This is a genomic window from Paenibacillus tyrphae (assembly GCF_000722545.1).
Lineage (GTDB): Bacteria > Bacillota > Bacilli > Paenibacillales > NBRC-103111 > Paenibacillus_G > Paenibacillus_G tyrfis.
Genome location: NZ_JNVM01000013.1, coordinates 115344 through 172183, shown reverse-complemented (window position 1 = coordinate 172183; position 56840 = coordinate 115344). Strand labels below are relative to the sequence as shown.

Annotated in this window: 48 protein-coding genes, 1 tRNA gene and 4 pseudogenes (1 of these 53 only partly in view); 40 read left to right on the top strand and 13 right to left on the bottom strand. The window is 52.3% G+C overall.

Annotated features, from left to right (window positions below):
- The 6 genes and pseudogenes from ET33_RS17305 to ET33_RS17280 all read left to right on the top strand — a co-directional run.
- Positions 1-236 (top strand): annotated as a pseudogene (locus ET33_RS17305) (NAD(P)H-dependent oxidoreductase); the annotation flags it as partial.
- A gap of 1 nt (position 237) precedes the next feature.
- Positions 238-1902 carry a phosphoenolpyruvate--protein phosphotransferase gene (ptsP, locus tag ET33_RS17300; protein WP_036684237.1) on the top strand — a complete coding sequence of 555 codons (1665 nt, stop codon included), beginning with the start codon at positions 238-240 and terminating at the stop codon, positions 1900-1902.
- Between the two features lie 21 nt (positions 1903-1923).
- Positions 1924-2190 carry an HPr family phosphocarrier protein gene (locus ET33_RS17295; protein ID WP_036684233.1) on the top strand — a complete coding sequence of 89 codons (267 nt, stop codon included), beginning with the start codon at positions 1924-1926 and terminating at the stop codon, positions 2188-2190.
- A 149-nt stretch (positions 2191-2339) separates the two neighbouring features.
- Positions 2340-2681, top strand: coding sequence for a hypothetical protein (locus ET33_RS17290; protein WP_036684229.1), 342 nt, complete (start codon positions 2340-2342; stop codon positions 2679-2681).
- 260 nt (positions 2682-2941) lie between these two features.
- Positions 2942-3136 (top strand): annotated as a pseudogene (locus ET33_RS17285) (alpha/beta hydrolase); the annotation flags it as partial.
- Between the two features lie 60 nt (positions 3137-3196).
- On the top strand, positions 3197-4003 hold the full coding sequence (locus ET33_RS17280) for a Nif3-like dinuclear metal center hexameric protein (RefSeq protein ID WP_036684222.1): 807 nt from the start codon (positions 3197-3199) through the stop codon (positions 4001-4003).
- On the opposite strand, the pseudogene ET33_RS39765 reads toward ET33_RS17280, so the two are convergent.
- Positions 3964-4147, bottom strand: a pseudogene (locus ET33_RS39765) (ketopantoate reductase family protein); the annotation flags it as partial. The gene ET33_RS17280 and the pseudogene ET33_RS39765 overlap by 40 nt on opposite strands.
- Before the next feature lie 174 nt (positions 4148-4321).
- Here ET33_RS39765 and ET33_RS17275 point away from each other — a divergent pair.
- The 9 genes from ET33_RS17275 to ET33_RS17235 all read left to right on the top strand — a co-directional run bounded on the left by ET33_RS17275 (position 4322) and on the right by ET33_RS17235 (position 12875).
- Positions 4322-4885 (top strand): TetR/AcrR family transcriptional regulator, encoded by a 564-nt coding sequence (locus ET33_RS17275; protein WP_036684219.1) that lies wholly within the window; start codon positions 4322-4324, stop codon positions 4883-4885.
- A gap of 83 nt (positions 4886-4968) precedes the next feature.
- A tRNA-Leu gene (locus ET33_RS17270) sits at positions 4969-5052 on the top strand.
- A 310-nt stretch (positions 5053-5362) separates the two neighbouring features.
- Entirely contained in the window at positions 5363-6298 is a 936-nt protein-coding gene (locus ET33_RS17265; protein WP_036684215.1) for an alpha/beta fold hydrolase, read from the top strand.
- A 235-nt stretch (positions 6299-6533) separates the two neighbouring features.
- On the top strand, positions 6534-7349 hold the full coding sequence (locus tag ET33_RS17260; RefSeq protein WP_036684212.1) for a MerR family transcriptional regulator: 816 nt from the start codon (positions 6534-6536) through the stop codon (positions 7347-7349).
- Between the two features lie 35 nt (positions 7350-7384).
- Complete coding sequence (locus ET33_RS17255; protein WP_036684208.1) at positions 7385-8578, top strand: MFS transporter; 1194 nt, start codon at positions 7385-7387, stop codon at positions 8576-8578.
- A gap of 101 nt (positions 8579-8679) precedes the next feature.
- Entirely contained in the window at positions 8680-9879 is a 1200-nt protein-coding gene (locus ET33_RS17250) for an MFS transporter (RefSeq protein ID WP_036684204.1), read from the top strand.
- 280 nt (positions 9880-10159) lie between these two features.
- Positions 10160-10633, top strand: a complete 474-nt coding sequence (gene hutP / locus ET33_RS17245; protein WP_051775403.1) for a hut operon transcriptional regulator HutP — start codon at positions 10160-10162, stop codon at positions 10631-10633.
- Positions 10634-10759: 126 nt separating this feature from the next.
- Complete coding sequence (gene hutH / locus ET33_RS17240) at positions 10760-12292, top strand: histidine ammonia-lyase (RefSeq protein ID WP_036684201.1); 1533 nt, start codon at positions 10760-10762, stop codon at positions 12290-12292.
- A gap of 97 nt (positions 12293-12389) precedes the next feature.
- Entirely contained in the window at positions 12390-12875 is a 486-nt protein-coding gene (locus ET33_RS17235) for a GNAT family N-acetyltransferase (RefSeq protein ID WP_036684197.1), read from the top strand.
- A 199-nt stretch (positions 12876-13074) separates the two neighbouring features.
- Here ET33_RS17235 and ET33_RS17230 read toward each other — a convergent pair whose 3' ends face one another.
- Positions 13075-13473 carry an Hsp20/alpha crystallin family protein gene (locus tag ET33_RS17230; protein WP_327204062.1) on the bottom strand — a complete coding sequence of 133 codons (399 nt, stop codon included), beginning with the start codon at positions 13471-13473 and terminating at the stop codon, positions 13075-13077.
- Positions 13474-13819: 346 nt separating this feature from the next.
- On the opposite strand from ET33_RS17230, the gene argS reads away from it, so the two are divergent.
- Positions 13820-15529, top strand: a complete 1710-nt coding sequence (gene argS, locus ET33_RS17225) for an arginine--tRNA ligase (RefSeq protein WP_036684194.1) — start codon at positions 13820-13822, stop codon at positions 15527-15529.
- An 83-nt stretch (positions 15530-15612) separates the two neighbouring features.
- Here argS and ET33_RS17220 read toward each other — a convergent pair whose 3' ends face one another.
- On the bottom strand, positions 15613-16026 hold the full coding sequence (locus tag ET33_RS17220) for a YjdF family protein (protein ID WP_036684192.1): 414 nt from the start codon (positions 16024-16026) through the stop codon (positions 15613-15615).
- Positions 16027-16232: 206 nt separating this feature from the next.
- Between ET33_RS17220 and ET33_RS17215 the strand changes: the two genes are divergently transcribed.
- Complete coding sequence (locus tag ET33_RS17215) at positions 16233-16463, top strand: YqzE family protein (RefSeq protein WP_036684191.1); 231 nt, start codon at positions 16233-16235, stop codon at positions 16461-16463.
- Positions 16464-16527: 64 nt separating this feature from the next.
- On the opposite strand, the gene ET33_RS37495 is transcribed toward ET33_RS17215, so the two are convergent.
- The 5 genes and pseudogenes from ET33_RS37495 to ET33_RS17195 form a co-directional block, all read right to left on the bottom strand.
- Positions 16528-16980 carry a putative iron-sulfur cluster-binding metallochaperone gene (locus ET33_RS37495; RefSeq protein ID WP_081890359.1) on the bottom strand — a complete coding sequence of 151 codons (453 nt, stop codon included), beginning with the start codon at positions 16978-16980 and terminating at the stop codon, positions 16528-16530.
- Between the two features lie 138 nt (positions 16981-17118).
- Positions 17119-17480, bottom strand: a pseudogene (locus ET33_RS17210) (transposase); the annotation flags it as partial.
- A 197-nt stretch (positions 17481-17677) separates the two neighbouring features.
- Positions 17678-18607: a hypothetical protein gene (locus ET33_RS17205; protein ID WP_036684188.1), complete on the bottom strand. Its 930-nt coding sequence runs from the start codon at positions 18605-18607 to the stop codon at positions 17678-17680.
- 171 nt (positions 18608-18778) lie between these two features.
- Positions 18779-19834 (bottom strand): YqhG family protein, encoded by a 1056-nt coding sequence (locus ET33_RS17200; RefSeq protein WP_327204061.1) that lies wholly within the window; start codon positions 19832-19834, stop codon positions 18779-18781.
- On the bottom strand, positions 19831-21639 hold the full coding sequence (locus ET33_RS17195) for a DEAD/DEAH box helicase (protein ID WP_036684186.1): 1809 nt from the start codon (positions 21637-21639) through the stop codon (positions 19831-19833). Before ET33_RS17195 ends, ET33_RS17200 begins: the two co-directional genes overlap by 4 nt.
- Before the next feature lie 175 nt (positions 21640-21814).
- Between ET33_RS17195 and ET33_RS17190 the strand changes: the two genes are divergently transcribed.
- Both ET33_RS17190 and ET33_RS17185 read left to right on the top strand, forming a co-directional pair.
- Positions 21815-22906, top strand: coding sequence for a hypothetical protein (locus ET33_RS17190; protein ID WP_152570658.1), 1092 nt, complete (start codon positions 21815-21817; stop codon positions 22904-22906).
- Between the two features lie 55 nt (positions 22907-22961).
- The gene (locus ET33_RS17185; RefSeq protein ID WP_036684182.1) at positions 22962-23807 is read left to right on the top strand and encodes a lipoate--protein ligase family protein; all 846 of its coding nucleotides are present in this window, start codon (positions 22962-22964) and stop codon (positions 23805-23807) included.
- Positions 23808-23829: 22 nt separating this feature from the next.
- Here the strand turns inward: ET33_RS17185 and dat are convergent, their stop codons facing one another.
- The gene (dat, locus tag ET33_RS17180) at positions 23830-24681 is read right to left on the bottom strand and encodes a D-amino-acid transaminase (protein ID WP_036684181.1); all 852 of its coding nucleotides are present in this window, start codon (positions 24679-24681) and stop codon (positions 23830-23832) included.
- A gap of 399 nt (positions 24682-25080) precedes the next feature.
- Here dat and ET33_RS17175 point away from each other — a divergent pair, with 399 nt between their 5' ends.
- Positions 25081-27678, top strand: a complete 2598-nt coding sequence (locus ET33_RS17175; RefSeq protein ID WP_036684178.1) for an adenosylcobalamin-dependent ribonucleoside-diphosphate reductase — start codon at positions 25081-25083, stop codon at positions 27676-27678.
- Positions 27679-27845: 167 nt separating this feature from the next.
- Here the strand turns inward: ET33_RS17175 and ET33_RS38460 are convergent, their stop codons facing one another.
- Positions 27846-28106: a hypothetical protein gene (locus ET33_RS38460; RefSeq protein WP_152570657.1), complete on the bottom strand. Its 261-nt coding sequence runs from the start codon at positions 28104-28106 to the stop codon at positions 27846-27848.
- A gap of 343 nt (positions 28107-28449) precedes the next feature.
- On the opposite strand from ET33_RS38460, the gene ET33_RS37490 reads away from it, so the two are divergent.
- The 4 genes from ET33_RS37490 to ET33_RS17165 all read left to right on the top strand — a co-directional run bounded on the left by ET33_RS37490 (position 28450) and on the right by ET33_RS17165 (position 31435).
- Positions 28450-28803: a MerR family transcriptional regulator gene (locus tag ET33_RS37490; protein WP_235206739.1), complete on the top strand. Its 354-nt coding sequence runs from the start codon at positions 28450-28452 to the stop codon at positions 28801-28803.
- A gap of 65 nt (positions 28804-28868) precedes the next feature.
- Positions 28869-29108: an SRPBCC domain-containing protein gene (locus ET33_RS37485; protein ID WP_081890358.1), complete on the top strand. Its 240-nt coding sequence runs from the start codon at positions 28869-28871 to the stop codon at positions 29106-29108.
- A gap of 178 nt (positions 29109-29286) precedes the next feature.
- On the top strand, positions 29287-30219 hold the full coding sequence (locus ET33_RS17170; protein ID WP_036684173.1) for an aldo/keto reductase: 933 nt from the start codon (positions 29287-29289) through the stop codon (positions 30217-30219).
- Positions 30220-30340: 121 nt separating this feature from the next.
- Positions 30341-31435, top strand: coding sequence for a hypothetical protein (locus ET33_RS17165; protein ID WP_036684170.1), 1095 nt, complete (start codon positions 30341-30343; stop codon positions 31433-31435).
- A gap of 433 nt (positions 31436-31868) precedes the next feature.
- Here the strand turns inward: ET33_RS17165 and ET33_RS17155 are convergent, their stop codons facing one another.
- From ET33_RS17155 to ET33_RS17145, 3 genes are read right to left on the bottom strand one after another with little or no spacing between them, the layout of a single operon-like run.
- The gene (locus ET33_RS17155; protein ID WP_036684164.1) at positions 31869-32552 is read right to left on the bottom strand and encodes a hypothetical protein; all 684 of its coding nucleotides are present in this window, start codon (positions 32550-32552) and stop codon (positions 31869-31871) included.
- A 1-nt stretch (position 32553) separates the two neighbouring features.
- The gene (locus tag ET33_RS17150; RefSeq protein WP_036684161.1) at positions 32554-33423 is read right to left on the bottom strand and encodes an ATP-binding cassette domain-containing protein; all 870 of its coding nucleotides are present in this window, start codon (positions 33421-33423) and stop codon (positions 32554-32556) included.
- A gap of 7 nt (positions 33424-33430) precedes the next feature.
- Positions 33431-33799 carry a GntR family transcriptional regulator gene (locus ET33_RS17145; RefSeq protein WP_036684159.1) on the bottom strand — a complete coding sequence of 123 codons (369 nt, stop codon included), beginning with the start codon at positions 33797-33799 and terminating at the stop codon, positions 33431-33433.
- 240 nt (positions 33800-34039) lie between these two features.
- Here ET33_RS17145 and ET33_RS17140 point away from each other — a divergent pair, with 240 nt between their 5' ends.
- The 16 genes from ET33_RS17140 to ET33_RS39490 form a co-directional block, all read left to right on the top strand.
- Positions 34040-34744: an ABC transporter ATP-binding protein gene (locus tag ET33_RS17140; RefSeq protein ID WP_036684156.1), complete on the top strand. Its 705-nt coding sequence runs from the start codon at positions 34040-34042 to the stop codon at positions 34742-34744.
- Between the two features lie 2 nt (positions 34745-34746).
- A complete protein-coding gene (locus ET33_RS17135; RefSeq protein ID WP_036684287.1) occupies positions 34747-37074 on the top strand; it encodes an ABC transporter permease in 2328 nt (775 codons plus the stop codon).
- 98 nt (positions 37075-37172) lie between these two features.
- Positions 37173-38663 carry an aminotransferase-like domain-containing protein gene (locus ET33_RS17130; protein ID WP_036684152.1) on the top strand — a complete coding sequence of 497 codons (1491 nt, stop codon included), beginning with the start codon at positions 37173-37175 and terminating at the stop codon, positions 38661-38663.
- A gap of 33 nt (positions 38664-38696) precedes the next feature.
- A complete protein-coding gene (locus ET33_RS17125) occupies positions 38697-39635 on the top strand; it encodes a D-alanine--D-alanine ligase (RefSeq protein WP_036684149.1) in 939 nt (312 codons plus the stop codon).
- Entirely contained in the window at positions 39628-40812 is a 1185-nt protein-coding gene (locus ET33_RS17120; protein WP_036684147.1) for an aminotransferase class I/II-fold pyridoxal phosphate-dependent enzyme, read from the top strand. Before ET33_RS17125 ends, ET33_RS17120 begins: the two co-directional genes overlap by 8 nt.
- 200 nt (positions 40813-41012) lie before the next feature.
- Positions 41013-41876: a class I fructose-bisphosphate aldolase gene (locus ET33_RS17115; RefSeq protein ID WP_036684145.1), complete on the top strand. Its 864-nt coding sequence runs from the start codon at positions 41013-41015 to the stop codon at positions 41874-41876.
- Positions 41877-41882: 6 nt separating this feature from the next.
- Entirely contained in the window at positions 41883-43040 is a 1158-nt protein-coding gene (locus ET33_RS17110) for a Gfo/Idh/MocA family protein (protein ID WP_036684142.1), read from the top strand.
- 2 nt (positions 43041-43042) lie between these two features.
- Positions 43043-44272 (top strand): carbohydrate kinase family protein, encoded by a 1230-nt coding sequence (locus tag ET33_RS17105; protein WP_036684140.1) that lies wholly within the window; start codon positions 43043-43045, stop codon positions 44270-44272.
- The gene (locus tag ET33_RS17100) at positions 44269-44817 is read left to right on the top strand and encodes a D-lyxose/D-mannose family sugar isomerase (RefSeq protein WP_036684137.1); all 549 of its coding nucleotides are present in this window, start codon (positions 44269-44271) and stop codon (positions 44815-44817) included. Before ET33_RS17105 ends, ET33_RS17100 begins: the two co-directional genes overlap by 4 nt.
- Before the next feature lie 10 nt (positions 44818-44827).
- The gene (locus tag ET33_RS17095) at positions 44828-45850 is read left to right on the top strand and encodes an aldose 1-epimerase family protein (RefSeq protein WP_051775401.1); all 1023 of its coding nucleotides are present in this window, start codon (positions 44828-44830) and stop codon (positions 45848-45850) included.
- 47 nt (positions 45851-45897) lie between these two features.
- Positions 45898-46659 carry a DeoR/GlpR family DNA-binding transcription regulator gene (locus ET33_RS17090; RefSeq protein ID WP_051775400.1) on the top strand — a complete coding sequence of 254 codons (762 nt, stop codon included), beginning with the start codon at positions 45898-45900 and terminating at the stop codon, positions 46657-46659.
- 219 nt (positions 46660-46878) lie between these two features.
- On the top strand, positions 46879-47787 hold the full coding sequence (locus tag ET33_RS17085) for an ABC transporter permease (protein ID WP_036684133.1): 909 nt from the start codon (positions 46879-46881) through the stop codon (positions 47785-47787).
- Positions 47788-47796: 9 nt separating this feature from the next.
- Complete coding sequence (locus ET33_RS17080) at positions 47797-48726, top strand: carbohydrate ABC transporter permease (protein ID WP_081890357.1); 930 nt, start codon at positions 47797-47799, stop codon at positions 48724-48726.
- A gap of 62 nt (positions 48727-48788) precedes the next feature.
- Complete coding sequence (locus ET33_RS17075; protein WP_051775399.1) at positions 48789-50351, top strand: DUF3502 domain-containing protein; 1563 nt, start codon at positions 48789-48791, stop codon at positions 50349-50351.
- Between the two features lie 89 nt (positions 50352-50440).
- Positions 50441-52672: an AraC family transcriptional regulator gene (locus ET33_RS17070; RefSeq protein WP_036684130.1), complete on the top strand. Its 2232-nt coding sequence runs from the start codon at positions 50441-50443 to the stop codon at positions 52670-52672.
- A gap of 40 nt (positions 52673-52712) precedes the next feature.
- On the top strand, positions 52713-56840 hold the 5' portion of the coding sequence (locus ET33_RS39490) for an Ig-like domain-containing protein (RefSeq protein WP_051775398.1). 519 nt of this gene lie beyond the right edge of the window; 4128 of the gene's 4647 nt are visible here — the first part of the coding sequence; it begins with the start codon at positions 52713-52715; its stop codon lies off the right edge, out of view.

Sequence of the window (56840 nt, the reverse complement as noted above, 5' to 3'; positions counted from 1 at the left end):
CAGGAGACCGCTTGGACGGCATCGGCGGATTTACGGTGTACGGAAAAATCATGACGGCGTCGGATGCGGAGAAGCTGAAAGCGCTGCCGATCGGGCTGGTGCAGGTGCAGACGGTGAACAGGGCGGTGAAGGCTGGAGAGGTCATTACGTACGATGCCATCGAGCAAACCAACCCTTCCGTCATTTGGGAGCTGAGGAAGCTGCAGGATCAAGCCCTCCTCTCGGGAGGGTTGTGAGATGATGCAAGGATTGTCAGCATCTTCCGGCATTGCTATCGGGCGGGCTTTGATCATTTATAAAGAGGAAAGAAGCCTGACCAAAGCTTTCATCGATGAATCGCAGGTACCGGATGAACTTCAAGCCTTTGACGCTGCCGTCCAACGGGCTAAAGAGCAATTGAAGCTTCTGATGACTAAGCTTGAAGAAGCCGGTAACGAACAGGAAGCCGGCATTATTGAGGGACAATGGTTTTTGCTGGACGACCCTGCGTTAATGCAAGAGGTATCGGGCAAAATAAGGAATGAGAAAGTACAAGCGGCATGGGCTGCACATCAGACATTTCGGGAGTATATGCAGGCATTTGAATTGATGGAAGATGAATACATCAAGGAACGAATCGCCGATATGAAAGATGCGGAAAGCCGGTTGCTGGATGAAATTTTGGGCGTACGAACCATCGATCTCTCTGCGCTTTCGGAACCGGCCGTTATTTTGGCGCACGATCTGACTCCTTCCATGACGGCGCAAATGAACAAGAAAACGGTGCTTGGCTTTGTCACGGAAGTAGGAAGCAAAACAAGTCACACGGCCATTATGGCCCGAACGTTCGGTATTCCGGCTGTCGTCGGTGTGAGCGGGTTACTTGATTGTTTCTCCGAAGGCGATTGGGTCGTGCTGGATGGAGAAGCCGGTCAGATCATTCGAAATCCAATGCCCGACCAGCTTGAAGCTTATGAACGAAAAAGAAAAGAGTATGCCGAATTTACGGCAAATCTGGCTGCCATTCGGGATATGCCTTCTTTGACCATAGACGGTAAAAGATTCGAATTGTATGGTAATATAGGGAAGCCGGAAGAAGCCGAAATGGTGCTTCAGCAGAGCGGGGAAGGCATCGGGCTTTTTAGAACGGAGTTTCTTTTTATGGACCGGGGTGAGATGCCTTCGGAAGAGGAGCAGTATGAAGCGTACAAAGAAGTGCTTCTCAAGATGCAAGGAAAGCCGGTTATCATCCGGACGCTCGATATTGGAGGAGATAAGGAGATTCCCTATCTTCCGCTCGGGAAAGAATTCAATCCGTTTCTCGGCTGGCGCGCGATCCGCTATTGTCTGGCTGACCCGGCCTTGTTCAAAACACAGCTAAGAGCCTTGCTTCGGGCGGCCGTTCATGGGGATTTGCGTATCATGTTCCCGATGATTTCCGGTGAAAAGGAAATTCTGGATGCCAAGACTTTGCTGGCGGAGGCGGAACAGGAGCTCTCTGCACAAGGCATGGCTTTCAAATCGTCTGTTCCGCTAGGAATTATGATTGAGATTCCTGCGGCCGCTCTTGTATCGGATAAGCTTGCGCAGCATGTCGATTTTTTCAGCATCGGGACGAACGATTTGATTCAATATACCGTGGCTGCGGACCGGATGAATGAAAAAGTCAGCTATTTGTACGATTCGCAGCATTTAGCCGTTTTGAGATTAATCGATATCGTATGCAGGAATGCCAAAAAATACGGCAAACATGTCGGCATGTGCGGAGAGATGGCGGGAGACCCGCGAATGGCGAAGCTTCTCATCGGTCTTGGCGTGGAGGAGTGGAGCATGAGCGCCTCTCAAATTCCGTTAGTGAAGCAGGCGATTATGAGCCTGTCGGAAAGCGACTGTGTAAACGATGTTCGGGAACTCCTGAACTAAAACTGAAAAAGGAGCAGAGCCATGGTTAATCAACAAGTAGTCGTTCTTAACCACACGGGACTGCATACACGTCCAGCCAAAGAAATTGTGAAGGCTGCCGGTGCATTCGAGTCCGAAATCAAGCTTCAAAAAGATACGAAAATCGCTAACGCCAAAAGCTTTGTCAGCGTCCTTTCTCTGGGCGCCTCGAAGGGGACGGAAATTTTGGTTAGTGCGGCCGGGGAAGATGAAGTGAAGGCGCTTCAATCGATCGTCGATTTATTTAATAGCAAGTTTGGCGAGGAATAAGCGAAGAGTAATAAAACCGTCGGCAAATCTGGCTTGGAAAGCAGGCTTGCCTTTTTTTCGCATCTTCAGGCGCCATTCACTGTTTTGTTTTTAAATATAGGTTATAATATGAGAGAGCCGGAGGATAAGACTGTTTGGGAGTGATGTCTATGAAAGAGACGAAAGTGAATACTTCACTTTTTTGTGTCCATTGTAAAGAAGAAACGGCTCACACCATCGTCTATCTTAATAAACGAATGTCCAGTATTGAATGCGATTGCTGCGGTAGACGCATTGATATTAAGATTGACATTTCCCAGGAAATTTATGACGAAGTTTTAGAAAGAATTATTAGTAAGCCGGTAAGAATGACCGAGGAATATCGGGATCATTTGAAAGAGTTTCTGCTTTCTTTGCCGAAACGAATCGTCAGCAAGCCTTATCGGGTTTATCGGGAAGCGAAGGAAATCAAAGGCTATTTTAAGAAATACAGCGTTAGAAAAAAGGAATAGGGAAGTCATCATTCAAGAAGCCCATATGGTAAACAACCAAGTGAGGCTTTTTTTGTTTGCCGGTTGGATTGGGAGCAGAATGATGAGCAACATTACCATATAAGGCAAGTGTACAACCTCTTTTTTATTTGCAAAAAGTCGCCAAAAAAAGCTCATGCATTGCTCTTGCGGCAATGTATGAGCTTTTTATCGTTTTATAAAATTGGTATTGAAATCTAATCTATTTTGCTTCCCAAAAAATATGATAACCGGTTGACATCGTTGGGCAGCTTGATCCATTCCGCGACGAGACGATCGACTATGTTGCGCGTCTTGCACAGGCTGGAGTTGATGTCGAATTTCAACTTTATCCCGGATGCTATCACGGCTTCGAACACGTTGTTCCGGATGCAGAGATCAGTCAGCGTGCCAGAAACGGGTACTTGGATGCTTTGGCAAGGGCTTTTAAGCGTTGACTCCTTATGGAGAGCGGCTGCACTATTTTTGGCGTAATCTAACGAGAGAAGGGATTAGAGATGAAGGTTCAACAAGTGATTGATGCCATTTTGACGGATTCGTGCGGCGATTTTAGATTGCCCGAAACCGGAGACAGGATCATGAGCGGCAGTCCCGACACAGAGGTCACCGGAATTGTAACGACATTCATGGCAACGGTTGATGTTATCAAGCAGGCTATCGCTTGCGGGGCCAATATGATTATTACCCATGAGCCTACCTATTATACCGGAAGGGACGAAACGGATTGGCTTCAGGACGATCTTGTATATGCGGCTAAGAAAAAATTGATAGATGAGAATCAGATCGTGATCTGGCGGTTTCATGATTACATGCACATGGGGAAAACAGACAGAATCTATGACGGCCTCCTAAAAGAAATTGGCTGGGAAAACAATATGCTTGACGCCAATCCTCATACCTACCAAATTGAGGAGGTCAGTTTGGCGGAGCTGGTGAGCTTTTTTAAACGGAAGCTGTCTATGGATGTGATCCAAATCATCGGCAAACCCGAAATGAAATGTTCAAGAGTCGGCATTTTAGTGGGCGGGGGCAGCTTGGGCCTGGGAAGGGAACAAATGCCGATGGAGTTGATGCGAAATATGAATTTAGATGTTATAGTTTGCGGCGAAATTATGGAATGGACGCTCTGCGCCTATATTAACGACGCCCAGATGCTTGGACTCAACAAAGCCATGATCGTTGTAGGCCATGAACGCAGCGAAGAATGGGGCATGAAATTTATGTTGGAATGGCTGCAGCCTTTGGTCCATGGGATTCCGGTCGCCTTTATGACGCGCACCGGGTCCACCGTCGTTTTCCGCTGAAAATAATGGCGGATGACAAGCCCCTCCTTCTCCAGCTCCTCCGCCCGTTTTCCTCTGGCCAATACGGTCACATCATTGTCCGCGCGCAAGAACATGGGCCAAATAACTGCCTATGACACCTGCACCATAAACCAATACTCTCATGTTGCAATCCTCGCTTTCATAGTTAATGAACATTTGTTGTATAAATAACGTTTGTTGATTACAATTACGATAGCATCCGGCGAAACACCGGATCAATCGGTAATATTTTTGATTCTGTTAAGTATTCAACAAATGCGCTTGGATTGTCTAAAAAAGGAGCAGGGAGAGCGAGCTATGGACAGACGAATCCTAAAAACGAGGCAGGCCATCATGGAAGCTTTTGTCGGCCTGATGGAGGAGAAAAGCTTTGAGAAGATCACGATTCACGCAATCGCGGACCGGGCGAATGTAAACCGGGGGACCGTCTATTTGCATTTTACGGATAAGTACGACCTGCTGGACCAGTGCATCGAGACATACTTGCAGTTATTGTATGAAAGCTGCATGCCAGACGGGGACCCGAGCAAGGTGTCCGCAAAAGCTTTACTGCTTCGCACGTTCGAATTTTTGGCGCGCTACGCCTCCATCTACTCCACGCTCATGACGAGCAAGGGGATACCCGCCTTCCGAAAGCGGATGATCGCGATGATGGAGCGGGGCATCGAGGAGCATATCAAAAGCTGCGGCCTCAGCCCGGGCATAAACCGGGAAATCCTCGTCCAATTTTTGGCTGCTGCAGTCGCCGGTCTGGTGGAATGGTGGATTGTTCAATCGATGCCTTACACTCCGGCGGAAATGGTGGAACAATTGATGCTAATCCTGGAGCGGAATCTGATCCTGCCGATGAACATAGTATAGAAGATTCATGCTTGACATAGGAGGATCGATCGTTATATAATTCCATTTGTCGGTTCGGAACCAATCGAATCACATCGAAATATGCGGTCGTGGCGGAATTGGCAGACGCGCTAGATTCAGGTTCTAGTGGTGTAACAGCCGTGGAGGTTCGAGTCCTCTCGACCGCATTATCTTAAAATTAACTGGCCTACAAATTGCTCCTGAAGCGATTTGCAGGCTTTTTTATTTGTGCTCGGGATATGCAAAGCTCCTCATCGCTTGAGCCGAAGAAAGGATTCGCTTGCTTATGAAATTTTGTATCGTTTAGTATACTTTAATCATATTATTTGCTGGGAATATAGTCGAATTTATTGTATTTTATTCTTGACATCGTGATAATAAAGGGGTATTTTTACTTATATCAGTTATGTACCAAATGGTAGATAACCGAACGCCGAAATTTAGAATTAAAAAAACGCTTTTATAAGGAGGCTTCTCATGACTCAATATCACCAAGCTGACTTTGACACGGATTTCGGCGGCACCTTTCCGTTCAAGCCTAACTTCACAAACGCACCCGGCTTCGCCATGCACTATGTCGATGAGGGGCCGCATGGGGACGAGACCGTTCTCTGCCTTCATGGAGAGCCGACTTGGGGCTATCTGTTCCGGCATCTGATCCCGGTTTTGAGTGAAGATTACCGTGTCGTCGTTCCCGATCATATGGGCTTTGGTAAAAGCGCGACGCCGCGGGACCGCAGCTACTGGCTGCAGGACCATATCGATAATCTCGAACGGTTCGTTCTCGCGCTTGATCTGCAAGAGATCACCCTTGTCATGCACGATTTTGGCGGGCCGGTGGGTATGGGGCTTGCCGCACGCCATCCGGATCGCATTCGTAGGCTGATTTCAACTAACGGACCGACACCGTTCGGCCAGCCCGACCTCGCCGACCGGTTGACCGCCAATTCCGTTACTTCACCTTGGTTCCAATGGATATTGAAGGCCGAAAAGGGAGGGAGTCTTGAGACTGTCCTAGGCCAACTCGGCTTCAACATCCTCAGTACGCTCAAGCTGAACGGCTTCGAGAACAATGAACTGATTACTGAAACGTGGCTCGCAGCTTACGGCTCACGCTTCGCCAGCCCGGCCGACTGTCTTGGCGCAATTGGCTGGGCGAAAGGGTTCGCCACCGGCGCGCACCGGTTCGAGATACCCGATGTGGCAGCCGTGCGCGCTATCCGAGAGAAGCCTGCGCTTGCGATCTGGGGAGAGGCCGACCGCACGCTCCAAGCCGAGCATTTTATGCCGCTTTTTACGGAGCTGTTTCCATCCGCTCCCGTCCATCGGCTCCCGGGTGTGGGCCATTACTGCCTGGAAGACGCCCCTGACGTGGTCGGACGGCTCATTACGGATTTCATCCGGCGGAACTAAGAAATGGATTGATCGAATTCCCGGTTCGGCTACAGCGATGCGCCCGGCATCGAACACATGGTGAAATAAAGTTAAAACAAACATCCCGCCTCACTTTGGATAGTGGAGCGGGATGTTTTTGTCATGATGGAGTCTATTTGTTGAATCCCGCTTGACTCTCCCCTTAACGGGAAAGTTATACTCGATTAAGGCAAGGAAGGACAGAAATATCACATTAGGCAAGCGAGGTGTATCCATGTTTAAAATCAGCGAGTTTTCAAAGATCGGCCAAGTGTCGGTCAAGGCGCTTCGTTACTACGACCAATTGAATTTGCTTAAGCCGGCCCACACCGACAAATATACAGGATACCGGTATTATTCGGCCGATCAGTTGTTTCAGCTCCACCGCATTTTGGCCTATAAAGAATTGGGCTTCTCGCTGGATCAAATTCGCCAGATGATGGGCGAGGACATCCCGCTTGAGCAAATCAGAGGGATGTTCCGGATCAAGCAAAACGAGATTCAGTCCGTTCTGGATAAGGAGCAGGCTAAGCTTGACCGAATCAAGGAGCGCCTGCATGCCATCGAGAATGAGGGGAAGCATTTGACATCGCACGATGTCGTTCTAAAAGAAGTGGAGCCGCAGCTTGTAGTGTCTTACCGGCAAAAAGCTTCGCTCAGTCAGCTTCCCGAGCTATTCCGACGGCTCGACGATCACTTGGAAAGCTGCGGCGTATCTTCGCTATCCCAAATGGTTCTTTGGCATGGCTGTGAGGAATGTGAGGACGATATGGACATCGAAGCGGCTCGTCTGCTCACTCACGATATGCCGAGTCGTTCTCACTTTACGGTCAAACGATTGCCGGAAGTTCCGATGATGGCAACACTTATTCATCATTGCCGGACAACGAGCCCTTGCACGGCAAGTACGGAATTGGCGATATGGATCGAACGAAACGGATATCGAATGAAGGAGAATGAGCCGCGGCGCGAAATCTGCATCCCTCATGAAAAATCGGACGATCCGGAGGCTTACGTTGCCGAGGTCCAGATTGCCGTCGAGAGAGCTTAATTGAAGATCGCTTTGATTTGAAAGGAGATTCTATTTTGACTAAACAACAAAAGCTTCTGACTTTAAATTTATTTTTATTAACCTTCGTTCTGGGAACGAGCGAATTTGTCATCGTCGGGCTGTTGACGGAAGTATCTAACGGCTTAAATATCGCCATATCGACAGCAGGAGCGCTAGTATCGGCTTTTGCCATTGCTTTTGCCATAGGTACGCCAATCTTGACGGCTGTATTCAGCCGGTTTTCCAAATACCCTCTCATGCTTACTTTGCTCGCGGTATTTATTGCAGGGAATATGTTAACCGCGATATCCGGGTCGTATGTGCTGCTTCTTGTTTCCAGATTGATCACCGCCGTCGTTACCGGAGTGTTGATCGCACTCGCCATGGCCGTTGCCAGCGAAACCGTACCTTCCGAGAAAAGGGGCGCGGTGATTTCCATTATCTTTACCGGGTTTACGATAGCCAGTGTCATCGGAGTGCCGCTTGGCACTTATATCGGACAGTGGGGCGGTTGGCATATGACCTTTTGGTTCACCGCTCTATTGGGAGTCGGGTCTTTCATCGCAAGCTCGGCGACCATCCCCAGAGGGCTGAAGGGAACGCGGAGTTCATTGAAAAAACAAATCGGATTATTAACGAACTCGCGTATTATCATCGCGTTTTTTATTACGGCGTTCAGCATTGCGGCGACCTATACCGTTTATACGTATTTGACTCCTCTGCTGCAAGAAGTGCTCTTTATTCCGGTCCGGTATATCAGCCTTGTATTTTTGCTCTACGGAGTCGTATCCATCTTCAGCACATTGATCGGCGGGAAATTGGCGGCCCGCAACGGGATTGGAAAGCTCCGGGTTGTATTTCTGATTCAAGCCGCCATTCTCGCGTCCCTTTATGTTTCCTCCAACTCGGTTGTCACGGGGTTGGTTAGCGTATCGTTCATTGCTCTTGTCGTTTATGTTATGAACTCGACTATGCAATTGTATTTCATCGATTTGGCGGATAAGCATTTCCCGTCGGCCAAAGATTTGGCTTCGTCCTTAGCTCCCGTATCCGTCAATGTCGGAATTGCGCTTGGATCGGCACTGGGAGGGTGGGTCACGACGAACATGGAGCTCATCGATCTTTCCTGGGTCGGCGCAATCGCGGCGGTCGCCGCATCGTTGCTAACATTTATCAGCTACCGTCTGGACCGTAAAACCGTGAGCGGTTATAAAGCCGTCGCGAATTGAACAACCGGAGGCGTTGAAAGCAGAAGTGGTCTGCTTTCAATTGCCTGTAATAATTATGTACCGAATGGTACGTTATATCGATTGGCACAGGAGGGATATTTATGTCCATGTACGAATTGAAGCAAGCTGAACCGGCAGACGCTGCCGTCCGCCGCTGGCTGGCGGTGGTCGTTCTTGGAATCGCCACTTTTACGATTGTCGCGACCGAGTTCGCCCCCATTGGACTGCTTTCGTCCATCGCTTCTGATCTGGAGCGCAGTCCTGCCACAATTGGCCTCACCGTAACAGCTTATGCTTTGATCGGTGCGGGCAGCGCCCTGTTGTCCGCCGTACTTCCCAATCATTTTCCGCGCAAGCCGCTGCTTATTGGGTTGATGCTGGTACTGGCCGCTTCGAATGGTCTGGCCATGATCGCCCAGACCTTCCCGACTCTGATGCTGGCGCGGATCGTGGGGGCACTATCGCATGGTGTTTTCTGGGCCATGGTCGCTGCGATCGCGACACAGATCGCTCCGCCCAATCGCATGGGTCTTGCGACCACGATCGTCTTCGGCGGGATCTCGATCGCGAACGTGCTGGGCGTCCCCGTCCTCAATCTCATCGGGCAGGCATGGGGGTGGCGGGTGGCGTTCGGTGCCCTCGGCGGGCTCTGCCTGTTCACCGCGCTGCTCATGGGCGCTTTGCTTCCTAAGGTGAAGGCCGAAGGGACGGTCGGTTTCGCTGCGCTTGCAGGAGTGCTGCGCAGCCGCAAGCTGTGGCGGGTCTATGCTGTGGCGATCTTCACGGTAGCCGCGCATTTCGCAGCGTTTACATTTATTGAACCCTACCTCAGAAGCGTACCCGGCGTTGCCCCCGCTGCAATTGCTGCTCTGCTCTTTGGCTTCGGGGCCGCCGGACTGCTCGGCAACATTGTGACCGGGTTCCTGATCGATCGCTTCATGAAGCGAGTGATCTTCGTGTCCCTTCTGCTTATGTGCGTATCGCTGGCCGGTCTGGGATGGTTCGGGCTCAGCCTCGGGCTCGGGTTGGTCGTCCCTCTGCTCATTGTTTGGGGCGCGGCGATCTCGATTCTTTTTATCGGCATACAGACCTGGGTTTTACGTGTTGGGGGTGCAGCAGCTATACCGGCGTCGGCGGTTTATACTACCGCTTTTAACTCGTCCTCCGGTGTGGGCGCCGTGCTGGGCGCTATCATCCTGAACCGTGCCGGCTTATCCGGCATCATGACCTGGGCCGGTCTAATTGTCGCCGTAGCTATTTTCATTGTCGTTTTGGATCGTCGATTGGACAAAACGTCATGAATGCATGACCGGTGACCGCATCGGTTTATACAAGGGATTCGGGTTTAAACCGGGTTCCTTGTTTTACTTTCCCCTTGCTAGTCGGCGCCTCATTGTCAACCCACGTGATGTATGGTACAATTTCATCAGATACTTTAGTGATAAGCAAAATCCTTTTAGATAATTTAGCGTATAGTCGGGTCGATACAAGGCAAGTCTTATGGGAGCGGGAAGAAGCTTTCCCATTTGCTGTTGTAGCGTCTTTTTTATTTTTATTGTGGCTTTTCCGCAGGAAAGGGGCATGCAAGTGACGGGCCAGCAGGGGATTCCTTCTACTATCGGCAAATTAACCGCTTTATTGACGATGATGCACGATCATGCGATGGGGGCGGACATCGTACGGAAGCTGGAAGCAGACGGATACCGGCATACCGTCGGGAAAGTCGGCTCCATGGACAGCGCGAAAGTCATTGCGGCCATCGAAACCGCTGCCAAAAACAATCGGGTCATCGACGAAAAGCGGTACCGGGAGACGCACGGCTTGTACCATGCGATCCTTGAGGCTTTGCAAGGAGTAAGCCGGGGAACCCCGCAGATTCGGGACGTATTGCGTACGGTAGGACTGACCTTCGCCATTGTCCGCGGCCCTATGTCGACCGAGCAGGATCAACCGGACGAAGGGGAGTGGATCTGCGTATGCATGTACGGTACGATCGGCGCTCCGAAAAAAGGCTTCGAGCACGAGGTTCTGGGCTTCGGCATCAATCATATTTGAAGACCGGACCGGCGTTTCAATTGAATAACATTAGACCATAGTCTTATAGTTGCGTTTAGAGGTCATGACCATTGATTTGGTATGGCCTCTTTTTTTGTGTCCATTTCATAAGGAGAGTGATTCGTGATGATTAAAACGGCACCTATTACGATCGGCGGCGGCAAGCTGACCTTGCAGGAGGTTGTGCTCGTGGCGCGCCACGGCTACGAAGTCGAGCTTGACGCTTCGGTCAAAGCGAAGGTAACGAAGAGCAGACAGTACGTCGAGAAGCTGCTGGCGGAGAAAAAGGTCGTCTACGGCTTGACCACGGGCTTCGGCAAATTCAGCGATACGTACATTTCGAGCGAGGACGCGAAGACGCTGCAGGTCAATTTGATCCGCAGTCATGCGTGCGGGATCGGCGATCCGTTCCCGGCGGAAGTGGCGAGAGCGATCGTATTGCTGCGCATCAACGCCTTGATCCAAGGCTATTCCGGGATACGCTACTCCGTCGTGGAGACGATGGTCGAGATGCTGAACAAAGGCGTCGTTCCGTTGATTCCGGAGAAAGGCTCGCTCGGCGCCAGCGGAGACTTGGCCCCGCTTTCCCATTTGGCGCTGGTCATGATGGGGGAAGGGGAAGCGTTGTTCCGGGGAGAAAAGCTGGACGGAAAAGCGGCGATGGACAAGGCCGGAATCGTACCGGTGTCGCTTGAAGCGAAAGAGGGACTGGCTCTGATCAACGGTACGCAGGTCATGACCGCCGTCGGCGCTTTGGCTTGCTGGGACGCGCTGCAGTTGGCCAAATGGGCCGATTGCGCCGCCGCTTTGACGACTGAGACCTTGCAGGGCGTGAGGCAGGCGTTCGACCCGGAAACTCACGACATTCGTCCGCATGCCGGCCAGCAGCAGGTCGCTTCGAATATCCGCAAGCTGACCCAAGACAGCCGTCTGATGACGAATCAAGGGGAGCTGCGCGTCCAGGACGCTTATTCGCTGCGCTGCGTACCGCAGGTTCACGGCGCTTCGGCCGATGCGCTCCAATATATTTATGATAAATTGCTAATCGAGATGAATTCGGTAACCGATAACCCGCTGATTTTCACCGAGCAGGAGAAAGTGATCTCCGGCGGCAATTTTCACGGCCAACCGATTGCGCTGGCAATGGATTTCCTCTCGATTGCGGTGGCGGAGCTGGCGAATATATCGGAGCGGCGAATCGAACGGCTAGTTAATCCCCAACTGAGCGGAGGACTGCCTCCGTTTCTGACGAAGTACGGCGGCACGAATTCGGGCTTCATGATTGCGCAGTATGCCGCGGCTTCACTCGTGTCCGAAAACAAGTCGCTTGCGCATCCGGCCAGCGTCGATTCGATTCCAAGCTCGGCGAATCAAGAGGATCACGTGAGCATGGGAACGATCGGCGCGAGAAAAGCGGCCAAAATCGTCGAAAATGCATACAACGTCGTTGCGATCGAACTGCTTTGCGGCTCGCAAGCGGCCGATTACCGCGGAGCCGACGGGCTGGGCAAGGGAACGGCTTGGGCATACGCGCAGTGCCGCAAGCAGGTGCCGTTTTTGGACGAAGACCGCGTGATGTATACGGACTTCCGCAAAGCCGTGCACATGATGAAGGATGCGGCGGTGCTTAAGGATATGACCGAGACGCTCGGTTTGTAATATACGGCTTTCTGGTCCAAGTCTTGCATTTCTCCCGAAACCTTGTTATAGTAGGCGGAAAAATCGTTGGGATTTCGTGAGGGGGAGCGGGCTTCTAATGGAGATCAGACGGGCTGGACATGCGGATGTTCCGCACATTTTGGATATTTATAACGAAGCCGTCCTAACGACGGTAGCGACGTTCGATACGGTTCCGCGCACGTTGGAGCAGCAGTTGGAATGGTTCGAGCAGCACGGCGAAGCTTACCCGGTCGTCGTGGCCGAGGACGCCGGTCTGATTCTCGGCTGGGCCGCTGCGAACCGGTACTCCGACCGGCTGGCCTATGCGCGCACGGCGGAGCTGTCCTTATATATCCGGGGTGGGCACCGCGGTCAAGGAATCGGGAAAAAGCTGCTGGAAGCCGTACTGGCCGAAGGGAAAAAGGCCGGTCTGCATACGGTGCTGTCGCGGATCGTGGAGGGTAACGACAGCAGCATTCACATTCATCGGCGGCTTGGGTTCGATACCGTAGGCACGATGCGCGAGGTCGGCTTCAAATTCGGCAAGCTGCTGGACGTCGTCATGCTGCAAAAAATGCTTTAAACTCGAAAACCGGAGGGTACCGGCGGAAGCCGGAAGCTCCGGTTTTTTGCTTTTCGCGAAAAAAAAGCGACCCGCAAGCAACGGGCCGCGGGCCGAGAGACATCTATATGAAAAAGGGGGTCGAGCTTTATTATAGAACCTTTACATTAAAGGAAGATGAAAAGCACATTTCAATTAGATTACAATTGGACGACGCCAATTAATGAAATTCCACGTCGATCCGCTTTCTGGCGTTGTTCTGAGCCTTCGGCATTTTCACTTCGAGAATGCCGTTCTTATATGCAGCGACCGTGCCCTCGGCATGCACTTCCGCCGGCAGCGCAACGGTGCGCTGGAAACGGCCGGTATAGCGTTCCTTGCGATGATACTGCTCTTCCTTCGCTTCCTGTACTTTGTGTACGGTACCGACGATCGTAAGTGTCTGCTGCTCCACGTGGATGTCTACGTCCTCTTTTTTCTCCAGACCCGGAATCTCGCAGTGGGCGATAACCTCATTCTCGGTTTCGTAAACGTCCATCCGCGGTGCGCCGAATTCCTGCTGGAATCCGAAAGCGGAAGGCAGCCCCTCGTTGAAAAATTTGCCATCTCTTTTTTCCAATGATCCACGCGTCTGAACGGTTCGAACGGAACCAACGGCATAAACGAATGCCTCCTTAATTCAAGTTTGTTTTGAATTTCCTCCCTTATTTTTTCGTCGGGTTCCAAAATTCATACCAAAATTGCGCGCATGCCGGAACGAAGTGCCGCCGGACCGCAAAATCCTTGGGCTGGCGCTGCAACCCTGGCTTGACTCGGTTTTTCGCGCCCGATATAATGGAACATATGCAAAGGCTGGCAAAACCTACGTGCGACGTTGAAAAACGGCACCCCGACCGGGGTGCTTTCTTGTATGAAAGCGTACTGCGGGATGGCGGCGTTCGTTCGAAGAAAGGGGCACATCGTGAATGAATTACAAACAATGGTTGGCCGGACAGCTGGCGGCAAAGCTTGAGGGCATATCGCAGGAAGCGCTGGCGGAGCTGATCGAATATCCGCCGAATCCGCAGATGGGGGATTTGTCGCTGCCCTGCTTCAAGCTTAGCAAGCAGCTCCGGAAGGCGCCGCAGGCAATTGCGGAAGAGCTGCAGGCGGGCTGGAGCGACAACGCGGCGGTTCAGCGGGTCGATGCGGTGTCCGGTTACTTTAACGTATTTTTGAATCCGGCCGCTTTCGCCAAAGAAGTCGTCGGTGAAGTATTGGCGCGCCAAGACCGTTACGGCTCGCAGGAATACGGTCAAGGACGCAACATCGTCATCGACTTCTCTTCGCCGAACATTGCGAAGACGTTCCATATCGGGCATCTTCGCTCGACGGTCATCGGGAATGCGCTTTATAATATTTTCAACTTTATGGGATACAACAGCGTGGGCGTCAATCATCTCGGCGATTGGGGCACGCAGTTCGGCAAGCTGATCGTCGCTTACAAGCTGTGGGGGGACCAAGCTGCCGTCGAAGCGGAAGGCATCGACGAGCTGCAGCGCATTTACGTCAAGTTCCATGACGAAGCCGACGTGAAGCCGGAGCTGGAGGACGAGGCGCGCGCCTGGTTCGTGAAGCTGGAGCAGGGAGATGAAGAGGCGCACAGGCTGTGGCGCTGGTTTGTGGACATCAGCTTGAAGGAGTTCCACAAGATGTACGATCTGCTCGGCGTGAAGTTCGATTCGTATGCCGGCGAAAGCTTCTATAATGATAAAATGGCCGAGGGGCTGGACGAACTTAAGGCGAAAAACCTGCTGGAAGAAGACGGCGGAGCGCTTCTCGTCCGGCTCGACCAATTCAATATGCCTCCGGCGCTCATGGTGAAAAAGGACGGCGGAACGCTGTACCATACGCGCGACGTGGCGGCGGCCAAGTACCGCAAGAAGACATACGATTTTGACAAAGCCGTTTATGTGACGGATGCGGGGCAAAGCCTGCATTTTAACCAGCTGTTCAAAGTGATCGAGCTGATGGGCTACGATTGGTCGAAGCAAATGCTGCACGTTCCGTTCGGCAAAGTCAGCCTGGAAGGCGCGAAGCTGTCGACCCGGAAGGGCATGGTCGTGAACCTGGAGGATCTGCTCGGCAAAGCGATCGAGAAAACCCGCGAAATTATCGAAGAGAAAAATCCGAATCTCGAAAATAAAGACGAAGTCGCCCGCAAGGTCGGCGTCGGAGCGATTATTTTCAACGATTTGAGCAACAACCGGATTAAGGATATCGTCTTCTCCTGGGACGAGGCGCTGAATTTCGAAGGCGAAACCGGTCCATACGTGCAGTACACGCATGCGCGGACGTGCAGCGTGCTGGCAAAAGCCGATCCGTCGGAGACGCAGTCGTTCGAAGGCTTCGATCCGAAGCACTTGGAAAACGAAGAGGCGCAAGGCGTGCTGAAGCAGCTGTACTTGTTCAAGGAACGGGTCGAGCAGGCGATGCATAAGCTGGAGCCTTCCATTATTAGCCGGTATTTGGTCGATCTGGCGCAAAGCTTCAACCGGTTTTATCACGAATGTCCGATTCTGAAGGTGGACGATGCCGGGGTGCGCAAAGCGCGTCTTGCGCTCGTGGAGTCCGTAAGGATTACGCTGAAGAACGGCTTGGCTCTGATCGGTATCGAGGCGCCGGAGAAAATTTAACCTCATAATTATGGCAAAAACACCCGATTGTCGGACTGTCCTATAGACAGCCCGGCATCCGGGTGTTTTTTTGCACGCGACCGTTACCGGCCGCGGTGCTTGGCTTTCGCTTTTTGAATGGCGATTTCGCGTTTGCGTTCCTTCTCGGCTTCACGCTGCTCCCGGGAGACGATCTTGCGCGTCTTCTTGCGGTGCTCCAGATCGAGCTTCAGCGCTTCCTGCGCTGCGCCGCGGATGCCTTTGCGATCCATCTCGCGGGCGGCTTCGCGGGCGAGCCGCTTCGGGTTGACGCGGCCCCGCCGGGCCAAGGCATCGACGCTGACGCCCACCGACGTTTGCGCGAGCAGCGGCAGCATCCGAAACTGCACGAACTCCATCACCTCGGCGTCGTACGGCTCCGAGCCGAACACGTGACGAGTGGCTTTGACCTTGCCGTCCGTTTCGTGCTCCGTCACACCTACCCAAAATTCACCTTCAAAATAAACGGTAAGCTTCATGCTTTCCCCTCCTTACATCTTGCGAGCGATGGACATCCCGAGGGGGGAAGGATATGACACGGGCTTGCATCTCCGAAAAGCGGGAGATCCCGTGCATCCGGGCTACCAACCGGACCGCGATTTTACGCTCGACTTCATTATAGGACGAAGACAGGTTTGCCGCAACCGGGAGCGGATCATACTGGGATGTAGAGGTGAACGGCGGAATGGCGAAAAGCGACGAGCTTGTGAAATATGTAACGGAGCGATTCGTCCGGTACATCGAGATGCCGAAGGAAGTGCGCCGGCAGGTGCGGGCGGACCGGAGGGAAGGCAAGGAGCCGTGGCAGTACCGCTGGTTCGGCATGCTGCCGGTGGCGATCGGCATGTGGACGAAGCCATTGCGCGAGGGCGCCCGGCGTCTCGGAAGAAGCTTGGGCAAGAGAGCAGAGCGGTGAAATCAACAGTAGATAAAATAAGGCTCTTTTCGTAAATATTGTTGCTAGATGGGCTGACAAGAGACTAACTCTTGTCGAGGCTCCGAATGAACATTGTAACATTACCCAAACAACAGGCTCCTTGTGGGTTATTAACCTCACAACCACAGCGATTAGCTTGAACTTGTTCACGAATGTGGTCAGTTGGTCGTTGATTCTCTTGAATCGCTTGTATTAAGCGTTCTCTTGTCCATCCAAAACAGTAGCAAACAGACACATCCAACTCATCGTCTTTCTGAAACACCGAAACTTTGAGCGTGTCTTTGTCATAGGTATGCGAATCGCTAAAATAGACCACTTCACAAGATGGATTGGAACAAAATGCGTATGACGAATCAGGATTAATGGTTTCTAATGCTGTTGGCTGTAGCAACGCTTTGAGTGTAATCAGTTGAACGCTTTTGCCCTTCTGATGACAAGCAGGACATTGGGGAAGTGTTGTTTGCTTTTCAATGGACTTTTGACAACAACGATCCATTTCTAATCACTCCTTATGTAGTTTTGAATGAGCGAACAGGTGTAAAGTTAGCTTTCTTGCAAGCGTCCAACCCCATTGTTTTTTGTTCGTAGTTTTTTATCAACTTTCTTGTGCAACTCCAAGAAACGGAACCAGAAGTTTACGAGACTTACGATGGGTAATGCCTTTCTTGCCTTTGTCGCTCTCTAAAAAATACGTTTCATCGCTTTCTATGATCTTATATCTAACTCTTCAGCGATTTTGGGTAAGGTAAAGCCGTCGACCATCATTTGGAAGAATTTCAGCCATTTGTGCGGATAATGCGTACCAGAAATGGGGCTTGCAGTCATATCATTGAACGATTTACTACCATCCTTGCACAGATAACGCTGTCGAGATCGATATTTGCCATTACGCTTTAAGCTAACACTCCCACAATGGACACATGCCAAGCCACTACTGAAACGGACTTCACGAATTTCACCAATCATTTTGGCAATATCCTCTTTGGATTCAGGAAAACAAGTCATAAAAGTCTTGATACACATTACTTCCAATCCATTGTGGGTCAGCCTCCTACAAACCGTTCTACTACTAGTATAACTATTTACCTACAATAGCAACAATCTTTTAGAAAAGAGCCTAAAATAAAAAAGGAAAAGCTTCTTGCCGTTAGGCGGGAAGCTTTTCTATATAGGGAAGAGGAGAAAACCGTAGGTTAAGGGTAAAAGCTGCCGAGACGCTGCAGCGCCTCGTAGGGAAGAAAGCGGTCATCGTCCTGCCGGAACTGCACGAAGCGATCCCCGCTGGACCACACTTGAAAGCCCGCGACGGGAAGCGGCACGGTTACACTGCCTTCGTAAAGCTCGGCGGCGTACACCGGCTTGCTGCCTTGAGCGATCAACTGCTTCAGATCGTCGAAGGGCAATGGCTTGCCCGTTTTGCTTTGTACCCATGGCAGCCGGGCATAAGGCTCGGCGGGCTCCGCTTGTCCGCTTTCCTTTATCGTATGCTTGGCATCGGTATTGGTGAATGCCTGAACGTTCGGCGCGGGTGCCGCTTTGCTCTTGGGCAGCTTGGCATCGCCGGTGAAAGGCATTTCCTCGCCGGTTTTGGCGTCGATATACCAGATGCGGTCCGCGTTCTGCACGGTAATTTTCCAGAGAGCCTGCAGCGGACCGAAGTATAATCTCTCGGTTTGATGCGGATATTCGATAAGTTCAAGCTGCACCAAGCTTCGATGCAGCGTTTGCAAGCTGAATAACGGGTAGGAGCCTTTGCCGTACTCGGTCAGCCTGTACATATCCGGCTCTCCGGCATGGATGACCAGATAGCCCGCTTCCGAGCCTTCGGCGCTTACGATGATGACCCAGCCGTGCATGCCCGGTCCGAGCGGATAGCTTGTCCAGGTCGCCTGCTGCCACGGCTCGAAGCCGGGCTGGAGCGCCAGCTGCTTCATAAACCGCTCTACGGCCGCTTGCAGCGTCGGAGCGGCAATGTCGGCTGCCGGTTCCTTCGGCGGCGTGGACGAGGGAGCCGATGGCTTTGTTTCCTGCACCGCATGGGCGGGGGGCGATTCGAGCGACCAGGCCGCAAGCAGGCTTGTGCCGAGCAGTAGCGAGACGAGCGCGAACGTAAGCTTTTTCATAGTTTCACCTGCTTCGCTTAGGAGTCGTTGGCCTGAGATCGATCGGCATTATGCGCATTCCGCTGCGAATATGCCTTTATTGTACAAGGTATGCGCCGAAAAGATTGTTAGAACCTGTAGTCTGTCAAAAAATACTTTCCCCTGAAAAACGCAGCCTTTCGCGCCCGTTCGTCAGTACGCGGGCGGTTTCGCAGAGGAAACATGGAACAATCCGCAGTTGATGGCGGATATTCGGATGCGCGGACGATACTGCCATTCGATTTCCCGGGAGCGGCCGGCGTACTGCGCCTCGACGTCCGCCCGTTGATCGGGCTCGGCGGTTTTGAGCAGCGCTTCGTAATAATCGCGGATGCGGGCCTGTTCATCCGCGAGCCGAAGCTGGGCTTCCTTCGCCCAGCGGTGGTCGTACTTGGCCAGCTTGCTTTCCAGATGCTCTTCCAGGTAAAGCACCGCGCGGGACAGCGCAATCCGGTCCGGCGTAATGTAGACGTGAGCGGGCAGCTGCGGCGTAAAAGCGAGCGGAGCGATCCAATCCATGAACCGCTCGCGGATCACGCCCGTCTGCAGCTGGATGCCCAGAGAGTGAATTTCGCTGCGCTTCATATCGCAGGCCAGCTCCACCTTGTAATTGACGGCGAGCCAAGTATCGTAAGGCACGGTCGCGGTTCGTCTGGGCTGCTCGGACACATGCTGCTCGAACAGCCGGACATATTTGCCCTTGGACCGGACGGCCGCAAAAAGCTGCTCCAGCCGCCGGCTGCCGTAAGTCACTTCGTCCCGCGGAATGCGCGCGGTAAAAGACGTCGGCACGAAGCCGAAATAGCGGCCGAGGATGCTGTCTCCCTGCGGCGGCTGTGGTGCCCCGCCGGGAGCTGTGCCCGTCTGCGCCGTAGCACCCGCAGGGGGGCCGGCGATTGGCGTCCCGGCTGTGCCTGCGAGTCCGGGAGCGGCGGTGCTGACGCCGGGCTGAGGCCCGCCGGGAGGGCCGTGCGGCTGCAGCTCGCGGTAGGCCTCCGGGTCGAAGACGAAGGTGCACGTCATCGTCTCCGGGGTAACGCCGGTCCGTTCGACGAAGCTCCAATAATAGGGGCGGTGATTCAAATCCTTGTCGGCGGAGGGCGACAGCTTCACGGTCACGTAGGCCGGATGCTTTTCCATAATGTCACATTGTTCCGCTTCCAGATAGCGCAGCACGAAGGAGCGGATTTGGTCCGCCGTCATCGTCATAGCCGGGCCTCCTCCCCGCCGTGGTCCTGCCCGCGAATGGGGCTGCCTACCGCGTTCAGCACGCTTTGCAGATGTATGTTCTCCTGCGCCTCGTGCTCCACCTCGGAGCGGACGACGGTGAACGAGCGCCCCAGTTCGTCAAGCTGCCGGCGGATGTCTTCCTGGCTGCGCGAAGACAAGATCAATTTGGCCAGATGCGATTCGAGCGACGTTTTTTTCTCGAACCGCTCCAGAATCGTATCCAGCTCGCCGATGACCAGCTCGAACATGTTGATTTTCTCGTGCAGCAGCGATAAGATATGCTCCTCGATGGTGCCGAGGGTAGACAGGTTGTAGATTTTGACGTCCTCCTGCTGACCGAGCCGGTGCACGCGGCCGATCCGCTGCTCCACCCGCATCGGGTTCCACGGAAGGTCGAAGTTGATCATATGGTGGCAAAATTGCAGATTGATGCCTTCGCCCCCGGCTTCGGTCGCGATCAGCACTTGGGCCCGGTTGCGGAATAGGTCCATCATCCAGTCTTTTTTGCCCCGGTTCATGCCACCCCGGTAAGGGACGGCCGAAATTTTCCGATCTTTCAAATATTGCAGCAAATATTCCTGAGACGCGCGATACTCCGTGAAAATAATCACTTTTTCTCCGATGTCGCCGATCAGCTCCATTACTTTTTCGGCCTTCGTATTCGCTTTGATGCTGCGGATCAGCTCGACGATTTCCCAGATTTTGGCGCGTAGCGGCGAGTTCTCTTCGGTTTTCTTGAATAAATTGACGAGCGTGATGAATACCGCGTCCCGGCTGGAGCACACTTCGCGCTGCAGCGTGACAAGCGACAAAATGCTCCCGATATCGCCGCCGGATTCCTCATAACGCCCGCGAACGAAGTTGGTCACGCCATCGTACAGCGCCTGCTCTTCGGGGGAGAGCTGCAAAGGAATATTACGTACGATCCGTTTGGTGAAATTCACGTTGCCGTCGCTGCGCCGGTTGCGGATCATGACCTTGCTCAGCTCGTGCTGAAGCTGCTCTTCGTTCTTCGGAATCCGTTTGTCTACGACGAAATTCGCCTGAAAGCTCCCCTGGCCGCCAAGCTGCCCCGGTTTGAGCAGGGTAATCAGGTTATACAGCTCTTTCAGGTCATTCTGCACCGGCGTCGCTGTCAGCAGCAGACAGTACTTTTTGCGCAGTTCGTTGATGAACTGGTAGTTGGTCGTCTTTTTGTTCTTCAGCTTGTGTGCCTCGTCTACGATCAGCATGTCGTATTCCAGTCCGAGCACGATATCCCGGTGCGGGTCGCGCTTGGCCGTATCCATTGAAGCGACGACGATATCGTTGGCTGCCCACATATATTCTTTTTTCTGGGCGACGGCGGAAATGCCGAATTTCTGGTTCAGCTCGCGCACCCACTGCAGCACCAGCGAAGCGGGTACGAGGATGAGCACCTTGCGGACAAGTCCGCGGATCATGTACTCCTTGAGAATGAGGCCGGCCTCGATCGTTTTGCCGAGTCCGACCTCGTCCGCCAGAATGGCTCGTCCGCGCATCTCGGTCAATACTTTTTTGGCGGTATCGATCTGATGGTCCATCGGCACCAGATTCGGCAAATGCGACAAGCATTGGAGCTCGTCGAAGCTGCGGATCAGCCCCGATTGCTCGGCCTCTTCGGCTAGCCGGAACATCGTCCAGTCATCCCACGGACCGTTGCGCTGCGCCCGGTCGTGCAGCTCCTCGAACCAATCCCGTTCAAAATACAGCTGAACATGCTCATTCAATTGACGCACGTGTTCTTTTCGCTCGGTGGATTGCATCGGACGCGCTCCTTTTCCATCGGGTAACGAATCGAGTCAATTTTTAGTATGCACGAAAATAAAGTCTTTCAAACGAACCGGCAATGCTATATGATGAAAGGGATGGGGCCTGGCGGACGGACGCCGGGCTCTTGATTTCCGCGGAGACGGAACGATAAAGAGAGGGAGAGCTTCTTTGAACAGACGCGTTCGTATCTGCCTCACGCTTCTGTTGACTGCGGCCTGCGCCGGATGTTCTATATTCGGTTCGGATGCCAAGCCCCGCATGACGCCGGTCGATGCGGAAGCGTCCAAAGCTTTGGATGAGACGGGCGATCTGCTCGTAGCCGGAGATAACCGGGTATTCAGCGTCAACAGCAAAACGAATGAAGCCCGAGAAGTGCTGCAAACGGAGCAGCCGGTCAGTTCGCTCAGTTATACGGGAGAGCACATGGCGATCACCGTATTTCAGCCGTCCGACCCGAAGGCGTCTCGCGGCTTTTATTTGCGGGACAGCAGGAGCGACAGCTTCACGATGTATCCGACACCGGGCTTCTCGCCCAAGCTCAGCTACATTTATGGGGATCTGATGTTTCTCGCTTCCGCCGATAAAACGGCGCAGAAGGACGGCGACTATGCGAAGGTCGGCATTTATCAGTTGAAGGAACACAAGTGGGTCAAGGAATGGATGCTGCCCGGCGGCATCGAGGACATTACCGGACGGGGCAAAGACCTGTGGCTTGTGACGTCCAACAATGCGACGACAAGCTCGAATTTGTATAAGGTCGACTTGGAGACCAGGGAATGGGGCAAGCTGATCGCCGAGGCCCGGCGGTATCCGCTCGATCAAGTGGAGGCCGATTCCGGCGGCGACATCTATATGATGATCTCGCAGCGCAACAAGACCGAATGGTCGAACAAAATTTACCGCTGGGACCCGCAGCAGGAGCCTTACGAGCTGGCGCACCATTTTGTCTCCAATACCCGGCCGTACTCGTACGGGATGCAAGCGCTGAATGGCAAAATGCTGATCGCGCGCTTCGATGCGACCGGAGCCCATCCGGATATCGAGAAGCCGCTGTCCGTGCTGGATTTAAAAACGCGCAAGCAGACCCATCTGGCCTGGGATCACCGGCCGGTGGCGCTGGACAAAAGCGGGGACGAATTCGTAGCGCTCGGGGAAGACGGCGCGGTTGCGTTCGTGAAGCCCGACGGGGCCGACAAGCCCGATCGGGAGATGCAGGTTCCCGGCTTGCGGGCGGCAAAATGTCTGGCCGTTAAGCGGTAAAGTGAGCCGGCTTTGCGGCCTGCGCCGGTGCGACAGAAAAAAGGAGGGATCGCGGATGACGCAGGAATGGCGATGGATTCGGTCCGGCTATGGTTCGCCGGCTTACAATATGGCGGTAGACGAAGCGATACTGACGGCGCACGGCGAAGGAGCGGCGCCACCGACCGTGCGGTTTTACGGCTGGAATCCTCCGACGCTGTCGATCGGTTATTTTCAGAAGGCGAAGGAAGAGATCGATTTCGATGCGCTGGAGCGCGAAGGCATCGGCTTCGTCCGGCGGGCGACCGGGGGTAGGGCGGTGCTCCACGATAAGGAGCTGACGTACAGCATCATCGTGTCCGAGGACTACCCCGGCATTCCGCGAAGCGTGACGGAAGCGTATCGGGTGCTGAGCGAAGGGCTGCTGCTAGGGTTCCGCAAGCTCGGATTGGCGGCCGATATGGTACAGCTCGAAAGCGAGGAGGACAAGAGCAAGTACGAGTCGATGGGCTCGGCGGCCTGCTTCGATTCGCCTTCCTGGTACGAGCTTGTCGTGGAGGGACGCAAGGTGGCCGGCAGTGCGCAGACCCGGCAGAAGGGCGTCGTGCTGCAGCACGGGTCGATTTTGCTCGATCTCGATGCAGATCAGCTGTTCCGGCTGCTCAGGTTCAAGAACGAACGGATCATGGAACGGATGAAGCAGCAGTTTTTGCGGAAGGCGGTCGCGATCAACGATCTGCTTCGCAGCGTCGGACAACTGCCGGTCGGGCTGGCACAGACGGAAGAGGCGTTTCTGGCCGGTATGGCCGAAGGACTGGGCGTAAAGATGGTTCCGGGAGAGCTGACCTCATACGAGCAGGAGCTGGCGGAACGGCTGGTGGAAGAAAAATATGGCAATGAAGAATGGAACCTTCGGAGATAGCGCTCCGAAGGTTTTTTGATATTTATTGAGGGATGCAGGAGGAGATGGCCTGCTCGAAGGCTTGCTGCAGGCGGCGCGTGACCGGTCCCGGGCTACCTGAGGCGACGGGAATGCCGTCGAGTGAAATGACGGGCGTTACTTCAATGGTCGTACCGGTGACGAACGCTTCCTCCGCCTGCCGGAGATCGTCCAGCGTGAACGGCGTCTCGGCGACCGGGATGCCGAGCTCGCGGGCCAGACGAAGCGCGACGGCGCGCGTGATCCCGTGCAGGATCAAGTTGTCGGCGGGATGAGTAATGATTGCGCCTTGTTTGACGATCATTACGTTGGAGGCGCTGCACTCCGTGACCAATCCACCGCGGTGTAATACGACGTCGTCCGCGCCTTGATCGAGCGCGTGCTGCTTCGCCAACGTGTTGGGCAGCAGGTTAAGCGTCTTCAGGTCGCAGCGCAGCCACCGGATATCCTCCATCGTAACGACGGCGATGCCCTGCTGCATCATGCGAACGGGACGCTTCAGCTCGGTCGTATAAGCCATAAGGACAGGTTCGGCCTCAGCGGGAATCGCATGGGCTCTAGGCGCCGTACCGCGGGTGATCTGGAGGTAAACGGTGCCTTCGATTAGCGAGTTTGCGGCGATTAATTGTTCCAACTGCTTTTGCAATTCGCTTGACGCAGCGGGCAAGTCTATGCGGACGGCAGCCGCCGTGCGCTCCAATCGCTTGAAATGCGCCTCGGCTTCGAACAATTTGCCTCCGTAGACGCGGAATACTTCATAGATGCCGTCGCCGAAATAGTACCCGCGGTCGTCCGGCGAGACGCGAACTTCTTCCTTGGGAACGAGTCTGTCTTGGATCAAGTAAATCGGAGTCATGGGTACACCTCCCGTATCATGTAGGTTTTGGAAAATGGGAACATACGTTTGATAATGCTGCTGAATACGGTTATACTATTACTAGACTAACAATCGGCTGATTCATTGTCAAAACGAAGCAAAGGGCGGATTTGCAAGGTTTCGTTTCAACATGTTGTTGGGCGTATATAGTTTCAGTTTTTCGTTAACTTAGGCCGGCTTTGTCGAAAAAGATGAAGATTTCGTCAACGAAAAAGAGAGCCTGACCGCGAAAAAAGAAGCTAGCGGGCTTGTATTCCATACTACGCCGTTAAATCCGCTTTTTGCCTATTCGTAACACAATATATTGTATTGTATAATGTTTTTCGCATACCAGATATTGTGATTGGCCTTTGAAAATATTTCCGGGAGGTTGTTGTTTTGAAGACCGTGCAGCAGACCAAATTGGAAGGCTTAAGCGAAAAAATATTTCTTGACCGTTATGCGATGAAGGATGCCGATACCCGCAATACGAAGGTGGGAGATACGGTACTGGTGCTGACGAAGGACGATCCGAAGTTTCCGGCCAAGGAAGTAGGGGAAGTCATTGAACGTCAAGGAAACCAGGTCAAAGTCAAGCTGCGGAGCGGAGACGTTGTCGACTCTGCCGTCGAGAAGCTAACGCTGACGTTGGAAAAAACGCCGCAGCAGATGTGGGACCGCTTGGCCACTGCCATGGCTTCCGTGGAAGCAACTCCGGAGAAACGCAAGGAATGGACGGACAAGTTCCGTTACGTGCTCGACGATTGGAAGCTTGTGCCCGGCGGGCGGATCGCCGCAGGAGCGGACGCAAGCGACGAATTGACGCTGTTCAATTGCTATGTCATCCCGTCCCCGCATGACAGCCGCGGAGGCATTATGGCGACGCTGTCCGAAATGACGGAAATTATGGCGCGCGGAGGCGGCGTCGGGATTAACCTGTCCTCGCTTCGTCCACGGCGTTCCGTTGTCAAAGGCGTCAACGGTTCTTCGAGCGGCGCGGTATCATGGGGCGGACTGTTCAGCTACACGACCGGCCTGATCGAACAGGGCGGAAGCCGCCGCGGCGCACTGATGCTGATGATCAACGACTGGCATCCGGACGTGGTCGATTTTATTACCGTGAAGCAAACGATGGGCCAGATCACGAACGCCAACTTGTCCGTATGCGTCAGCAACGGCTTTATGAAGGCGGTCAAAGAGGATCTGGATTGGGAATTGGTCTATCCGGATACGACCGACCCTGAATATGACGAGCTGTGGGACGGCGATTTGGACAAGTGGAGAAAGACCGGCAAAAAAATAAACCATTACCGGACGGTCAAAGCGCGCGACGTGTGGCATACGATTATCGAATCCGCATGGAAATCGGCGGAGCCCGGGGTCGTATTCATGGAATACTACAACCAGATGTCCAACAGCTGGTATTTCAACCCGATCATCTGCACGAACCCTTGCGGCGAGCAGGGATTGCCGGCGTGGGGCGTATGCAATCTGTCCGCAATCAACCTGTCCAAATTTTACGACGAGCATAATCACGACGTGGCATGGGACGAGCTGGCGCAGGTCGTCCGTTATTCCACGCGTTTCCTGGATAACGTTATTGACAAAACGCCGTATCACTTCGAACAAAACCGGGTGAACCAGCAGGGCGAGCGCCGTGTCGGACTCGGCTCCATGGGCCTCGCCGAGCTGATGATTAAGCTGGGCATCCGCTACGGCAGTCCGGAATCGCTCGAATTCCTCGATAAGCTGTACGGCTTCATGGCGAAGGAAGCGTACTTGGCTTCCGCCGATATCGCGGAAGAGAAGGGCTCCTTCAAGCAGTTCCAAGCGGAACCGTTCCTGCAAAGCGGCTTCATGAAGCATATGACGTCCGTCTTCCCGGAAGTGGGCGCCGCCATCCAGAAGAAGGGCATGCGCAACGTAACGGTCATTACCCAAGCGCCGACGGGCAGCACGGGAACGATGGTGGGCACCTCGACAGGGATCGAGCCGTACTTTGCGTTCGAGTACTACCGTCAAAGCCGTCTCGGCTTCGACAAGCAGTACGTGCCGATCGCTCAGGAATGGAAGGATGGGCATCCTAACGAAGAGCTGCCGGACTATTTCGTGACCGCCATGGATTTGTCCGCGGAAGATCATATTCGCGCGCAGGCCGCCATTCAAAAATGGGTGGACAGCTCAATCTCCAAAACGGCGAACTGCCCATCCGACTTTACGGTTGAAGAAACCAAGCAGCTGTACGAGCTTGCCTTCGATCTGGGCTGCAAAGGCGTGACGATCTATCGGGACGGCAGCCGCGACGTGCAGGTGCTGAGCACAGACAAGAAGGAAGAGAAGGCTGCGGAAGCGAAACCGGCGACACAGCCGGTGGCGGCCGAGCCATCCGCTGCGGGCGAGGAGAAGTCGCTCACCAACCTGTCCCAATCGCAGGCCGTTAACATTGACGCCAAGACGGAGCAGGTGTTCGACAAGGAATACAAGCGCCGTCCACAGGCTCTGCGCGGGGCAACGTATAAATTCAACACCCCGTTCGGGATGGCTTACATTACGATTAACGATATGAACGGCAGCCCGAGCGAAATTTTCTTGAACGTCGGCAAAGCCGGTTCCGACGTCTTCGCGATGTCCGAAGCGCTCGGACGCGTCTGCTCACTGTTCCTACGCTACGGCGACCATGGAAACAAGGTGCAGCTGCTGATCAAGCACCTCAAGGGCATCGGCGGCTCCGGCGCAATCGGCTTCGGCGCGAACCGCGTCGAATCGATTGCCGACGCTGTCGCCAAGGCGCTCGAAATGCACGGCGATTTCTCCGACAACGCGGATGATTACATCACCGCGACACAGGAGGTCGTGATGGAAACGCCCGCTCAATACGCGGTAACGCGCAGCGCGGCCACGTCTCTTGACCTGTGCCCATCCTGCGGTTCGGCTTCGCTGATTAACAGCGAAGGTTGCAAAAATTGCAGCAACTGCGGCTACAGCCGCTGCAGCTAGGAAAGAGAAAGAGGCCTTCGGGCCTCTTTTTTGTTGTTGTTTCCATATTCAGATAACATCCTATTTCTTTTATCACCATATGGGGTACCGCCCCATGCCTATCTAGCTAAGAACAAAGATACGGATTCATATTATCGTTTCACCCTTGAGCCTGATCCAATTCAGCTCTAAACGGAATTTCGTGCAGACTTAAACAAGCCTTCGGTTGCATCAAGTTGGCTACATAACTGTGCGAGGGGAGTCACAGATAAATGATCATTTAAAAAGACACATAAGGAAACTAAATTTTGCGCGGTACATTTGCTTTTTCGTTGGACAAAATTAGTTTGTCTAGCGAGCACTTCTAGCTGGGAAGGAGAAAAGTGATGCTGTAATTCTTGGGCTAATAAATGCACTTCTTCGCTGATAGAAAGAGGAATAGATTTCATGGGAAACCATCCTTTCTATGGAATAATGCCAACATAAAAAGTATAACTTAGTTTGGGGGTATGATTTCATCCTAGCTTGATGGGGATGTGGCGGTACCCCTTTAAGGTAAGACGCAAGAATGAAGAAGCTGAGATCAATGATCCAGCTTCTTTTTATGTTATTTTTGTTTAATAAAATAAAGCCTTAGATCTGAGTTTCGGCAGGACAGGAGTTGGCTTTTCTTCATCTTCCGCACTTGGAGATTACTTATTTTTATATTCCTCTTGCACCTTACGTAGCGTAATGTCTTATAGTAAAAGCGCATGAGATAAAACATAAAAAATAAAGCAAAGGATCTGATGTGTGGAACCACAGTGGGAAGTAGGTGAACTAGCAAAGCTAACAGGCTTAACGATTCGGACATTGCGTTATTACGAGATTAGCCTATTTTCACCTTCGGAATATACGGAAGCTGGACACCGCCTCTATAACCAAGCCGATCTCTTGCGACTACAACAGATTTTATCGTTAAAAGAATTGGGAGTATCACTTGAAGAAATAAGATCAGCGTTGGCAGGAATCTATTATGCTCCGTCACGAGTCATTTCCTTGCAAATCGCTCGTCTCAAAGAGAATACAATTGCAACAGACTATGTTGCAAGAACTCGAACACGTTTGGGAGATGATGCAGCAGAACAGAACTTTGACGTTGGATGACTTTACCCGATTATTAGAATTGACGAAAAGGTCCAACGTTTACGTATGATGCTTCCTATAAAGAAATTGTCAAAGATCAACGAATTGTCTATACATACACGATGGACATGGATCAAGTGCGTATCTCAGCTTCTATCGTAACTGTTGAATTAAAGCCCGTTAACGCGGGTACACGATTGATTTTTACGGAACAAGTTGCCATGTTTGATGGTCATGATCGTGTCGAATATCGCCAACAGGGAACGGAAACATTTTTGGACAAGCTAGAGAGTCTACTTCAAACAAGTACTCAGGTGAAAAAATGAAAAAAAAGGCAGGTACGGTTTTCACCTCATTACTGAAAGCGACTTTTAAGTCGCACTGGACAAAAACACCCTTAATGATAATGTGGCAGATACCCAAGCCCAGTAAGCTTGTTTTTTTGCATCGCAATTTTAGGCTGATTAGATTACTGTAGAAATAAATGAGAGGGAGTTGAAGAGAATGACGAAACAAACACGAATTGGTAAAACAGATTTAGTTGTCAATCCAATCGGACTTGGAACAAGCGCTGTAGGTGGGCACAATATTTATCCTAATTTAAATGAAGAAGTAGGAAAAGATTTGGTGCGGGCTGCGATCAACCATGGAGTGAATTTTTTAGATACAGCGTTTTTTTATGGAACAGGACGTTCAGAGGAGCTAGTAGGTGAAGTGATAAAAGAAGCAGGAAAGCGTCATGAATTCATCCTTGCAACAAAAGGCGGCCTTACACTTGTCGGCAATGATGTTGCCATGGATAATTCGCCTGCTTTTTTAAAACAAGCCGTTGAAGATAGTTTGAAAAAGCTACAAACAGATTACATAGATTTATTTTATATTCATTTTCCAGATCAGGATACACCAAAAGATGAGGCGGTTGGAGTCTTAAAACAGCTAAAGGACGAAGGTAAAATTAGAGCAATTGGCGTTTCTAACTTCTCACTTGAACAATTGAAAGAAGCAAATAAGGATGGTTATGTCGATGTATTACAGGGAAATTACAATTTGCTGCATCGTGAAGCGGAACAAGAATTCTTTTCATATACGACAGAGAATAATATCTCGTTTATTCCATACTTTCCACTAGCATCAGGCTTGCTGGCCGGTAAATACAATAAGGATATGACATTCAATGATCTGCGCAAAGATATGCCTCACTTCCAGGGGGATAAATTCAAAAAAAATCTAGAAAAGGTAGAGCAGCTCCGTAAAATTGCAAATGAAAAAAATGCCGAAGTTGCTCATGTAGTCCTTGCTTGGTATTTAACACATGATTCAATTGATGTTATCATTCCCGGAGCAAAAAGAGCAGAGCAAGTGCTGGATAATTTAAAAACATTAGACGTCCACCTGACAGAAGAAGAAATCAACGAAATTGATCGTATTTTTAAATAGGTAAGACATTTGTAAGCGTCAAATCGAGCTGGGCGCTATTTGACGCTTACGCATAATCGCCGCTAGAATCAGGCATACTATCCCCAACCAGAGGCAATTATCAAGTAAGGGGACAATAGTTATGACGGTTAAGACGATCGCAAAGTGGGATGAGAAGAATGGCTTTCTGTCGGTCCTCGATAAAGTCGGTAAAGAGGCAACACTGCCGCAATATCTGCAAGTAGATCACACAAGTTCAACTCCTGATGCGAATGGTCAACTCCGCGATCATTTCACCGTGCTTGAAGGATTGGCAAAGCATCAAGAATTCAGCGTCAAATCTGAGGCTAATGCGCTTGGCCCTATGATTAACTATAACCCCTCAGCCGTCTTGAAATTCCTGCCAGCAAAAAATTTGCTCCGCATCTCGGACAATGTCGTGGTTCATGTGAAAACTGATCCAAATCATCCTATTCCTGAGGGCAACCATCGTATTCTGGTCGTGGATCATTTTCATGAAAACTATTATCCTAAAGCCGGTCCGTATCAACATTCCTGGTTTCCACTTCTGGAATTACCAGGAACATCGACGGAATTCAAGAAACGCTATCTTCATCCAGGGAAGGTTAGTTTGGGTTGCCTTACCGTACTTGACCACGAAAGATGGACTGAAATCTACGAGTTTTTGATCCGACGACGCAAGGACAAAGATTACGTGAGTATGCTGCAGGTTTGTCCTCCCGACGCAGAGGATTGGTGCAAGTTATTTAACGGCAAATACCAAATTACTATTGATGGGGAAGCGTATGCGTGGGGTGCGCTGAACTTAGTCTTTTCGAAAGGTGCAGACAACTGGCTTAATGTTGTGGGCACATCAGACAATCATCGGTACACTTTCCGTGGTGCTTTTGCACTCACCAAAGATGCACCGGTAGCCCATTCCTTCGGCCCTCAAGGTGGAAGCGTCATGGAAGGCAGACTGACTGATAACCAGCCAAGCTCGCACTGGCCGCGTGAATGTGATCTGCGCGTGGGATGCTGGGAACTCAATTTCCAAGAGGGTCTCATGGTTCCGGTGAAAATTGAATGGAAAGGAACTATCGCACAAGGATACTGGAATCATGGCGCTCCGCACAAACTTCAATTGACGGCCTTAGAACTGAAAGAGCGCCCCTGGTACAACTATCCATGGAATTATCCGAACTGGAACCCAAATCCGCCGCCACTACCAGTTTAAATTCAAGTTCCAAAAAATGACTAGAACAATACCTCACACAAGGAGATCGTAAAATGGCAGAGAATAAGGACAGTATCAACAAAGAGCTCAGCGGGAACGACAGAGATAACCGGCCAGCCCCACATGGAAGCGGAAACGAAGCAAAAAACGAGGCTGGTACTAAGAGGCGCGAGAACTTTTCCACCCTTTACGGAGAAACTACCAATACAACTCATAGCTCGGTTGGATCGACCGGCTCAACCACCAATACAACGACAACCCGGCAACATCAAACCTAACGTAGAGGTCATCTTCTCCGATATTTAATTGCAAAGCGGGATGTAGTAAGCAGTGGCTTCCGATAGGACAAGTTTGATTGGACTATAAATAGCCGAAAGCCCATTTAAAGCCATTTTACTGGCTGAAAACGGGCTTTGCTTCCGATGACGTTACTTTAGTGCGTCCTTCTCCTGGTAAAAAGCCAGCCGCCGGCCACGAAAACGAAATAGAGCATAAGGTTAAATCCGACGCCCGTCAGCAGCGAGCCGTTGAATAATAATGCTTTGAAAAAAAAGACGACATGAACGCGCAGCGAAGGAATCGCCGTTCCGATTGGGATCGCCGCAATGAGCAGCGCCCATAGCAACCAACCGACAGGATGGTAGTAACCGGAGATCAGCATGCTTAGAAGCGCCATCACCATCAAATAAAAGGCGGTTTGGTAAAGAAAAGAACCTGCCAAGCCAAAGTCAACCCAATGAAACGCTTCAATAAGATCAACGGTGTTCATGTAATTCCGGAGCACGCCCACTTCAAATTCAAACCATAAAGAATTGAACAAAGCGATGGCTGCTGCCCAGACGGCAAAGACGAATTGAAGCGCTTTAAAATATTGCTCCCGGCTTGCGCCCAAATTTACGATGCGTTTGTAATAACTGAGCGGCAGCACGATAGCGATAAGAAGCAAAATGAGAATCAGCATGTTGCCGTCCGAAAGGCGGGTATTGTGGCTGCTGTCTGTAAAGAGGCTAACAATGAAGTCCGCCAGCCTTCCAAGCAGGATAAGAATAATGACGCACCAGATGTAAATCCTCATTTGCAAATAGGTAGCCTTGAAATGAACGGCCCATGCGCCCAACTTAGTGACCTCCTTCGATCAAATACGAGAAAAACTTTTGAAGTGTCAGATGTTCAATCGAAATGTCCATCTCGCGCGCCTGTCGCATGTCCCCATCGTCCAACGTTTCGTAAATAGCGGCCATTGTGCCGCGGCCATAGGCTTCCGTATATAATACTCGCTTTCCGGCTGTAAACGAAGCCACCGCTTCCGAATTTCCCCGGATCAGATGAGCTGCCATACGTATCCGATCCATCTCATCATGAAGCAGGAGGGAGCCGGCTTCAATGATGTACACTCTTTCTGCGACTGTGGCGATTTCGTCAATCAAATGCGTAGAAAGTAAAATCGTGCGAGGGTGATTGGCATAATCCTCCAAAAGCGCCTTGTAAAATCTTTCCCGCATCAAGACATCGAGTCCGAGCACCGGCTCGTCGTATAGCGTCAGCGATGCCCGGCTGGCCAGACCGATGATGTTTCCTACGAGCGATTCCGTGCCTCTTGATAGCTGCCTGATTTTTTTGTGCGGATCAAGCTGAAACGTCTCGAGCAATTCATGAGCGAACGTCCAGTCCCAATTTGGATGAAAATTCGCAGCAAACTGCAAAACCTCGATAACCCGCGCTCCTCCGAAATGTTTGTTTTTCTCGCGTACGAAACAGAAATCCTTCGGAAGTTCTCCTTTGCCCAGCTTTTTTCCTCTTACCTCGATTGTGCCGTAGTCCGGGAAGATTCCGCCTGCGATCATGTTAAGCAACGTCGTTTTGCCGGCGCCGTTTCGCCCGAGCAAACCGTAAATGACGTTTTCCTCCAGCTGCAGATCCAGATTCCGCAATGCGTCAGTTCGACCGTATTTTTTATTTAAATTGCCGCAAGTCAATGCTATGCTCACGGTTCGTTCATTCCTTTCTCAACTGTTTGATCATGTCCATGATCTCTTCGGTTGTCAGCCCGAGCTTGTCGGCTTCATTCAGCAGATTGGACAACAGCTCATTGTAGAAACGATCTCTTCGCTTCATCTGAATCTTCTGTTTCGCATCCATCGCGACATACATGCCAAGCCCTCTTTTTTTGTACAGGATACCTTCATTGACGAGCAGGGCGATCCCCTTCACTACGGTCGCCGGATTGATTTGGAACAGTTGAGAAAACTGCGCCACAGAAAGAATTTGCTCGTCCACGCGGAAAGTGCCGTTCAGAATATCGTCCTCAATGATGTTGGCTACCTGTTGAAAAATCGGTTGTTTATCGTCGAAAGTGATGTTCATTGCCCCACCTTCAGTATATCGGTATGTTATCCATCTAGCATACCATAATTTATATGCAAACAATTGTCAATAACCGATCGTTCGATCGAGTTTTCCGAACGTATGATCGATCGTTGACAATGATTTGAACATGAATTATAGTGTGCTACATGAGTAACATACTGACATGCTGAGAAGAAAAACTTTGGCAAAAGGGGACTTACGAAGTTTCAATCATTATGATTCGAGGAGATGTAAGAAGTGAAAAAGTTAATCGAATTTAAAAAAGTAACGAAACAATACAAAATAGGAGAAGTGCCAATCAAGGCCCTGGATGGCATTGATTTTTCCATATCAGAGGGAGAATTCGTCGTTATTTTGGGCGCAAGCGGCGCAGGTAAAAGTACGATTTTGAATATACTTGGCGGTATGGATACAGCTACCTCAGGTCAAGTGTTCGTTGGCGATCAAGAAATAACAAGATTCAACGAAAAAAAATTAACACAATATCGCGGTGAGAAGGTTGGCTTTGTCTTTCAATTCTACAACTTGATTCCGAATTTAAACGCACTAGAAAATGTTGAATTTGCCGCTGAAGTATGTAAAAACCATCTGGATGCTCAAGATATTTTACATAAAGTCGGATTAAAGGATCGAATCAAAAACTTCCCTTCCCAGCTCTCGGGGGGAGAACAACAAAGAGTGGCAATTGCTAGAGCTGTTGCCAAAAATCCTTTGCTTTTACTCTGTGATGAACCAACCGGGGCTTTGGATTATGTTACCGGCAAGTCCGTCTTAAAGCTTCTTCAGGATTTAAATAAGGAAACGAAAAAGTGCGTCGTTGTGGTCACACATAATACGGCAATTGCTCCCATGGCTGATAAAATTATTAAGGTGAAAAGCGGAAGGATAGAAAGCGTTACGCTTAATGATGAAAAACAAAGTGTTGAAGGGATTGAGTGGTGATCGTGAAACTAGTTATAAAATTATTAAGGGATATTAAACAATCGATAGGACAATTTGTAGCCTTTGTTTTGGTTGTCGCAGTAGGAGCTTTTTTCTATACGGGGCTGGTCACTTTGAGCGATAATCTTAGTGCTTATACCAAGGTTTACTTTAAAGAACATCATTTAAGCGACCTAAATATATATTACAGTCAAATTTCCAAACAAGATGTGGCTCGTTTAAGCGAAATGGAAGGCATAAATAAAATAGAAGGACGATATACCTTTGATGCCACGCAAGCCTTTGAAGATTATAAAGCTACGTTAAAAATTCATTCGATCCCTGTAAAAAATGAAATCAATACACCTACGATGATGGAGGGCAGTATCCCGTCAAAAAAGGACGAGATCTTTTTAGATTCTCATTATGCCAAAGAACATCATTATCGTGTCGGCGATGAAATCAGTATCCGTACGGATGAAAAAAATTTTAAGTTTACAATTAGCGGCTTGGGCGAGAATGTTGAACATGCAAAAAAGAACGAAATCCAAGACCATAAAACCTACGGAATCGCTTATATTGCCGAAGAGACCATACCCGAAATCGTAAACGGCTTTTACTATAATGAAATCATGATTGATGCTAAAGAAGGTTACGATAGCGACAAATTAGGTAAAGCAATTGAAGTACAATCGAAACAAAAACAACTTACTTATTTAAACCAAGTAAGTAAAGAACGGACTTTCAATTATTCGAAAATCAAGCAAACGATATATAATAATAATTTGATGAGTAAGGTCATCCCTCTGGTTCTCTTTTTGATCGAAGCGATTATTTTATTTCTGACCATGTCGAGGATTATAGATTCTCAAAGAAATCAAGTAGGCATTATGAAGGCTTTGGGTGTAAACAACAGAAGCATCATGCTTCATTACATGGGATACCCTGTGCTGGTCGGTATATTGGGGTCCATCCTAGGCTGTGCCCTTGCCGCTATTGTATTTGTTCCATTAGTAACGGCGTCGAATGCAAGGGCCTACTCTCTGCCTGGCATTCAATTTTCGCTTTCTTTGTATTCGATCCTTCCTCCCATCATTTTCTCTAGCGCTTTTGGACTTCTATCCTGTTACTTAAGCGGTAGATCCATATTAAAAGAACGTGCAGCCCAGGCTATGCGTCCCAAACCGCCCAAGACAATGAAAAAGCTAGTTATAGAAAGAATCCCGGGTGTTTGGAGTCAGATTCCCTACAGTTACAAACTCATTTTGAGAAATATATTTTTAAACAAACAAAAAGCTCTGGCGAGCTCCGTTGGCGTTGTGGTAAGCACGGTTTTATTGATAACTGCTTTCGGTACTCAAACGGCTTTGCAAAAAGTAGCGAATCAAATTGAAGATGTGTATACGTATGATTTAAAAGTAGATTATACGATGGGAACATCTCCTGGTACGATAAAACTATTCGGTATTCAAAATAGTTATGATTTATCCACCTTTCCTGTTGAATTCATTAAAGATGCTGAAAAAGAAAATGCCACTTTAGTTGTTACGGAACAAGAAAACGATCTCATTCATTTCTTTGACGAAAATGACAAAAGGATATATTTAGGAAATAATGGTGTGCTGGTACCCAAATCTTACGCCGACAAGTATCATATTTCAGAAGGGGATATCATCCAAATAAAGTTCACAGCACCAGAGCTTAAAAATAAAGCTGTAGATATGAAGGTTTTAAAAATATCTACTCAGTATTCAAATCCGTCATTTTATAGCACATCAGCCTATTTAAAGAGCTTTGACATAGACTACAGTCCAACCTCGCTTTTAGTTAAAGCAGATAGCTCTACAGATCTTATAAGCGTTCGTAACTTTTTTGAACAAGATCATCATGCAGATACAATTGCAGATAAGAATGATCTTAAGAAATCAGCTCAATATATTTTGAAGCAAAACAGTTTTATATTTATCATGTTTATCATTTGTGCGGTCATACTCTCCTTTGGCGCCATATATACCATATCTTCCATAAACATTTATGAACGGAATCGTGAGCTTGCCACACTCAAGGTATTAGGCTATCAGAAAAATAAAATAAACAGACTCATATTTTTGGAAAACATCATCCTAACCGCATTTGCGGTAATTGCAGCTTTACCGATAAGCGGATATTGTTTTGAAATTATTGTGAATTCACTATCCAGTACCCATCAACAAATCCCGGATAAATTAAATATTTTTACAATTTTAGTTTCTATTATTATTTCATTCATGCTTACCATTCTAGCTAACTTACTGCTTAGGAGAAAAGTTACCAAAATCAATATGATTGAATCGCTAAAAAGTATAGAATAATGGAGAACGAAGAACCACCGAAGGATGAAAAATCCAGTGCGGTGGTTCTTTTTTTCTTTCGTCTCCTATGCCATCATTGTAGATGGGGGCGATGAAGGATGTTTCAGGATTTCAAGCTCGTCGGTGACCGTCCGGTCGCGATACAAGTGAAAGAATACGTCAAACGTTTAATTATAAAAGGGGCGCTTCAGGCGGATCAGAAGCTGCCCTCCACACGAGAAATGAGCGGGCTGCTTCAGGTAAGCCGCAATACCGTCATTGCAGCCTATGAAGGCTTGGAGGATGACGGATTTACGTATGCGATTCCCGGCAAGGGCAGCTATGTGGCCGCCATGGTGGGCCATTTGGCTGCAGATCACGGAGGAGCTGACGGCTCCGCCGCCTGGCAGATCGACTGGAAGGCAAGAATGAACGAGTATGCGGTATCGGCTGTGGAGCTGGATATGATGAAGCAGGGCATTCGCGCCAAAAAAGAAGCCATCTCGTTCACAAGCATCGCTCCAGATGAGCAGTTGTTTGATCTGGGGGATGTAAGGCGAGCCTTTATGGACCGGATGGCCATCGAAGGGCAGGTGCTGCTCAACTACGGCTATGCCAAGGGCTACAAGCCGCTGATCGATTACCTGATGCGTTATATGGAGAATAAAGGCGTCGATATAAGCGGCAAGGATATGCTGATTACAGGCGGGTTTACAGAAGGCTTTGATATTGTGCTGTCGGCATTGCGCCCTTCTGCACGCCGCGGAGCGGCAATTTGTGAAAATCCGACCCATCATACCGCGATCAAAAATTTGAAGCTGCAAGGATTTGAGATTACCGGGATTCCGATGGAGCGTGACGGTATGGATGTGGAGCGGCTTGAGGCGGTATTACAGAAGCAGACAAACCGCTTCGATCTGGCGTATTTGACTCCTTCCTATCACAATCCAACTGGCATCGTCATGTCGCCGGCAAAGCGCAGCGCCGTTATGAAATTAATGATGCGCTATCAGATTCCGGTGATCGAGGATGGATTCAATGAGGAGCTGCGCTACTCGGGAGCGCATGTTGCGCCCTTAATAGCGGCAGCAGGGCAAGGGAACGGAGTCATCTATATCGGCAGCTTCTCCAAGGTGCTGTTCCCCGGATTGCGAGTAGGCTGGGTGCTCGGAGACCGGGCGCTGATCGACACGCTGGAAAGCATTAAGCGTGCACGCACCATTCATACATCTACAATCGATCAATCGATTTTATACCAATATTTGCTTAACGGAAATTTCGATAAGTATGTCAAAAAAGCACGTACAGAATATAAGCGCAAATATGAGCTGACAAAGGCATGCTGTGAAGCGCATCTTCCCGAGGCGCAGCTGTCCGGCGACGGGGGCTTGCATTTGTTCCTCACCTTTCCGACAGGCGTAAATACACGCCAGCTGCTGGAAGCTTGCACGGAACAGGGCGTTATTTTTACACCGGGAGACAAGTTTTTTATTCAAGAAGGCGAAGGGACGAATACATTGCGGCTTGGTTTTTCACGAGTAACGGATGAAAATATCGAGCGGGGTATTCAAATCATCGGGAAACAGGCGCGCAGCTTTCTTAAGGCATAACGATGAAGAAAAGAGCTAAAATGAGGTGTCGTGATGAAAATTGGCGTTATTATGGGCGGTATTTCCTCTGAGCGTGAGATTTCTTTACTAACAGGTCAACAGATGATCCATCATTTGGATCGCAGCCGCTATGAGGTGGTTCCCATTGTGATCGAGCAGCGAGCGGATTTAATCGCGCAGGTCCAGCAGGCAGGCATCGATCTCGCGCTGCTGGCGCTGCATGGCCAATATGGCGAGGACGGCACGGTGCAGGGAACGTTGGAGACGCTGGGCGTTCCATATACGGGAAGCGGTGTCCTGGCAAGTAGCTTATGCATGAATAAGCAGCTGTCCAAGATGCTACTGAAGGCAGCGGGCGTGCATACGCCTGCAGGCCTTTGCTGGCAGGGGACGGACGATTATGATCCGCAGGCGGTGGAGCGGCTGGGCTACCCGGTTATTGTGAAGCCGAATACGGGGGGATCAAGCATCGGCATCCAGCTTGTACAGAATGAGAAGGAGCTGCTGCCGGCTGTTCAGGAGGCTTGCAGCTTGGATCAGGCGATCTTGATTGAGCCCTATATGAAAGGGACGGAGCTTACCTGCTCGATTGTGGATGGCGAGGTATTGCCGATTATCGGCATTCGTTCCGCGCATTCGGAGTGGTTCGACTACAAAGCGAAATATGAGGCCGGCGGCGCTGAAGAGAAGGTGATCCAGCTTCCTCCCGTGATGGAGCAGCGTGTGCGCGAGGCGGCGCTGGCCAGTTACCGGCTGCTGCAATGCAAGGTCTATGCAAGGGTCGATATGATTTTGTGTCAGGATATGCCTTACGTGCTGGAAGTGAACACCTTACCGGGAATGACCGCGGGCAGCCTGCTTCCGAAGAGTGCGGCAGCTGCGGGGATCACCTTTACACAGCTGCTGGACCGTATTATTGCCAGCTCGCTCCATGAACGGAAACAGGAATGGGGGATGGTGCAGCATGCTTAGTGAAGAGGGTACAGGGCGATTTTTATCCTCGCGTGTACGGGGTATTCGGCCATCGGGCATTCGTGCTTTTTTTGATCTGAATGCAGCAGGCGGAGATACAATCGCCCTTGGAATTGGCGAGCCGGATTTCGTTACACCGGAAAAGGTACGTGAAGCTTGCGTTCAGGCATTGCGTGAAGGGCAGACGAAATATACTTCAAATGCCGGCTTGATGGAGCTGCGGGAGGAGCTTTCGGCTTATTTTTCCAGCAGCTTCGCGCTTTCCTATGACCCCGAGCAGGAAATTATCGTGACGGTGGGGAGCAGTGAAGCCGTCGACCTGGCGCTGCGGGCTGTGATCGATCCGGGTGACGAGGTGCTGATTCCGGCGCCAACCTATATTGCCTATGAACCGATTATCCATCTGCATGGCGGTAAAATTGTGGAGGTGGCGGCTACGGCAGAGGAGCAGTTCAAGCTGACCCCGCAAGCGCTGGAAGCGGCAATTACGCCTCATTCGAAGGTTTTGATGATCAATTATCCATGTAATCCGACCGGAACAGTTATGACGGAGCAGGATTGGCTGCCGATTGCAGAGCTTATTGTCAAACATAATCTGGTCGTCATTTCGGATGAAGTTTATGCCGAGCTGACTTATGGGAGAAAGCATGTCAGTATCGCCTCCTTGCCGGGCATGAAGGAGCGTACGATTGTCGTCAGCGGCTTTTCCAAAGCGTTCGCGATGACAGGCTGGCGGGTAGGCTACGCGTGCGGTCCGCGCGAGCTGATTGCCGGCATGTTGAAAATCCACCAGTACACGGCCATGTGTGCTCCCACCATTGCACAGATTGCCGCGCTCGAATCATTGCGTCATGGCTTAGCTGCCAAGGATGAGATGATGGCGAGCTACAATGAACGCCGCAAGCTGTTTGTAGCCGGCTTGAATGCAATCGGGCTGGCCTGTCACGAGCCTGAGGGGGCTTTCTATGCCTTCCCTTCCATTGCTTCTACCGGCATGTCATCTGAGCAGTTTGCTCTTCGGCTGCTGGAGGAAGCGAAGGTGGCGGTCGTACCGGGACATGTATTCGGATCGGGCGGAGAGGGCTTTATTCGCTGCTCCTACGCAACCTCGCTCGTCGATTTGGAGAAGGCACTGGAGCGGATGGGAAGGTTTATGCAGGTGATGCAGCCGGTTTGATGAAGGCTTCGGCATATAGAAGAAACTAGAGAGAGCTTCAACTTTTCACTGCGGTGGGTTGAAGCTCTTTTTTTTGTTCCCGTTGGGGTGACGGAAGGGATAAAATTTTAGTAGACATTTGTTATAAATAAACATATCATAATGTTATAAACGAATATTTATGTTGTATATTAACATTTTGATTTTGGAGGAGAACAACCATGCCGATAAAACCCAGACTGCAGCGCATGTTCAGCGAGCAGGGCAAATGTTTCGATGTGGCGATTGATCACGGATTTTTCAATGAGATCTCATTCTTGTCCGGTATCGAGAATATGCGGCAGGCGATCGCGACGATCGTGGAAGCCGGTCCGAATTGCATCCAGCTAAGCGTCGGACAGGCGGCGCATCTGCCATCGATCCCGGGGAGCCGGCGTATCGGACTCGTGCTGCGTACCGATGTCGCCAACATTTATGGTCAGGCGCTGCCGCGCTACTTATTCAGCGAGTTGATTGACAGATCCGTCGAGCAGGCCGTACGCCTGGATGCCGTGGCCGTATGCGTGAATCTGCTGCTGCTGCCGAACCAGCCCGAGCTTCATTATCAATGCGTGAAAAATGTAGCGGCGCTCCGCACCGAATGCGAGAAATACGGTATGCCGCTCATGGTCGAACCGCTGGTCATGCTTGCGAACGAAGTCAAGGGCGGCTATATGGTGGATGGGGATATCAACAAAATTATGCCGCTGGTGCGTCAGGCAGTGGAATTGGGAGCGGATGTCATTAAAGCCGATCCGTGCGACGATGTCGAGCAGTATCACCGGGTCATCGAGGTGGCTTCCGGCATTCCCGTCCTCGTGCGCGGCGGAGGGAGAGCCGCCGACGAGGAGATCGTGAGCCGTACGGTGCAGTTGATGCGGCAGGGGGCCTCGGGCATTGTGTACGGACGTAATGTCATTCAGCACGCCAACCCCGCCGGGATGACCAAAGCGCTGATGTCCATCGTCCATGACGGAGCCGATGAGGCGCAAGCTTTGGCTTGGTTAAGCAATACGGACGACATTTCGCCGGTAAGGGAGCGCTGATCGGTCATGGCCAGAACAATTATCCGTTTCGGCGTTATCGGCTGCGGTTTAATGGGCAAAGAATTCGCCAGCGCGGCGGCTCGCTGGTGCCATCTGACCGGCGTGGACTTCGAGCCGAGAATCACGGCCGTCTGCGATGCCAATGAAGCCGCCTCACAGTGGTTCAGGGATCATGTGCCCAGCGTGGAGGCGGTCTACACCGATTATAAAAGCTTGCTTGCGGACTCGGCCGTCGACGCGATCTATTGTGCGGTGCCTCACCAGCTTCACGCACAAATTTATGTCGATATAATCGAAGCGGGCAAGCATTTGCTCGGCGAAAAGCCGTTCGGCATCGATCAGGCGGCCAACAGGCTCATTCAGGATGCCATCGACAGACATCCGGAGGTGATTGTCCGCTGCTCGTCCGAGTTCCCCTTCTTCCCCGGCGCACAGCAAATCTATCGATGGGTGCAGGAGCGCAAATTCGGCCGAATCATTGAGGTGGAGGCGGGCTTTTGGCATTCCAGCGACCTTGACCCGACTAAACCGATCAACTGGAAGAGGCGAATCGCCACGAACGGCGAATATGGATGTATGGGCGATCTCGGCATGCATGTGCTGCATCTTCCGATGCGCTTCGGGTGGAGGCCCCGGTCCGTACGAGCTCTTCTGTCTCAAATCGTGCAGGAAAGGCCGGACGGACAAGGCGGCACAGTCCCTTGCGAAACCTGGGACAATGCCATTCTGGCCTGTGAAGCGCACACGGAAGACCAGCAGTTCCCCATGCTGCTGTCCATGAAACGGATTGCGCCCGGACATGCGAATACATGGTTTATCCGCATAGCCGGAACAGCGTTTTCCGCCGAATTTACCACCAAGCAGCCGAAGCAGATCGCTTCCTTGCCTTATTCGCCGGGCGGAGTTCAGGCTTGGCATGTGGCCGATACGCCTTATAAATCGGCCTACGACACCGTCACCGGCGGCATTTTCGAATTCGGCTTCCCGGACTCCATTCTGCAAATGTGGGCCGCGTTCTGCGACGAGCTGGCGCATGGCGACCGGATGCAACAGCCTTTCCGCTGCGCGACACCGCAGGAGGCCGGGTCCAGCCATCAGATTTTTACGGCGGCATTGGAATCGAATCGGACGGGGCGCACGATATCAATCGACTGGAGGAGCTAGCTTTGAGCCGTCATATTGCGGAAGTGGTGGTTGCAGGGCACATCTGTCTGGACATTATACCGACGATCGATGAGAAGCGGATCGGGATGGAGGGAATTCTCGTCCCCGGCAAGCTGATGAGCATCGGCCCCGCCGTGCTTTCGACGGGAGGCGCGGTTCCCAATACGGGGCTTGCGCTTCACCGGCTCGGCAGCCGGGTCAAGCTGATGGGGAAAGTGGGCAAGGATCCTTTCGGCGAAACGATTTTGTCGCTGTTGCGGCAGCAGCAAGATGTTTTGGCGGAGGGAATGATCGTAGCCGAAGGCGAGACCAGCTCCTACTCCATCGTTATCAGTCCGCCGCAAACGGATCGGGCCTTCCTGCATGCGACAGGAGCGAACGATACGTACTCCGCCGCAGATTTGCAGACAGACCGGCTGGAGGGCTCGAAACTGTTCCATTTCGGCTATCCGCCGTTGATGCGCAGGATGTACGAACAAGGGGGGCGCGAATTGACGAGCCTGTTCCAGCAGGTGAAGGCTCTCGGCTTAACCGTGTCGCTGGACATGGCGAAGCCGGACCCGGAATCGGCGGCAGGCCAGGCCGATTGGCGGGCGATTCTGGCAAGCGCGCTGCCTTATGTGGATGTATTCATGCCCAGCTTCGAAGAGGTGCTCTTTATGCTGAATCGCGAGCGCTTTCATCAACTGTCGCAGGAGGCGGCATCGGGTGACTTGCTGCCGTTGGCGAACGGGTCCCTGTTATCGGAGCTGTCCGGGCAATTGCTCGACATGGGTGCCGCTATCGTCGCGCTGAAACTGGGCGAGCACGGCCTATACGTCCGCACGACTTCGGACCCGGACCGCCTATCCGCCATGGGCGCATGCGCCCCCGCTGGCGGTTTGTCGGCGGGCTGGCTCGGCTGCGAACTGCTTACCTCCTGTTACGAGGTGGAGGTTAAAGGGACGACGGGAGCCGGCGATTGTACGATCGCCGGATTTCTATACAGCCTGCTGCGGGGCATGCCGCTCGAAGAGGCGGTTCATGCCGCCGTCGGCGTCGGCGCGTGCAACGTGGAGCAGGCGGATGCCGTCAGCGGCATCCCGCCTTGGGCCGACGTGCAGAGCCGGATGAACCGGGGATGGGCCAAGCGGGAGCAGAAGCTGGATTTGGCCGATTGGGTTTTGAACGAGCGGCAGGTGTGGGTTGGACCGCATCATCAATTACGGAAGACAGGAAGGGATGCCGGATGAAAAGAAGCGAGATCAGAGAGGCGCAGCGGCGAACGGCGGCATTCTTGCACGCCGGCGGTATTGTGCTGACGCAGCAGGAAATCGAGGCGATCGAAGTCGCGGGCTTCGGTCTGGAGCAGCTTGAGGTGCAAGGCTTGCAGCTTATCACGTACGTGAACACAGATCGTTACTGCGCCAAGGAACTGGTCATGTTTCCTGGGCAAACGTGCCCCGAGCACCTGCACCCGCCTGTGGGAGGCAACCCCGGGAAGATGGAAACGTTCCGCTGCCGGGCAGGAAGCGTGTTCCTGTATGTAGAAGGCGAGCCGGCGCCGGCGATACAAGCGATAGTTCCGGCAGACGGCGAGCCTTACTACACGGTCTTCCACGAAATCGTGCTGCATCCCGGAGAACAATATACGATTCAGCCCGGCGTCAAACACTGGTTTCAGGCTGGCGCAGAGGGAGCGGTTATTTCCGAGTTCTCCAGCACAAGCCGGGACGAATTCGATATTTTCACCGATCCCCGCATTGAGCGGATTCCGGTCATCCGGGAAGACGAATAGAGGCTGCGCCATGAAGCTGTACGGCAGGGAATGGTCGCGACGGGAATTGGAGGCGCGCGTAGGACGGATCGAGCAGATCGCCGGTATTCGGCGGTGGGTCGCAGCCGAGGGGCGGGAGGCTGGCGTCGAGCAGCTGCATGTCCGCACGGGAGCGGGGCTGAGCTACTGGGTGACGCCTACCAAAGGATTGGATATCGCCATGGCCGATTACTGCGGCGTGCCGATCAGCTGGCAATCGTGCAACGGGGATGTGCATCCCCGTTACTATGAAGCGCAGGGCGACGGCTGGCTGAGGACGGCATCGGGCGGTCTGCTGATGACCTGCGGTATGATGCAGGTCGGTTCGGCTTGCGAGGATGAAGGCGAACCGCTCGGGCTGCACGGGCGGGCGCATCATACGCCTGCCAGGCAGGTGACTGCGGCAAGCAATTGGGACGGCGAGGAGATGGAAATGCGCATCACCGGCATCGTCGAGGAGGCGTCCTTATTCGGCGGCTATTTGCGGTTGACGAGGCGGATTAGCAGCTTTCTCGGGCAAAATTCGATTCGGATCGAGGACGAGGTGCGGAATATGGGCTTCCGGCGCTGTCCGCATATGATGCTTTATCACTTCAACTTCGGCTTCCCCCTGATGGACGAAAATACGGCGATCCGCTTCCCGGCGGCGAACGTGCGGGCGCGCGAGCCTCAGACGCCTGTGGACGGCTACGATACGTGGCAGGTCCCCGACCCCGATTATCAGGAGCGCGTCTACCTGCATGCCGGCGTCACCGATCCGGCAGTCCGCATCGTGAACCGGAATTTCCCGCTGCCGGACGGAGGGCGGCAGGTGGAGGCTGTCTTGCGATGGTCGGCGGATACGCTGCCGAACCTCCTGCAGTGGAAAATGCCGGGCGCCGGCATGCATGTGCTCGGGATCGAGCCCGCCAATTGCGGCGTCGCGGGCCGGGCTATGGAACGCAAGCGGGGCACGCTCGTCTTTTTGGAGCCGGGAGAAACGGTCAATTACCGGCTCGAGTTGAACCTGGCATGAGTTGTTGGGATAATAGAGGCATCGACGATTAAGAAATGAGGTTTCGCATGACGTTACACCAATTGAACCAACGCCAACAGATGATTTTGAACCGGATGGCGGAAGACGGTGAGGTGAAAATCGCCGAGCTGAAGATCATGTTCGACGTTACCGAGATGACGCTGCGCAGAGATTTGGAAAAGCTGGAGCATTGGGGCTATATCCGGCGGATATTCGGCGGCGCGATCCTGCTCGGCAAAGATATCGCTCTGCAAGAGAGGACCAGCGTTCTCATCGAGGAAAAGGCGCGCATCGGCAAGCGGGCTGCCGCCCTGGTGGAGCCGGGGGATTCCATCTTTCTCGACGGGGGCTCGACGACACTTCAGGTCGCCAAATATTTGCAGCCGGACCGGCAAATCACGGTCGTCACCAACGCGCTGAACATTGCTGCGGAGCTTCAGGACAAGCGCATCCCGACGATTGTGATCGGCGGCGCAATGCTGGACAACACCGCCACGCTGGTAGGGCCGGTAGCCGCTGCGGCTCTTGCCAAAATGGCGTTCAACCGCGTGTTCATCGGCACGACGGGGATAACGGTCAAGCACGGTTACAGCAACTCGAACATGCACGAGGCGGAAATCAAGCAGTTGGCCATTGCGAAGGCCACGGAAGTGAACGTCGTGGCAGACCATACGAAGTTTGGCCGTCAGGACCTGTTTTCTTTCGCCCCGCTGCACGGCATTCACCGCATCGTGACGGACGGTTCTCCGGGCGAGGAGCTGAGGGCCGCGCTGGAGGAAGCTTCCGTTGACATTTTGCTAGGCTCCTGACCACAGAAAAATGATTAAAGCATACTTTCGCCGTACAGGCAATCGTATGCTTTTTATGTTTTCTTAGGCGGTAAGCGAGTTCCGATTGTGCGACAGGTTTGAAAATTGACTTTTGCTCCAGAAGAAGCAGTATTCGAACTAGGCAACGTCCGCCGGATTCTTTATGGTGAATAGGTGAGACAACGGTGACTTCGACAATCGGGAAGGAGTATCAGAATTATGAGTTTCGTGAGGGAGATTACAAGAAACCGTCAGTTGTATATTTTGGCGGTTCCCGGCATGATCTTTTTGGCTATTTTCTCCTATATTCCGATGCTGGGCCATTTGATCGCGTTCCAACGCTTTCAGCCCGTGAAAGGCATATGGGGCAGCCAGTGGGTCGGCTTCGATAATTTCAAGTTTTTTTTCGGAGGACACGATTGGCTGCGGGTTACGTTCAATACGGTGTATCTGAATCTGCTTTTTCTTATTTTCGGGATCGGGATCGCTATCGTGCTGGCGATTATCGTCAATGAGGTCCGGTCCGCGCTGATCAAGAAATTGAGCCAGTCGTTCATTTTCCTTCCTTATTTCATTTCTTGGCTGGTGGTCAGTCTGATGATGCTCGCATTCATGAGCACGGAGGGGCTGGTGAACAACTTGCTGAAGAGCGCGGGGATCGATGGAGTGAACTGGTATCAAAGCGTGCATTTGTGGCCGTTTCTGCTGACGCTGGTTTACATCTGGAAGTTTTCCGGGTACTATTCCATTATCTTTTTGGCTGCGATTGTGGGCATTTCCTCCGAATACTACGAGTCGGCGAAGATCGACGGAGCGACCCGGTTCCAACAAATCGTTCATATTACGATTCCTTCGATCCGATCGGTTATCGTCGTGCTGATGCTGCTGGGCGTAGGCCGCATTTTCTTCGGGGATTTCGGGATGATCTACGGCATTATCGGCGACAACTCGATCCTATACCCGACGACGGACGTCATCGATACGTATTCGTTCCGCGCGCTGCGCCAGTTAGGCAACTTCGGCATGTCGTCGGCCGTCGTCTTGTACCAGTCGATGATGGGACTCGTGACGATCCTGATTTTTAACCGGATCGCCAAGAAAATCGATCCCGATTCCAGTCTTTTTTAGGAGGGGCTTATGGAAGCCATAGCTAAGGCATCACCGGACAAAACGGCACGGACGCGAATCCGGACGGATACGTCCTGGCGGGAGAAAATGTTTGTGGGGTTCATCTATCTGTTCATTATCGGTTTCAGCCTGATCTGCGTTATTCCCTTTTGGATCGTTCTGGCGGACTCCTTCGCTTCCGAAGCGAGCTTCCTTCAGTATGGGTACCAGATTCTGCCAAGCGAGTGGAGCCTTGACGCTTACAAGTATTTGCTGCAAGGAGGCCAGTTCCTCACCAGCTACAAGAACTCGCTGATTGTAACGGCGGTCGGCACCGTCCTCGCCGTCGTCATGACCGCCATGTTCGCCTACGTGCTGGCGCATCCGAAGGTGAAGTACCGCCATGGGCTTTCCTTTTTGACCTATTTGGCGATGGTGCTCGGAGGCGGTCTGGTCGGGTTCTACATCATGGTGACCAATTGGCTTCACCTGAAGGACTCCCTCTGGGCGCTCATTCTTCCGTATTTGTTGAATCCGTTCTATGCGTTCATTCTCGTGGCCTTCTACAGATCGCTGCCTTTTGAGATCAACGAGGCCGCCACGATTGACGGAGCCGGCGACATCCGGCTCTTCTACAAAATTATATTGCCGATTTCGACGCCGGTGATTGCAACGGTCTCGCTCTTCTATGCGATCCAGTACTGGAACGACTGGTATTTATCGCTGCTGTTCATCGACAATTACAAGCTGCATCCGCTGCAGCTCATGATTCGTCAGCTGATTTCGAATCTCAACGTTTCCGCCTATGTCGGCGGCGGCGCCAGCTACCAGGTATCGGCGCCGACGAGCGCTATCCAACTGGCGACGGTCTGCCTGACGATCGGTCCCATCGTGTTTCTGTATCCGTTTCTGCAAAAGTATTTCGTAAAAGGCATTACGATCGGCGCTGTGAAAGGCTGAGCGCACCGCGGATTCACCCGAGCTCTCTCTCGGTACCATACAAACACAGGAGGAACGGCAACATGAAGATGCAAAAATGGACAGGTGCTGCAATAACATTGGTGCTGCTGACAAGCTTGCTGGCGGCCTGCAGCGGCAATTCGGACGCCGGCTCCGACGCGACGAACGCGCCCGGAAGCACGGCGAAGGGGGATGGGACGAAGAAACCGGACCCCGTTACGCTCAAGATTATGGTGCCGGGGGACAGGCCCAAAGATTTCGATGCCGTGATTCAGGAAGCGGAGAAACGGATGGCCGACTCGCTGAATGTGAAGCTGGACGTGGTCTTCGTGCCATGGGCCGATCTGGCGCAAAAAACGCAGGTGACGCTGTCCTCCGGCGAGAACATCGATCTGATCTTCGATGCGCCCTGGCTGCACCTGACTCAGCAAATCGCCGCGGGCAGCTATGAGCCGCTGGACGATCTGCTGAAGCAGTACGGGCCCAACATTCTCAAGAACCGCCCGCAGCAAATGTGGGACGCCAACAAATTCGACGGGAAGATCATGGGAATCCCCAACGGCAATTCCTTCGTGCAGGGCCGCGTGTACTATGTGAGGAAAGATCTTCGCGAGCAGCTCGGTATCGCGCCGATCAAAACCTATGACGACTTGATCAAATTCGCCTACGCGGTGAAGGAGAAGGTGCCGAACATTACTCCGCTGGTTCCGGCAGGCCAGGATGTAAACAAAGGCTTATCTGAAGGCGCTTACAGGCACTATTGGGCGGATAATAAGGAGAATATCCAACCGAGTCCTGCGCTCTCCGAATCCCTCATCCTGTACACGAAGAACAATGACGGCAAAATCTACAACCTGTTCGACGAGATGGAGCCGGCGGTCTGGTCCTGGATTCAAAACGCGCGCAAGCTGTATCAGGATAAAGTGATCAGTCCGGACGTGCTCGCCATCAAGGAGGTGATGGAGCCGGCCAAACAGGGCAAAGCCGCGATTGTGGTCAGCAACGATTTCGGGGTGAAGGACGACATTCAGAAGGCGCTGAAAAGCGGCAATCCCAAAGCGGAGTTCGAAGCGGTCACCTTCATGAATTTGACCAAAGGCGCCGTGCTGACGAACTCGCTGCAATACAATTTCATCTCGGTTCCCGTCGTGAGCAAGCACAAGGAGCGAGCGATTCAGTTTCTGGACTGGGCGAACCAGAAGGAAAACTACGATTTGCTGGTCTACGGCATAAAGGACAAGAACTGGGAAGCGGTCGGGGACGACCAGTATAAATTCAAAGGCGACGGCTACAAATGGTTCCCTTACGTATGGGTATGGAATCCGACGACCGACCGGCAGGACGCCAGCCAGGACGAGGAGACCAAGAAGCTCAACAAGTGGACGGCGGACGCCGGCAATTTTACGATCGACAAGCTGTCCGGGTTTACCTTCAACAACGCTCCGGTCAGCAACGAGATTTCCCAGTACACCAGCATGGAGGCGAAATACTACTCGGCTTTGTTCAACGGCGTTGTCGATCCCGAATCGTATTGGGCCAAATTCAAGGCGGAAGCGGCGCCTTTAGCCAAAAAAATTCAGCTGGAAGAGCAGAAGCAGATCGACACTTTTCTCGCCAAGAAGTAAAATCGGCTTCATCAGCCATTATCGAACCTCACAGATGCCGATATTTGTGCTTTAATATAGGGGACAAGAAACGATGAAGGGGAGTTCAGATGCTGCGGTTACTGCCGGAAAAAACATACCTTCGAAATTTTTTGAATATGGGCCTGTTATTTACGGTTATTATTCTGTTATTCTCCTATTTGTTAAGGCAGCAATATTCCAGGCAGGCTTATGAGGATATCAATCAATTAATGGCGACAAAGACGGACAGCCTGAGCCAGGGGTTCGAATACCAGCTCGATCATCTTCGTTCGTACGCGTTGAATATTTACCAGGACCCCGAAATTACGAATTGGTTAATGTCCGATCAGAACGAGCCGCTGTCTGCGGCTGCCGCGTTCAAGTCGGTATCCAAATATATGAGCCTGCAGTCGTACATCGCCTCGACGTATCTGGTGAACCGGAAGACGGGGCAGGTCATCAATTCGAAGGACGGCATCCATACGTTTGCGGATTTCGAGGATCAGGCGATGCTGACCCGCATGAGCGAGCGTCCTCCGACGATGCTGCGATTTTTTGACCACACGCTGGCAGGCCAATCGTATTTGGCGCTGACGGTGCCGTCGAACCGCTCGCCAATCGCCGGCCAAGGATATGTCGTCATCCTGCTGGACAAAGGTCTGCTGGAGAAGTATTTGCTCCAAAATCTGAATGATGCGACTGCCAGCATCCGCATTGTGGACGGCGAGCGGCATGTCATTCTCGGTGGCTCCGACGCTTTCGATACCAGGCTGCTTCAGCCGGATTTGAAAAACCATCAAGTGTACCTGGGCGACAACGTGTATCTCATTCATGCCCATGCGTTTAAAGTCGAGGACTGGACACTCTACTCCACCGTCAAATTGAAAGATATCAGCAAAAATATCGACAGGATCGAGCTGGAAATTTTGGGCATGTGCCTGTTCCTGCTCCTCCTGCTCTCGGCGCTGACCTTCTGGAACTCGCGCCGGCATTTCAAGCCGTTCAGCCAGTTGGCCAGCCAGATGAAGGAAACCGTGGCTTCCACGATGCCCGCTCCCGGCAACAAGCGGATTACGGAGTTCGCAATTATCAAGTCGGGCCTCGATCATATGGTCAAATCGATGGAAGAGATGAACAATGTCATCCGCAACCATCAGGAGGTGATCAAAAACGAATTCATGCGGCAGTGGGTGCTTCAAGGCACGTATAACGAAGCCTTCCTGCAAACGGGCGGCCTTCGTCTGCAAGCGCTGCTGAGCTCGGATATTTATTTGTCTGTCATGCGGATTAACCGCTTTCAAGCATTCTCGGAGCGCTATTCCTACGCTTCGAGGAAGCTGCTCCTCTATGCGATGGGCAACATTGCGGGAGAGGTGCTGGCGAAGCATGGCTTCATATCCGAGACCGTCGATCTCGGAAGCGACCATCTGGTCGTGATGATCGGCGGAGGCGGGCAGGGCGTGTCGCCCGCGCAGGCGTTGTACGAGGCCCGGCAGGAGATCGGCAATTGGCTGCAGTTCCGGGTGACTGTCGCGCTAAGCGGGCGTACGGCGGTGCAGAGCAATATTCGAGCCGTGTACGACCGGACATGCGATCTGACCTTGCTGCGGTTCTTCAACGAGCAGGATAAGGTGTATGCGGAAGAGGACCTGGGCCCTTATTGGTCGGAGCCTAAGCCGGATTTCGATGAGAAGCTGGTGCAGGAGTTGATCCAATCGGTGCGCAAATCGCACAAGGAGAAGGCTCGCGAGCAGCTCGACAAGCTGTTCGCCAGACTGCAAACCCTGACCTATGCCGAGTGCCAATTTCAATTGAAGCTGCTGCTTTTCTACATGTTCAAGGCGTTCAATAAAGTCATAGCCGATCAAGAGACGGGCGGAGCGGACTTGCTCCTTCAGAAGTTCGATACGCTCATGGATGTGAAGGATTGGATCTACAGCCAGTGTGTCAAAATCATCGACAGCGTTGCGCTCAAGCATTCGACGTCCAACCGGAAGGAAGAATTAGCCTCGGAAATTTTCGACTACGTGAAGCAGCGCCTTCACGATCCTATGCTCACTCTGGAAAGCATTGCCGATTACCTGGTTCTTTCTGTCAGTTATGTGCGGCTGGTCTTCAAAGAAACGTATCTGGTGACGTTATCTGATTTCATCCATCAAGAGCGGCTGGAGCAGGCCAAAAAACTGCTGGTTTCCACGGATTTGCCCGTGCTCGATATTGCCGAGAGATCGGGCTTCCAATCGAAAACGACGTTCTTTACCTCGTTTAAAAAGTATACGGGGTTGACGCCTAATCAGTACCGGGAACAAAACAGCGAATGATTGCGGTCGTTCGAAATCGATTTATCGAGGAGGATCGATGATGCTGGGGAAAAGTAAACGATGGCTCTGCCTGCTGCTGACAGCGGCGCTTGCGCTGTGCAATCTGCCTGCCCTATACGCGGCGGAAAGCGGGCCGTATACGCTCGTGAACTTGTTGGCAGCGGATATGGATACGCATTTTGACGGGGGAACAAGTCCCTTTACGCTCGATAAGAGCACGACCGGAGGGTCGCAGCGGATCGTTCAGGTTAACGGCAATAATGCGCTGGAGTTTCGCGATGCGTCGCAAGGGTCGAACCTGGCCAGTTATTTCTATTACCAACTGAATAGCGGCAGCCTCAAGGACCGGATTAACGAAATTTACAATAGGCCAGCCGGGAGTTCCCCGGTGGAGTTCGTCTTCTCCTACAAGCTCCTGCGCAGCGCGGCCAGCGACAAGCCTGTCGCCAAAGATATATATGCGCAGATCCAGTTCGCCCCTTACGACAATAATCTGGTCCCGCGTTTTCCCGTGGATTATCCGAGCATCGCAGGGACGGCAGCTTACCTGAGCGGCCAACCGGACGTGCTGAAGACCGTGGATGACAGCGATCTGGCCACCTACCGGTTCAAGGTGTACCCGAACGGCGGCCAGCGCAATATTACGAGCATTAAGCTGGCATTCTCGGTGCGTGTCGATACCGGCGGGACCGACGAGGCGTATATTGTCGACGACTTGGCGATTTCCGAAGTAAGGAGCCAACAGGCGGAGGATACGGAGCCCCCTTCGGTCCCTTCCCGCTTAACGCTAGCGGGGAAAACGGATACGAGCGTCAATCTGACTTGGACGGCATCGACGGACAATGTGGGCGTTACGCGGTATGACATTTACCGGGACGGCGTTTTAAGCGGTTATGTAAGCGGTGCCACGACGTCGTACGGCGCCATTGGGCTGTCGCCTTCAACGACTTACCGGTTCGCCGTGAAAGCCCGGGACGGGTCCGGGAACGTATCTGCGGCCAGCAGTGAGCTTGCCGTCACGACGGACCCGTCGGCAGGGGGACTCCCTGCGCCCCTTGGCAACCGCGATATCGGCGATGTGAAGACGGCCGGCAGCGCCGTCTTCGATGCGGCCGCTGGCCGGTTCAAGGTGCAGGGCTCCGGGAGCGATATCTGGGGAACGGAGGATGCGTTCCATTACGTGTACCGGCCTTGGACAGGGGACGGGCAGATCGTGGCGCGCGTCTCCAACATCGAGAACGGCGTCACTTGGACGAAGTCTGGGGTCATGATCCGGGGCGGCATGTCGGAGCAGTCGCCGTATGCGATGATTGCGGTTACACCCGGCAGCGGCGTCTATTACCAGGACCGCCAGCAAGCGGGGGGCGCCTCCACCTCGATGGCGGGGACGAAAGCGGCGGCGCCTTATTGGGTGAAGCTGGTGCGGGCGAACAACGTGATCAGCGCCTACGATTCGATAGACGGAATCCATTGGGCGCTGGTGAAGAAAGCGGCGCTCACGCTGCCGGAAACCGTGTATATCGGCCTGGCGGTGACGAGCCACAACCCGGGCAAGCTGGCCGGTGCGGAATTCGATCAGGTGAGCATCGGCGAGGTGACCCCGTCGGACGGCTCCGGCTCGCCTTATCCGGGAACGGTCCAAAGCAGACGGCAGTGGCTGTGGGATAAGACCAAGACCATGTCCGAAATGGGGCTACAGCTCAACATTTCGCAGTACGTCGCCCAAATTCTCGACGGACAGAACGTGGCGGTCAACCTGCAAAAGATCGATAAAATGTTCCAACTTTACGATCCGGAGCAGTATAAAACGGTGTCCAAAATGTATGCGTATCTTATGATCGGCGATCAATTCAGCAGCACGATGAAAGAGCATGTCAAATCGTATTTTTCCCAATATGCGTACGCCAAGCTGCCGCAGACCGAGAATCTCCGGATGAGCAATTATACGGCCGGCTATTTGGTGGGGCAGTATTTGCCCGATCTGCAGGATCTGAACGGCAAGTCGGGGGCGGTTCTGAAGAGCGAGAACAGAACCAACATCGAAGCGATGATCGATGCCGGGGTTCATTACGGCTGGGCCGAATATGAAAGTCCCGAATATACGTTTATGACGTATTTTTGTCTGAATGCGTTGTACCAGTATACGGACGAGCCTGCTTTTAAGCAGAAGGTCAAGATGGCTATGGACGTCATGTGGTTCGAATGGGCCAACGACTGGATTGACGGAACCTTCATTTCCACGTCCAACCGGGCCAAAGGCGATTCCGTTTCGGCGAGCGATCTTAGTTGGCGCGGGGCGGACCATACGGCGCTGTCCTGGATGTATTTCGGGGGGAACCGCGCACAGGAAGGCGTCGGCGAATCGGACAGCTTCGTACCTTCGGCGTACCGTCCTTATTTGGAGTACCTGGGTATGGTCATATACAACGGAATGAGCTATACGCCGCCGGAAATGGCCGTTCGCATCGGGCAATTGACAGGTAAAAACTACCAATCGCGCAAAACCAATCTGCAAAATTCGAGCGGCCGCAATTTGAAAACGTACCGTCAGGCGTACGTCCGCCCGACATGGGGCTTGGCCAGCGAGGTGACCTACAACCGGGTCGACAACTGGATCGAGGATATTCCGGTAGCGCTGCGCTGGCAGTCCGCCAAGCCGAACCCGCTGTTCAGGGTCAATGCCGATCAGGGCGACAGTCCGATCGGGAATTACGACCAGCCTGCGAACCACCGGATCATGCAGAACGGCAAAACGGCGGTAGCCGTGTACAAGCTGCTGAACAGCCCCAGCTCGAACTATCTCAACGCCATGTTCCCGGATACCGGCTCGATCGTCACCCGGGAGGAGCAGGCCGGATGGGTTTTCAACAATGCCGGCCCGATGTATTTTGCCTTCAAGATGGTCAAGCCTTACGCCTGGTACTACCAGACGCCGACCGATCCGGCGAACAAAGTCAAGACGACGGCGCAGCTGCATCCGACCAAGCAGCTCTTCTACAACTACAACATTCTTCGCAGCCAGGCGGACAAAAACGGGTGGGTGCTTGAAACTGCCGACGCCTCGGAATATGCGGATTTCGCGAGCTTCAAGAATGCGGTGCTGACGAATACGACGATGGACAGCTCTCATATCAATGAGGCGAACCCGCGGTTGATTTACAAGAGCCTCGGCGGGGATACGTTGGACATCACTTTCGACGATGGAGCAGGCGCCTATAACAATACGCACCGGATCAACGGCAATCCCATCCCGTATTCGGCTTTCAAGCTATTCGATACGCCGTGGCTTCAGCAGGATCAAAATTCCGATCTATTCACGGCAGCTCAAGGCGGGGAGATACTGACATATAACTTTGCCAATTGGACGATTACCAAGCAAGGCGAGGCCGCATCGGTGCCAAACGGCAGCTTCGAGCAAGGGACAGACGGACCCGAAGCTTGGACGTACGGCGTCTGGGCAGGAACCCCGGTCTCCACTTGGGACACGGTCACGGCCAGAACGTACGGCCATTCGGTGAAAGTCGAGAATACGGCATCCGGCGATGAAGGCGGCTGGCGCCTTGCCGGCGATCGCCTGATTGCCGTCGACCCCGGGTCCGCCTATACGCTCAAGGCTTGGGCCAAGACGGATCAGGTCAACGCGACCGACGGCGCCCGTGCAGGCATCACCTTCTATAAGAGCGACGGGACTACGGTCACCGGAAGGACGTACTTTTCCAATGATGTGCAGGGAACGAGCAACTGGACGCCGATCGAGGTCACTGCGACGGCACCGGCCGATGCGGCCAAGCTGGGGATTGACTTGCGGTTGAAAGGCACGGGAACGGCGTGGTTCGACGATGTAGGGCTCGCGACGCAAAGCGTGCGGCATGTAACCGGCGTTACCTTGAATCAAAGCGCGCTGTCGCTGGCAGCGGGGGCCGCGGCCAGCTTGAGGGCGGCAATCGTTCCGGCGGAAGCGACGAACCAAAAAGTGACGTGGAGCTCAAGCAACCCGTCGGTGGCAACGGTCGATGGGGCCGGGAAAGTAACGGCGTTAGCTCCCGGAACCGCGGTCGTCAGCGTAACTACGGAAGACGGACACAAAACGGCCGCTTGCACGGTCACAGTGACGACAGAGCCGCTGTTTGCGGACAGCTTTACCGGGGGGCTCGGCCAGTGGGATCTG

Excerpts from the sequence above, each read along its gene's own strand:
- ET33_RS17260 (WP_036684212.1), top strand. The coding sequence starts at position 6,534 with ATGTTTAAAATCAGCGAGTTTTCAAAGATCGGCCAAGTGTCGGTCAAG.
- dat (WP_036684181.1), bottom strand. The coding sequence starts at position 24,681 with ATGACTCCGATTTACTTGATCCAAGACAGACTCGTTCCCAAGGAAGAA.
- ET33_RS17205 (WP_036684188.1), bottom strand. The coding sequence starts at position 18,607 with ATGAAAAAGCTTACGTTCGCGCTCGTCTCGCTACTGCTCGGCACAAGC.
- ET33_RS17125 (WP_036684149.1), top strand. The coding sequence starts at position 38,697 with ATGAAAATTGGCGTTATTATGGGCGGTATTTCCTCTGAGCGTGAGATT.
- ET33_RS17100 (WP_036684137.1), top strand. The coding sequence starts at position 44,269 with ATGAAAAGAAGCGAGATCAGAGAGGCGCAGCGGCGAACGGCGGCATTC.
- ET33_RS17280 (WP_036684222.1), top strand. The coding sequence starts at position 3,197 with ATGAAGGTTCAACAAGTGATTGATGCCATTTTGACGGATTCGTGCGGC.
- ET33_RS17215 (WP_036684191.1), top strand. The coding sequence starts at position 16,233 with ATGGCGAAAAGCGACGAGCTTGTGAAATATGTAACGGAGCGATTCGTC.
- ET33_RS17200 (WP_327204061.1), bottom strand. The coding sequence starts at position 19,834 with ATGACGATGACGGCGGACCAAATCCGCTCCTTCGTGCTGCGCTATCTG.
- ET33_RS17220 (WP_036684192.1), bottom strand. The coding sequence starts at position 16,026 with ATGAAGCTTACCGTTTATTTTGAAGGTGAATTTTGGGTAGGTGTGACG.
- ET33_RS17090 (WP_051775400.1), top strand. The coding sequence starts at position 45,898 with ATGACGTTACACCAATTGAACCAACGCCAACAGATGATTTTGAACCGG.
- ET33_RS17275 (WP_036684219.1), top strand. The coding sequence starts at position 4,322 with ATGGACAGACGAATCCTAAAAACGAGGCAGGCCATCATGGAAGCTTTT.
- ET33_RS17120 (WP_036684147.1), top strand. The coding sequence starts at position 39,628 with ATGCTTAGTGAAGAGGGTACAGGGCGATTTTTATCCTCGCGTGTACGG.
- hutH (WP_036684201.1), top strand. The coding sequence starts at position 10,760 with ATGATTAAAACGGCACCTATTACGATCGGCGGCGGCAAGCTGACCTTG.
- ET33_RS17170 (WP_036684173.1), top strand. The coding sequence starts at position 29,287 with ATGACGAAACAAACACGAATTGGTAAAACAGATTTAGTTGTCAATCCA.
- ET33_RS17130 (WP_036684152.1), top strand. The coding sequence starts at position 37,173 with ATGTTTCAGGATTTCAAGCTCGTCGGTGACCGTCCGGTCGCGATACAA.
- ET33_RS17115 (WP_036684145.1), top strand. The coding sequence starts at position 41,013 with ATGCCGATAAAACCCAGACTGCAGCGCATGTTCAGCGAGCAGGGCAAA.
- ET33_RS17110 (WP_036684142.1), top strand. The coding sequence starts at position 41,883 with ATGGCCAGAACAATTATCCGTTTCGGCGTTATCGGCTGCGGTTTAATG.
- ptsP (WP_036684237.1), top strand. The coding sequence starts at position 238 with ATGATGCAAGGATTGTCAGCATCTTCCGGCATTGCTATCGGGCGGGCT.
- ET33_RS17085 (WP_036684133.1), top strand. The coding sequence starts at position 46,879 with ATGAGTTTCGTGAGGGAGATTACAAGAAACCGTCAGTTGTATATTTTG.
- ET33_RS17265 (WP_036684215.1), top strand. The coding sequence starts at position 5,363 with ATGACTCAATATCACCAAGCTGACTTTGACACGGATTTCGGCGGCACC.
- ET33_RS17250 (WP_036684204.1), top strand. The coding sequence starts at position 8,680 with ATGTCCATGTACGAATTGAAGCAAGCTGAACCGGCAGACGCTGCCGTC.
- ET33_RS17185 (WP_036684182.1), top strand. The coding sequence starts at position 22,962 with ATGACGCAGGAATGGCGATGGATTCGGTCCGGCTATGGTTCGCCGGCT.
- ET33_RS17095 (WP_051775401.1), top strand. The coding sequence starts at position 44,828 with ATGAAGCTGTACGGCAGGGAATGGTCGCGACGGGAATTGGAGGCGCGC.
- ET33_RS37495 (WP_081890359.1), bottom strand. The coding sequence starts at position 16,980 with ATGGATCGTTGTTGTCAAAAGTCCATTGAAAAGCAAACAACACTTCCC.
- ET33_RS17080 (WP_081890357.1), top strand. The coding sequence starts at position 47,797 with ATGGAAGCCATAGCTAAGGCATCACCGGACAAAACGGCACGGACGCGA.
- ET33_RS17165 (WP_036684170.1), top strand. The coding sequence starts at position 30,341 with ATGACGGTTAAGACGATCGCAAAGTGGGATGAGAAGAATGGCTTTCTG.
- ET33_RS17290 (WP_036684229.1), top strand. The coding sequence starts at position 2,340 with ATGAAAGAGACGAAAGTGAATACTTCACTTTTTTGTGTCCATTGTAAA.
- ET33_RS17145 (WP_036684159.1), bottom strand. The coding sequence starts at position 33,799 with ATGAACATCACTTTCGACGATAAACAACCGATTTTTCAACAGGTAGCC.
- ET33_RS38460 (WP_152570657.1), bottom strand. The coding sequence starts at position 28,106 with ATGAAATCTATTCCTCTTTCTATCAGCGAAGAAGTGCATTTATTAGCC.
- ET33_RS17235 (WP_036684197.1), top strand. The coding sequence starts at position 12,390 with ATGGAGATCAGACGGGCTGGACATGCGGATGTTCCGCACATTTTGGAT.
- argS (WP_036684194.1), top strand. The coding sequence starts at position 13,820 with ATGAATTACAAACAATGGTTGGCCGGACAGCTGGCGGCAAAGCTTGAG.
- hutP (WP_051775403.1), top strand. The coding sequence starts at position 10,160 with ATGCAAGTGACGGGCCAGCAGGGGATTCCTTCTACTATCGGCAAATTA.
- ET33_RS17295 (WP_036684233.1), top strand. The coding sequence starts at position 1,924 with ATGGTTAATCAACAAGTAGTCGTTCTTAACCACACGGGACTGCATACA.
- ET33_RS17075 (WP_051775399.1), top strand. The coding sequence starts at position 48,789 with ATGAAGATGCAAAAATGGACAGGTGCTGCAATAACATTGGTGCTGCTG.
- ET33_RS17195 (WP_036684186.1), bottom strand. The coding sequence starts at position 21,639 with ATGCAATCCACCGAGCGAAAAGAACACGTGCGTCAATTGAATGAGCAT.
- ET33_RS17070 (WP_036684130.1), top strand. The coding sequence starts at position 50,441 with ATGCTGCGGTTACTGCCGGAAAAAACATACCTTCGAAATTTTTTGAAT.